This is a genomic window from Anaerobacillus sp. 1_MG-2023, assembly GCF_030547345.1.
Taxonomy (GTDB): domain Bacteria; phylum Bacillota; class Bacilli; order Bacillales; family Guptibacillaceae; genus Guptibacillus; species Guptibacillus hwajinpoensis_B.
In genome coordinates this window covers 115,344-172,041 of record NZ_JAUORD010000002.1, presented here as the reverse complement: position 1 = coordinate 172,041, position 56,698 = coordinate 115,344, and the positions used below count along the sequence as shown (strand labels likewise).

The following is a 56,698-nucleotide window of genomic DNA, read 5'->3' as shown; positions in this document are numbered from 1 at the left end:
CTGCAGAAGGATACTAAAGATTGTAAGAAGGATCAGACTCCCAAGAAGCTTTCCATGCACAAGCAGTTCATGGAAGAGAAACTTTAGTAGGCCAATAAAATACGCTTTTAAAGATATCTGCTTTTCTCCTTTAATGAATTCCATAAATGAGCCTTTCTGACTTTCAGGTAAAAAACCCCCGTATTCCTCAATGACTTCATCCCAATAATCTTGTATTTCTTGTAAACCAAGCGTATTTAACTGCTTGTCTACAAATTGACTTGAATGAGGCTCTTCTTCCCCTTTTGCGACTACTGTAGATTCAAAAAACATAAGAGAAAAGCAGAGGAATAGCAGCATCAACAGCATTTTTTTCATGTGAGGCATGTCCCTCTCCCCCTCTTATGATGGTAATAATTTCAGTACTGTTTCTATGATTAACGTTAAGATTGGAATTGCCATAGCAAGAATCAACAACTTACCAGCAAGTTCAATTTTCGATGCAATTGCTCCTTGACCCGCGTCTCTTACAATTTGCGCACCAAATTCTGCTATATAAGCGATTCCGATAATTTTTAAAACCGTTTCCACATACACGATTTCAACATTCGCTTTTGCTGCAAGGCTTTCAAGCATTCGAATAATGTGTTGAATTTCTCCTATTAAGTAGAGAAAAATTAAAGCGCCTGTGAAAACCGTAATCGTGAAGGCAAACACAGGCTTTTGCTCTTTGACCACAATAACTAGGAAGGTAGCGATTAATCCTAAGCCGACTATTTGTAAAATATCAATCGCAGTCACCCCCTACCCTTGAAAAAGGAAGACTCCTCGTATTTTCTGAAAAAGATCATCTATAATTGTAATGACCATATAAAGGACAACAATAAATCCTATTAAAGTGACCCAGTGCGCGTATTCCTCTTTTCCCATTTGCTTTAAGATTGTATGAAGCATGGCAACGATAATACCAATACCAGCTATTTGAAAAATCGTATTCACATCATGATTCATCTACGCTTCCTCCCAATGACTAAATCAAAAGTATGACAAGAAGAATACCGCCAAGTACACCAAGGCTTTTAAACATTCTTTCATATTTCATCTGATTATCTCTCGCTTCACTTTCTTCTCTCTCTAAGTGAATTAATGCCAGCTTCAGTTGCTTTTGCTCATGTTCTCGATCATGCTGACCAATGGTAGCGCCTAATTGCTTCATCACTTCTTTTTCCTCATTTTTAAAGGCAGTGTATTTCCAAACTTCCTCCATACTTTCAATCCATGCTTCATACGCAGTAGCATGGCCTGCCTCAAGCTTCCTCCTAAATGAATCAAAAAACCACGATACAGGATGACCAACCTGTCTACATATATGACTACAAGCAACGCTTAAAGGTGTCATTCCGTAAACAATCTCTGCTTCTAGTGACTGTAATGCCGCCTTCAACTGACGTAATTGGCGTGACCGTTCACTAACTGTCCTAGACCATTCCACACCTGCCCATGTGCTTGCCATAATGATGAGCACTGCACCTAGTAACTTCATGCTAGATCACCTTTTTACGTCGAATTTCCTTACCGGTTTTATCTTTAATCGCACTAATTGTTCCTGGACCATCTTCTCGCGACAGTTCGACGATACGATCAAAGCACCCCGACTTTAATAACCCCTCCATACTTGGCCTACGGTTTAAATCATCCAATTTCGTCCCATGGACTGTCACTACGAGATTAATCCCAGCATTTATTGCTTCGATAATCGCTTCACTGTCTTCTTTTCGTCCAATTTCATCTACAATCAGTATTTCTGGACTCATGGAGCGAATCATCATCATCATTCCTTCCGCTTTTGGACACGCGTCGAGTACATCAACACGGTCTCCCAATCGATGTTGAGGGATCCCCTGTACACATCCAGCTATTTCTGAGCGCTCATCGACAACGCCTACCTTTGCTGATGGAATCCTTCTTAATTCATCTCCTTCAGCCATAAGTCGAGTTAAATCACGAAGCATTGTCGTTTTACCAGACTGAGGTGGCCCTAATATAATCGTATTCATCCACCTTCCAGCATATAGATATGATACTAGCGGTATAGCTATTCCAAGCTTTTGCTTCGCAATTCTCACATTAAATGAAGCAATATCTCTAATGGCTTTGACATGTCCATTTAGTGTAATAACCTTCCCTGCGAGGCCTACACGATGCCCTCCCTCAATCGTTACAAAACCTTTTTTAAGTTCTTCTTCCAGAGCATAGAGAGAGTAGTGACTTAGCTTATTTATCATTTGTAGACCATCATCTTTTGAAATAAAATAACCCTGGCCATTTAAGAGAGGAAAATCCGGCTTCCCGTTGATCATGATCTCAAGTGGACGGTTAATACGCATTCGAATTTCTTCAATCGTCGATCTTTCAACAATTGAATACTGATTCAAAATTTTTTGTACATTTTCCGGAAGCACGCGAAGAACTTCTTCCAAGAATGTCCCTCCTCTCTAAGCTTGTTTCTCCCTACACTACTATTCCTGCCTTGATTAAATTATGTCTCTACTAAATCTATGTAAGGGTTCCAATTAAAATAAAGGCAACCCCTATCATGATAAAAATAATTTTCATAATTGATAGATCACCTGCTAGACCAATCAACCCCACTGACATGGTAACTATTAAAATAATTGGCCCAACTATAGCGAGAATGGCATTAATCATCATGGCTGTTCTTAGATCCTGAATAAAAAGAATGAGAATCGCTGCTGTAAGCTCAATCACACCAGAAAGTATTCGAAGCACTCCCATGACAAGAACGGAATGAATCATCTCTAGCCTCCCACAAATTGTTTGTACAACTTATGATGAATTTATGATTTTCAGAAGAAGTTCGTAAATCATATAACTCAATTCATTATTGAGAAATCAGCTTCATCATGCACCTGAGGCAAATAGTATGTTAGCTAAATTGTTGTATTTAAAATATTGAACTTATTGGAGGAAAACAAAAAAACCACCCAGCGAAGGCTGGATGGTCATTTTACTTTTAAACCATTTAATATAAATTGTACTGTCAGTTCAATCTCCTGCTCATCATCCCACTCACTCTCCGGCACCATAATATACCGTGCAAGAAAAAACCCGAGAACGGCTGTTATCGAAAGTCTGATCGCAGAGGAAGGTGGAATTTGGATTAATTCGCCTTTCTGTTGGAAGTGAACAATCACTTTTTCAAATCGATCAAACAAATCCTTTGCTACATGCTCGATAAATTGGGTACGAAGTTCTTCATGAAAAGGAATCTCCTGCATCAGAATTTTAACAATTGGTAAGTGCTTGTGTATGAACGCCTGTCTATTTTTTACAACAGCTCTCAAAAAATCCTCATAGTGCTCATAGTCTGGTTTTAATACTTTGTCTAAATCTTTCACGATGAAAGGGGCAACAAGATGGCTCATAACAGGTGTAACAATAGCGAGCAGCAAGTCTTTCTTTGTATTATAATGGCGAAATATTGTTCCTTCCGCTACACCGGCACGTCTCGCAATTTGACTTGTTGAGGAAGCGGAAAATCCTTTTTCCTGGAACATTTCAACTGCCGCTTTAACAATGCGTTTTTGTTTCTCAGTTAAATCTCCGGACTCGCTTACCTCTTCATCAAATAGCCATTCCATGCCGTCTTCTATCTTTTTCATAAGCTCCCCCTGACTCTAAATGCGTCGGTGTTTTTTTAGTGCGTATATATTTAAAATCATAAAAGCGATTGAGAATCCAAATAAAATAAGTAAATCAATCCATATTTCTGTTATTCCCTGTCCTTTGATCATAACATCTCTAAGAGCTTCAGCTCCATAATACAAAGGAGTTAACGGACCAATCCAGCTTAAATAATTTGAAATCGTATCAAGATTAAATAATCCAGAAAAAAAGAGTTGCGGTACAACAACAAGTGGTATAAACTGAATCATTTGTAATTCATTCTTTGCAAATGATGAAAGTAAAGTTCCTAAAGTTAGGGCACTTAATGCTAGCATGAGTGTTATAAGTAGTACATAAAAGAAAGCGCCTTCCATTTTTAAATCAATCACATAAATACTATATAGGGCAATGATCGCTGATTGAAACATAGTAAATAATCCAAAGCCGATCACGTATCCAATTACAAGTTCCCACCTTTTAATAGGACTAGCTAAAACTCGTTCGAGCGTCCCCTGGGTTCTCTCTCTCAAGAAAGAAACTCCAGCAATTAAAAACACAAAAAAGAAAATAAAGAAACCAACTAGTACAGGACCAAAGTGATCAAATGAAGTCATGTCACTCGAGCCAAAAAGATAAGATACATCTAAATCCACTTCTTCGTTGTTTACCATAGAATTACTTCTAACAAGATTAATTACTGCTTGATTAATGGAGGGATCACTGCCTTCTAGATGTAGTTTCTTTTCCCCATTGCTGAAGTCAATAATTGCATCATAATCTTCTTTCAGTAGTGACTCAATGGTATCTTTTGACGTAACTTTTTTAACAATAGCATGCTCTTCTATTCTTTCGACGAGTTGCTCAGGTATGTTTAGTGTGCCCACTTTCAACTCCAGGTCTTCCCCGTTAAACACTAGCGATAACATGGTTAAAATGATAATTGGTGCCACAATCATTAGGCCAATCGTTCGCTTGTCATGAATGAACTGCCTTAATATACGTTTTACAACGGCTGTAATTCTCATTCCTTAACACCCCCATATGAGAGAAAAGCTTGCTCAATTGTCGTCGAATCCGTTTGCTTTTTCAATTCTTCTGGTGTTCCAACAGCAATCAACCGACCATCTCGAATCATCCCAAGCCTTGAACATCTATCAGCTTCATCCATTACATGAGTCGTAACGAGAATGATCACGCCCTTTTGTCTCAGATCTTCAAACGTATCCCATATCTTTTGTCGCAAGGACGGATCTATACCAACAGTTGGTTCATCAAGCAACAGGACTTCAGGGTCGTGCAATAAAGCGATAGCAAGTGATAAGCGACGCTTCATTCCTCCTGAGAAGTCTTCCACTCTTTTCTGAAGTTCGTTTTCTAAATCTACTAGCCTCATAGCAGATAAGATACGATCTTTTCGATCACGACGACTCACACCGCTAAGCGTTGCAAAGAATTCTAAATTCTCATAAGCGGATAGTTCACCATACAAAGCATCCGCTTGTGCCATATAGCCGATACGCTTCATTATCTTTAAATCAGGCATTTGTTCATCTAATACTGTTACCTTTCCTTCTGAAGCCTCTTCAATACCACAGAGCAGTTTGACAAATGTCGTTTTTCCAGATCCTGATGGTCCTAGGAGACCGAAGATCTCACCTTGCTTAAGTGAAAGGCTAATATTATCTAAGATCGTAGTCGTGCCATATCGTTTTGTAACACTTGCTTGGATAGCATCTTTTTGCATATGACCCCTCCTTAAATGAGTGATTACTCACTTCATTATACCATTCATCCCTTTTTTGTAAAGTGAGTAATCACTCATTCATGATTTTAAAAAAACCGCTCATACAGAGCGGTTTAAAAATGTTTACTTTATCCTCTTGATACATACTCGCCTTTAGAAGTATCTATAATTAAAACATCTCCCTGGTTAACGAAGAAAGGCACTTGAACAGTTAAACCCGTTTCAACAGTTGCGGGTTTAGTTCCACCTGAAGCTGTGTCCCCTTTAATACCAGGCTCAGTTTCAGTAACAACGAGTTCCACCGTATTCGGCAATTCAACTCCGATCGTTTCTTCACCATAAGTACGAATAGAAATCTCCATGTTTTCTTTTAGAAATTTAAGTTCATAATTAATTTGCTCTGCAGGAAGTTCAACTTGCTCATAAGTAGTTGTATCCATAAACGTATGCATATCGGCACTTGCATAAAGATACTGCATTTTACGATTTTCAATATGAGCTTTTGCTACTTTTTCTCCTGCTCGAAAGGTTTTTTCTTGAATTCCACCAGTACGAAGGTTACGTAGCTTCGTTCTTACAAAAGCTGCTCCCTTACCAGGCTTCACATGCTGGAAGTCCATTACCGTCCAGATGCCATTATCCACTTCAATTGTAAGACCAGTTTTTAAATCGTTAACAGAAATCATTAATAGTCCCTCACTTTCATTATTCGCCGAGGATCAGCAATTCTTTAGTAGAATGAGATAATGTCTCATTTCCAGTTTCAGTAATTACTGTATCATCTTCAATTCTTACTCCGCCTTTACCAGATAGGTAAATACCTGGTTCAACGGTTACTACCATACCTGGCTCTAATACTGTATCAGATTTAGTTGAAAGACTAGGTCCCTCATGTACTTCAAGACCAACACCATGACCTAGTGAGTGCCCAAAGTATTCTCCAAATCCTTTAGAAGTAATTAAGTCACGTGATAGAGCATCTGCTTCTTTTCCGCTCATTCCAGGCTTAATTTGTTCCATCGCCTTTAATTGAGCTTCTAGAACAGTATGATAGACACCTTTAAGCTCTTCTCCAGGATCCCCAACAGCCACAGTACGTGTAATATCAGAACAGTATCCTTTATAATAAGCACCAAAATCAAGTGTTATCAGTTCGTTTTTTCCAATGATTTTATCACTTGCAACGCCGTGCGGAAGAGCTGAACGTATACCCGACGCAACTATAATATCAAATGAAGACGAGGTTGCGCCATTTTTTCTCATGAAAAACTCTAGTTCATTAGAAACGTCCAATTCAGTTAGACCCGTACGAATGTATGATGTAATATGTTGGAAAGCAGCGTCTGCTATTTCGGTTGCTTCTTTAAGAACCTTTAATTCACTCGAATCTTTAATCATACGATGTTTCTCAAGAATACCATTAATCGGTACAAGTGTACCGTCTACATTATTCTCATATGCTTTAAAAACTTGATATGTAACCTGCGTTTCTTCAAAGCCAAGTTTTTTAACGCCTAGTTCATTCGCAAGCTTTGCTACTTCTCCAACAATCGGGCCTTTATGCTGCACAATATCAAACCCCTGTGCTTGCTCTCTTGCCTGATCCATATAGCGGAAATCTGTTACAAACTTCGCTTCTTTCTCAGTAATGAGAACAACACCTGAGCTACCTGTAAACTGGGAAATATATCTACGATTGCTTGCTGAAGTAATTAACATCGCATCTATATCATACTCTGTAAATGACTGACGTAGTTTCTCAATACGTTCCACTGTTTCGTCCCCCTTTAAAATGATGGCTATGTTAATGAACGTTGTTTATTATTGGCTCATATACGCTCTGTGACGACCAACCGTCTGAACAAATTTATTTGCTCGAAGCGATTAATCGTCACAGAGCGACCTTTCAATAGAGGTGAAAGGCAAGTGAAATGAAGATTTCACTCGAGTGAGCCAAAAATCGAAAATCAACAGCATAAGCTAACATAGCTAACTAAAATTATAAAAACGACCGCAATGCCAGTTCGTACCCATTCAAACCAAATCCTACCACTTGCCCTTCCGTTACTGGTGAAATAACAGATGTATGGCGAAAAGGTTCTCGCTTATGTACATTCGAAATGTGTACTTCCACAACCGGTACAGGAACACTTGCGATAGCATCTCGTATGGCGTAACTATAGTGAGTAAAAGCACCAGGATTTAAAATGATACCTGAAGCACTTTCTGCTTCATGAATCCAATCAATGATATCTCCTTCATGGTTTGATTGACGAAAAACAACAGCAGCGTCATTCTCACTAGCAAATTGTATTAACCGTTGTTCAAGGGTCTCTAGCGTGTCATTACCATAGATGCCGGGTTCACGTTTGCCAAGTCGATTTAAGTTAGGTCCATTAATTACGTAGAATGTTTTCATCCCGGTCTCCTTCATCACGATCTGACTTCTATATTAAATAGAAAAAAAAGAGAATGTTCCATGAACATTCTACCATAGCTTCATTTATTTGAATAGGAAGCGCCCTTCTGCTGGTTTTCATGATATTCAAAAGAAATCGAATACCCGATAAAGACGCCGTAAAGAAGATAAAGGCATATCGTAGTAATGACTGTGTTGCGATCAAGTTTCGTAATCGTTGGCAGATCGATGAACATTGGATTGAGTAAATAAAATACAATTATCCATAATACAATCCCATAAGCAAGTCCTGCAAGCATGTTATTTATTTTCACAAGCGTTACTTTGTACAAAAAAGCCACAAGTATGGATACAAGCCCAAGGGCAAGAATTCCAATCCACTGCCCTAGCTGTTCATTTTTCCATTCGCCAAGTGCCCATGGTGACAAAATGAGAGAGGGTGGTATCTTAGTAAATTTAAATAAGTATGTAAGATAACCAATTACACCCCAAAATAGTCCTCCAGCAATCCCGATTGTAATAACTTTTGATGTAAAAGATAGAGGTTGCTCCTGCTTATTTTGTTCAAGTTGCTCATTCTCTTTACCATCTTTCTGCTTCTCTTTATCCATAACACTCACCTCCCCCTTAAGCATTCCCTGTTGATGATGGAATTATTTATTAGAAGAATTGCCTATTGAAAAGATTAAAATTGCCTGTGTTGGGGAAAATGATTATTACAATCTATTACCTAGAGGTTTTTGCCTATTTCTTGTAGAATGGTATAAAGTACAATTTGTTAGAGTTTGAACGCTTCAAAACATTCTACTTCATACAATAGGTTGGTGAGAGATATTGTCAGATACAAATAAGCCTGCTTATGGCGGGCAAGCGGTTGTTGAAGGTGTTATGTTTCAAGGGAAACATACGTCTGTAACCGCCATTCGGCGCAAGGATGATTCAATTGATTATTTAGAAGTTCCGAAGCAGCCGAAGCCTATCCGAACAAAGCTTAAGAAAATCCCATTCATACGTGGTGTTGTTGCGATTATCGACGCCAGTGGCAATGGAACTAAACATTTGAATTTTTCAAGTGAACGCTATGATGTGGACCCTTCGGAAGATCAGGAAGTATTAGGTAAGGAAGAGCCTTCCAAAATAACGCTTTTATTAGGTGCAGCAGCCATAGGCGTTATCTCGTTTGCATTCGTAAAAACGATTTTCACTATATTACCCGCCTTAGCGGCAGCCTCACTTGAGTTTATATTTCCAGGGCACGTTGTACAGAACTTGATTGAGGGTTTCATTAAGCTCATTCTATTGCTTGGGTATATTTATTTTATTTCGTTAACCCCAATTGTAAAAAGAGTCTTTCAATATCATGGTGCAGAACATAAAGTCATCAACGCTTATGAAGCAGGACTTCCTATTACAATAGAGAATGTTCAAAAGCAATCGCGTCTTCATTATCGATGCGGAAGTAGCTTCATCCTTTTCACAGTAGTCATTGGGGTATTTATTTACCTTCTTGTTCCTACTGATCCATTATGGGTAAGGTTACTCTATCGTGTTGCATTAATTCCGGTAGTTCTTGGAGTTTCATTCGAAGTTCTCCAATTAACGAATAAAGTTAGAGAAGTTCCTGTATTAAAAGTGCTTGGCTATCCTGGGTTATGGGTTCAGCTACTAACAACGAAAAACCCAGATGATAAACAAGTTGATGTTGCAATCCACTCATTTAATGAACTACTTTCTCGAGATAAACAACGAGAGGAAGACGATTCAAGCACAAAAGTTGTGTAAAGATGAACAGGAGGTGAATCATTTGTCGCGCCGTGTTGTTCAACCTCTAATTTATTTATTAATTGGCCTAGCAGCTATTGGTTTTGTTTGGAAAATGGTCACAGACCCTCAAGGACTTTTCATGCAACTTCTTATCACTGCTGCGATTGCTGCGATCATGATCTTCGTTGTCAGAAAGTTAATGGCTAGAAGAATGGGTCAACAATCAACTTCCTATCAAAAGGCCGCTAAACAATCAACCAAAATGAAAAAGAAAAAAGCTACACCAAGAAAAAATGCACCTCACCTTCGTGTCATTCCATCTAAACGTCTTTCTCCTAGAAAGCGCTCTTTACAGGAGGATCGAAAACAAAATCCTTTTACCGTAATCGAAGGACGTAAAGGAAAAAAGAAAAACAGAGCTCTCTTTTAACATGGTTCACTTGTTTTACCGATAAGATTGGGCGCCTTAATAAAAAGTCATTGTCTTGAATGGAAAGCTCTTTCTACTTGGAAGTAACTAAACTAACATAAATATAGAAAAGGTGGCTGATTTCATCAGCCACCTTTTCATGTAATAATGTCAGGCAATTTTCTCCACGTATTGAGAAATTGAGAAGTTCGCTCTTCTCCTAACAAGATTAGTTTCTTTTGACTTTGTCTCTCTAGTTTAAAAGCTGTCGTCAGATCATGATCCACAGGTATAAACACAATGTTCTTCGCTTTTTGTTCTTCAATATATCGCGCATCATGAGCCTGCTTCATTGTTTCAAATAATGCCTGATACATATCAACAGCATTTGTAATTTTATTTTCCGGAACGTGGTTAAAGTTTGCACTCAATTGAAAGCCTAATACAGGTCTTTGTGGCTTTTTATTTTCAGGAGGTTGGAATATCCATAGAGGGAAGTTACTTAAAATCCCGCCATCTACCATATAGTGCTTTTTACCATCAATGGAGTAGAGCGGTTGAGGTTTAAAGAAAAATGGTAAACTCGCACTCATCCTAACAGCTTTCGCGACAGAAAATCGCTCAGGTACGAAGCCGTACTGTGCTAAGTCATCAGGTATAACGACAAGCCTCCCTTTCGATATATCGGATACAATAATCTTGAGTGATCCCTCGGGTAAATCACCGAATGTTTCAATGCCTTTGTTTTTTAATAACTCCCCTACCCATAATTCTAGGTCCTTCCCAGAATAGAGCCCAAGATTCCAGTACAACATCAACCACCGTATCAACGGGAATGTATAACCTGAGTTTTTTTCGAGTAGTGTCGTTAGATCCGTATCGAGCAAGATCTTTTCTAATTCATTTCCTTTATAACCTGATATAATCAAAGATGCAATTATAGCCCCAGCACTCGTGCCCGCTGTACGTTTAAATTCGAGGCCTTTTTTCTCAACGGCTTGAAGTGCTCCCACTAGCGCTATCCCTTTAACTCCGCCACCTGAAAAGACGCCATCAATGTACACACTCAAACCTCCTTCCCACCTTATTAAAGCCTAAGCTTTAACGGGGGAATTTAGTACAAAAAAAAGAAACAACCCGATTAAACTTCGGATTGTTCCTCGTGTGCTTCTTCATTTTTACGTTGCACTTCTCTAAGTTCATCCACTCGTACATTTGTCTCTTCAAAGTACTGGACAAGATCACCAATGCGATCGATAGCGTCCCAGCTTAGATGATGTTCAATACCCTCAACATCTTCGTATATATTCTCTTCGTTAACCCCGATAACACCTAGAAATTGTTCAAGCAAAGCATGGCGATCAACGAGTCGCTTTCCTAGCTTTTTCCCTTTTGGAGTAAGCATAAAGCCGCGATATTTTTCGTATACGACATATTTACCTTTATCTAATTTTTGAATCATTTTGGTTACCGAGGAGGGATGTACCTCTAATGCTTCCGCGATGTCTGATACGCGAGCATACCCTTTTCCGTCTATAAGTGCATAAATACGTTCAATATAATCTTCCATACTGGGAGTAGTGGCCATTGGATTCCCTCCATCTTTTATTCCATTTAAGCCAGTTAATAAAAGCATACACCATAGTATGGGCGGATACAAGGAAAGGTTCCATAAGCTTCTATTAACTGCATTAACTCAGTTCTAACACTCTTATGTAGAGCAGATATTATATCATATTTCATTTAATCGGTTTTGTAAATTAGTGGATAAAATACAAAGTCACTTGAACACCCCAACAGCACTTGCGAAAAAACGCCCCTAATCTACGCACAAAAAGATGAAGGATAAACGTTTCCGTCTATCCTTCTCTTACATCAGTTAGCTATTAAAGTCCGCACTTCAGCTGTGCACCACAATTATCACAAGTATTGCATCCACCGATTTCCTTTACCTGACCCTTTCGACAAACAGGGCACGTATTACCTACTTCAGACCCGATAGTAACGTCTGTAGAGCGTAGATCTGTAATCGTGTCAACTAGGACTACTTGCTTCTTTTCTTGCATGCCACCTTCAAACTCAAGCTGTTCAAATGAATTTTCTTCTGCTTTAAGAGTTAGAACCTGAGAATCACGGCTACCATCTACATAAACGGTACCGCCCTTGGCTCCTCCATTATATAGACGCTCATAAACTGCTTCCACTTGTTTCACTGAATACCCTTTTGGAGCATTAACAGTTTTTGAAATCGAGCTATCAACCCAGCGTTGAATAACGCACTGAGTGTCAGCATGATCTTCTGGTGCGAGCTCCATTGCTGAAACGAACCATTCCGGAAGGTTTTCTGTATCAGCTTCTGGGTTTCTTTCAAAGTACTCTGCAAGAATATCTGCTTTTACTTCAATAAATTTACCAAGTCGTCCACTACGGTAATAAGAGAAAGAGAAGTAAGGCTCAAGACCGGTGGACACCCCTACCATCGTGCCAGTGCTCCCAGTAGGCGCAACTGTTAGAAGATGTGAATTACGTATACCATAGTCCATAATGCTGTCGCGTAGGTCATTTGGCATTTGTTGCATATAACCTGTGTTAACAAATGCTTCACGTAATCTATTTGTCTCCGCAACTGTTTCACCCTCAAGGAAAGGGAAGCTTCCCTTTTCTTTAGCAAGGTCCACAGAAGCACGATAAGCTGTTGTAGCAATTGTTTCAAAAATCTGATCTGTTAAATTATTCCCTTCTTCTGATCCATATATTGTTTCACAGTATATAAGAAGGTCGTGTAGCCCCATTACTCCTAGTCCTACTCGACGTTCGCCAAGAGCTTGCTTCTCATTCTCTTCTAAAAAGTAAGGTGTCGCATCAATAACGTTATCTTGCATGCGTACGCCAACTTCAACCGTTTCTCTCAGCTTATCGAAATCAACAGTCTTTGTCTCTTTATTAGCCATCTCAGCAAGGTTCACTGCTGCTAGGTTACATACAGAGTAAGGTGCTAATGGTTGCTCACCACATGGGTTAGTAGCGACAACTTTTTGACCGTAAGAAGTTGCGTTTGTTTTTTCATTTGCATTATCAATAAAGAAGATACCTGGCTCTGCAGAGTAAGTAGCACAAATATTAATTAAATCCCACAGCTCTTTTGCCTGAACCTTACGATAAGTTCTTACTGGAAAGCCTTGCTTCTCCCAGTCACGTACATCCCCTGATTCATGCCAGTTCTCATTATAAAGTGCCATTTGTTCTTTCGTATAGTTCTCTACATCCGGGAATCGAAGTTCATATTCAGAATCATTTTCAACCGCGTCCATAAAGTCTTTCGTTAAACAAATCGAGATGTTTGCACCAGTCAAGAAGTCAGGATTGTGGACAGAATACGTTCCACCCGTTGCAAGCTTATCCTGCGCATCCTGCATCACTTTTTCTTCAAAGCCACCTGTTCCGGGAATACTACGGTAGTTTAAGATACTTTGGTACATAGATCTTTCCGACTCTGAGAGCGGTGTGAATTTCAACTTATCTTCTGCAAGTTTCTTAATTTGTTCATCCTTTGTATTCTCCATAAGGAAACGAAGAATGCGTGGATTCTGCATTTTTGAAATGATAAATTCAATAATATCAGGATGCCAGTCAGCGAGCATAATCATTTGGGCCCCACGTCTTGAGCCACCTTGCTCCACTAGATGCGTCAGCTTCGCAATATCATCCAGCCATGAAACCGAACCTGATGATTTACCATTCACACCCCTAGCAAGCGTGTTTCTAGGACGAAGTGTAGATCCGTTCGTTCCTACTCCACCACCTCGACTCATAATCTCCATTACTTGTTTACGGTGTTCAGAAATACCTTCTCTTGAATCCTGTGGAAACGGCATAACGTAACAGTTAAAGTACGTCACTTCCGTATCAGCTCCAGCTCCGTAAAGCACACGCCCTGCAGGAACAAAGTTCATAGATGAAAGTTCTTTATAGAAACGATCTTCCCAATATGTCTTTTCCCCATCTGTTTTCTCTACATCAGCAAGGCCACGTGCATTACGACGAGCAATTTGCTCATAATATACTTCCAAGGGCTTTTCTATGACATCCAACGAACGGACAATAATACCTGATTCTCTTTCTTCTTCTGTGTCTAAGACGCCAACGTAATCCTCATGAACAGCTACAGTTGCTTTCTTAGATTGAAGATCGAATTCTTCAATATACCCAAGACCTCTTGCTGGAAATTTTGGATCTTCTTTAATCGTTAAGACAACAAAATCACCTTTTTGTAATGTCTTTTTCTCTGTATCTTTAAATGCATAGCGGTCAAGCATCACAAGACGACTAACACCTTTGTGAGTTAGATGCATATCCTCTGTAATCGGATGAACCTGCGCAAACATTTCAATATCCTTATTCAACTGCTCAATGTTAATAGATCTTCTTTTTTCATTGGTTTGTATTGTCATATAAACCCCTCCGTTTCGACATTTATACACTTAAGAGCATCTCTAGATGTATGTAGCTATGATAAATCGTCTTGATTAATAGTAGCACATGTACACGAACCAGACAATCATTTTTAACCATATATAGTGTTCAGAATTCTTCAATCAATACTACATATAGTAAAAGAGCGAATACTTTAGCGATTTGTCAACTTTCAAATCCAGTGAAAATGAAAGGTTTTCCTCGATAAATAAAGATTAGATTAGAAGAATAGAGAAAAAAGAGGAATTTTGTCTATTGCACATTTTTCCACACTCTGCCTTTTTAACATTGGAGACAAAAGTTAATCAGTTAACAGACCATGATTAAGATTAGAACATTTGTTCTTGTTAAGTCAATAGGAAAAAGCACCCAACGAAGGTGCTTATTTGCTAAAGTTCCATTCCTTGCTAGCGTATTTCTCCTCTGCTAGTTGAACAACAAAGGACTCTTGTTCATTCGTTAGTTGATATGGAACCAATTCAATATCAAGTCCCTGTTGAAAACCATCATAAAAAGCTTTAACCGCTTCAGATATCGATACAGGAGTTTCACGGAGTGAATTAATAGCTACAGCCTTTTTTCTAAAACCTCGCTGCATCCGCTCACGTATCCGTTCATTTTTAAATTTGAAACAATCAAACAATTGGTCCTCATCAATGTCAAGCAAAATCGATCCATGCTGGAGAATGACACCTTTTTGACGAGTTTGAGCGCTCCCAGCGACTTTTCGCCCTTCTACAACAAGTTCATAATAGGATGGAGAGTCAAAACACACACCCGATCTTGGTGCACGTAGCTCTTCTTTCTCTGCATCCGTTTCAGGAACAGCGAAATAAGCATTCAATCCAAGTTTTCTGAAACCAATCAATAACCCTTCTGAAATAACCCGGTACGCTTCTGTTACGGTTGAGGGCATGTCTGGATAATCTTCAGAGACAATAACGCTATAAGTCACTTCCTGATCATGAAGGACAGCTCTTCCACCAGTAGGGCGTCTCACAAACCCTAGACCATTTTTTTCTACAGCATCCATATTAATATCACGTTCGATACGCTGGAAATAACCAATTGAAAGTGTTGGGGGATTCCAACCGTAAAATCGAATAACAGGGGGGATAGTCCCATCACTATGCCATTTCAATAATGCTTCATCAAGTGCCATGTTATAAGCCGGAGAACGTTCTCCCGAATCAATAAATGCCCATTGCTTCATTTTCGGAACTCCTTTATCACTGTCAGTTTTCTAACACCTTCCCTATTCTAGCAGAGGAGAAAATGGATGACCAATGAACACTCTCAATTATTTTAGCTATGTCTTGAACATTATTTGTTTTTCGATCTTTCGAGTATAGGCGTATCCCAACTAATTTAGAACAAATTTGATTTAATTACTGAACACTACCTATTCTTTTTATAGTTATTCCTTTTTTTCTTTTGCGGAAAGCCGAAAAGACGTGTAAACTTAAAGTTGTCGATTTTACTTGAAAGGGTGTAACAAAGTTTATGGAATGGATTATCGCAATACTCGTCGCGATCATTGTGTATGTTGTCATAACTCGATACATGCAAAAGAGGAATTTGAAAACGTTAACGGAGGAAGAATTCCGTGCCGGCTATCGTAAAGCCCAACTGATTGATGTTCGTGAACCAAACGAATTTGATAATGGCCATATTCTAGGGGCAAGAAACATCCCTGTTAGTCAGCTAAAAATGCGAATTAAAGAAATCCGCAAAGATCAGCCAGTTTATATGTACGACTACAACGGAATTATTGTAGCTCGTGCTGCAAGCATTCTTAGAAAACATGGCATTAAAGATCTTTATCAATTAAAAGGCGGCTTCAAAAAATGGGGCGGCAAAGTAAAGAAAAAATAAAAAGCAGCTGCCTTTGCAGCTGCTTTTTTTGATTGCTATTCAGCAACTCAAAATGGCTTTGTTGATTTTGCATCATTGATTTATCCATGTTAAACGTATCTCTCATTTGAATGAGCCATAATCGAGTAGTGAACAATATAAGTTAACAGGGCCTATCAATAAGCATTAGGCTTTTTGATAACGTAAAACAGGCTTTCTGGCAGCCGTGGTTTCATCAAGGCGACCAATAACTGTTGTATGTGGGGCTTCCTGAACAATTTCCGGATTTTCCTCTGCTTCTTTTGCAATTTGAAGCAGTACATCACAGAACTCATCAAGTGTTTCTTTTGATTCTGTCTCCGTAGGTTCAATCATCATACATTCCTCAACGTTAATTGGGAAATAGATCGTTGGCGGGTGGTAACCAAAGTCTAGCAGTCGCTTTGCCATATCAAGCGTTCTGACACCAAGTTTCTTTTGTTTTTTTCCTGAAATCACGAATTCATGCTTGCAGTGCTGTTCATAAGGTAACACAAAGGCATCTTGTAAGCGTCTCATCATATAGTTAGCATTTAATACCGCATTTTCCGATACTTGCTTTAAGCCTTCTGGCCCCATAGTACGAATATACGTATATGCTCGAACATTGATACCGAAATTACCATAGTAAGGCTTTACACGACCAATGGACTGAGGACGGTCATACTCGAAACGATAGGCATTATTCTCCTTTACGAGTACAGGCTTAGGAAGGTAAGGAATTAAATCAGATTTAACCCCAACCGGTCCAGATCCAGGTCCACCACCGCCATGAGGTCCAGTGAAAGTTTTGTGTAGATTTAAGTGCACAACATCAAAGCCCATATCTCCAGGACGAGCAGCCCCCATAATAGCATTCATATTTGCACCATCGTAATATAGCTTTCCACCTGCGTTATGAATAATTGACGCCATCTCTGTAATCTGTTCTTCAAATAGTCCAAGTGTATTTGGATTTGTAAGCATCAGCGCAGCCGTATCTTCATCTACTACACGTTTTAAATCTTCAAGATCAACTAGACCTTTTCCATTTGATTTCACTGTCACTGCCTCAAAACCAGCAACTGTTGCAGAAGCAGGGTTTGTACCGTGAGCTGAATCTGGAACAATGACCTTTGTGCGATTGAATTCACCGTTCGCTTCATGATAAGCACGGATCATCATTAATCCTGTCCATTCTCCGTGAGCACCTGCTGCAGGTTGAAGCGTTACTTCATCCATACCTGTTACAGCCACGAGGTTTTCCTGAAGATTGTACATCATTTCTAGCGCTCCTTGAACGCCCTCCTCTTCTTGAAGCGGATGTATGAAGGCAAAGCCAGGATACCTTGCTACATCTTCGTTAATTTTTGGATTGTACTTCATCGTACAAGACCCAAGTGGATAAAATCCAGAATCCACTCCATGGTTACGCTTAGACAAGGCTGTATAATGACGCATCAATTGTAATTCTGACACTTCTGGTAACTCTGGTTCTGTTTTACGATTAAACTCTTCTGGCAACCACTGATCTAGATCCATATCAGGAACATCAAGTTCAGGTAGACTATAAGAAATACGCCCCGGTTCACTTAGTTCAAATATTAATGCCTGATCTTTACTCATTGTGCTCCCCCCACTTCTTTTATGAATGCATCAATTTCTTCTTTCGTCCGATTCTCTGTAACGGCTATAAGCATATGATCCTTCAATTCTGGATAATCTCTCCCAAGATCATATCCACCAATAATCCCTTTTTCTAATAACTTTCGATTAAGATCTTTAACCGAACCGTTTAATTTAATCACGAATTCATTGAAGTACACTCCATCAAAAACGGTTTCAACTCCCGCCTGTTTCAGCTGACTGTTCGCATAATAAGCTTTCTTCATATTTTGCTCCGCCATATGTCGAACGCCTTCTTTACCAAGAGCACTCATAGCAACTGAAGAGGCAAGAGCATTCAACGCCTGATTGGAACAAATATTCGAAGTCGCTTTATCCCTTCGAATATGTTGCTCGCGTGCTTGTAAGGTTAGAACGAAACCGCGCTGTCCATTATCATCAGTTGTTTGCCCAATCAAACGACCTGGTACTTTTCGCATCAGTTTTTTTGTCACTGCGAAATAACCACAATGTGGTCCACCAAACTGTGCCGGAATTCCAAACGGTTGACAATCTCCAACAACGATATCTGCCCCCATCTCTCCTGGAGGAGTTAAACGACCAAGGGCAAGCGGATTACTTGAAACAACAAACATCGCTTTTTGCTCATGAACAAGCTTTTCAATTTCGGGTAAGGGCTCTAACTGACCAAAAAAGTTCGGGTACTGAACCATAACACATGCAGTATCTTCGTCGATTTCATTTTTCAATTTATTAAGATCTGTACACCCATTCATCGTATCTACTTCAACCACTGAAAGACGCTGTCCACGCGCATATGTATCAATAACAGCACGGGCTTCAGGATGTACGCTCTTTGAAACAATGATCTTTTTCTTTTTAGTTTGCCCAGCACTGAGCAGACCAGCTTCGGCAAGAGCAGTTGGACCATCATACATCGAGGAATTCGCAACATCCATTCCAGTAAGTTCGCTTATCATTGTCTGAAATTCAAAAATGGCCTGCAATTCCCCTTGTGAAATTTCAGGTTGATATGGAGTATAAGCTGTATAAAACTCTGAGCGACGAATCACATGATCTACAACAGAAGGAATGGCGTGATCATAAACACCAGCACCAAGAAAAGATACATTCTCCTGTATATTCGCATTTTTAGAAGCCAGTTTTGACATATATCGAATCAGTTCAGGTTCAAATAACTGTTTCTCTACTTTAAGATCTCCCTTAAAACGAATAGCCTCCGGAATATCTTCAAAAAGAGCTTGGACAGAGTCCACTCCAATTGTTTCAAGCATTTCCTTTCGATCTTGATCAGTTGTCGGCAAGTAGCGATGTTTCATATGTTTTTCTCCTCCTCTATTTCCCTTTATTTCTGTCTTTTATAAAATGGTGATGGAACAACTTTAGCTCCCACACGTTTGTTACGAATTTCAACATCTAGCTCAGTACCCATTTCTGTAAACTCTTTCTTTATTAATACAAGACCAACATTTTTTTTCAAAGTTGGAGATTGTGTCCCAGTAGTAACTTCGCCAATCAATTGTTCCCCTTTGTAAACAGGATAGTGGGTCCGCGGAATCCCGCGTCCAGTCATTTCAATCCCAACTAACTTTCGCTCAAGACCATTTTCACGCTGACTTAGTAAAACAGATTTTCCGATGAAATCAGCTTCTTTACTAGTTTTAACAGCAAAACCTATTCCCGCTTCTAGCGGAGAAATATCTTTCGTTAACTCCTGCCCATAAAGAGCTAGCTTTGCCTCAAAGCGAAGCGTATCGCGAGCCCCAAGGCCACAAGGTAGAATGTTTTCTGGCTCCCCCGCAGCAAGAATCGCCTTCCACAGTGAAGGGGCATCCTCCCAAGAAGTATACAGTTCAAAACCATCTTCACCCGTATAGCCGGTTCTAGACACTAACGTATTAATGCCCTCAATCACGACTTCATTCTGAAATTTAAAGAAACCGATAGTTGAAAGATTCACCTCCGTTAGACGTTGGAGAATCACCTCTGCTTGCGGACCCTGAATAGCAAGTTGGGCCATCTGACTTGATATGTTCTGAATAGAAACTCCTTCGATAAGGTGTTTTTCAAGCCAGTCAAAATCTTTCTCAGTGTTAGCGGCATTAACTACCAATAAATAATGGTGTTCTGAGTGCTTATACACCAGAAGGTCATCCACAGTTCCGCCATCTTCATAGCACATTGCTGTATATTGAGCACCGTTGACCTTTAGTTTGCTTATATCATTTGTCATCATCTTTTGAAGGTAATGAAGCGACTGTTCACCACTAACATCAATTTCTCCCATATGAGAAACATCGAATAAACCTGCTCTCGTTCTAACGGCCTCATGCTCTTCTTTAATACTTGAAAACTGAACCGGAAGAGCCCATCCTCCAAAATCGATTGTTTTAGCGCCCATAGCTTTATAGGTTTCAAATAATGGTGTCTTTAATAGTTCACTCATCTTATTCCCTCCTAAAATCATTCATCTTAAAAAGCGTTTTAACGAAGCATAAAAAAGGACAGAGAAAACCGCTTTAAGTAGCGCGGTTTCTCTGTCCCGTTGACCTGAAAGTTTCTCCTCACATTACGCGAGAATTACATCTTTGGCGGCTATAAAAGCTCTCTCCAGAGGTGCGTCTAGCAAGAGTCTTTTTGCCTGAGAGATTCACAAATTTGTTTGCTCCTTCGGCGCTGCATATAGCAGTCTCTCCTCTTGCTTTCATTCGCCTATTTTCAGTTTTAAGGTATTGGATTCTACTGATTGATTCATACTAATAGTGCTTTCGATTTCAATCCTACCACTACCATAGTGGCATTGGCAACAATCTTTTTAATAATGAAAGTATTTTAACTAATATATTAAACACGAACATTATTATACATTAATCACGTATCATTCGTAAATAATCTTTATCGAGAAAGGGTTTTCATTTTGAGAACAGAATTGAAATTTGATCAAGAGTGGACAAACAACTTTCTGAAACAAATTGATGAAGACGGCCCCTGGGCTAACTGGGACCTTTTTAAACTGGCTATTGAAGCTGAGCATCATACAACCATCCCCACTTTCGCAGGCTTACAGGCGCCATCACATCTCCCTCATTTAACACCACATCCTTACCAGCTTGAAGCAGCTCGGCGAGTTGTAGAGGAAATGAACGGAAAAGCGATTCTAGCAGATGAAGTTGGACTTGGAAAAACCATTGAAGCTGGTTTGATTATTAAAGAATATATGATTCGGGGTCTTGTCAAAAAAGTTCTGATCCTTGTTCCGGCATCATTAGTATCACAATGGGCTATTGAATTAAATCAAAAATTCTACATTCCAGCTGTAGTCCAAAGGAAAAGCTATGTATGGGATCAATGTGATGTTGTGGTTTCATCGATAGATACAGCTAAACGAGAGCCTCATCGCTCAATAGTTTATGAGCAGAACTACGACATGGTTATTATCGATGAAGCACATCGTCTAAAGAATAGTCGTACAAAAAATTATGAATTTGTACAGCACTTACCTAAAAAGTTCTGTCTGCTATTAACGGCTACCCCTGTTCAAAATCGTCTTGATGAAGTCTTTAACCTTGTATCGTTATTAAAACCAGGACATCTAGGAAGCTTGGAAAATTTCGAAAAAGACTACAATGGTAAAGTAAAAAAGCTCGAAGACGAAGAAAGGCTTCGCGCTCTCATTCAAAAAGTGATGGTCAGAAACCGGCGTGAAGATACTGGAATGGACTGGCCAGAACGTATTGTTCAAACAGTACCTATTTCTTTCTCACCTGAAGAAGATGAGCTTTATCGTTCAGTCGAAGCGCTAAAGAAACAGCCAGTGGCTACGAGAAGTCAATTCTCGATCATCACTTTACTAAGAGAAATCTGTTCAAGCCGCGAAGCAGCATATATGACATTAAAAAAAATGCTTGATAAAGAACACCTTGACGACTCTTCTAAAACTCTCATTCAAATGTTAATTAAAAAAATTGAAGGAGTGCCAACAAATTCAAAAGCAGAAAAGGCCCTTGAATTGGTGCAATCAATCGAAGGTAAGGTCATTATTTTCACAGAATATCGAGCGACTCAATTATATTTACAGTGGTTTTTAAAAGAACATGGAATTACGTCCGTCCCATTTAGGGGTGGATTTAAACGGGGAAAAAAAGACTGGATGAGAGAACTCTTCAAAAATCACGCAAAAGTCCTCATTGCAACAGAAGCAGGGGGAGAAGGAATCAATCTTCAATTCTGTCAGCACGTTATCAACTACGATCTACCTTGGAACCCAATGAGAATTGAGCAGCGCATCGGTAGAATACATCGACTTGGGCAAGAAAGCGATGTGCACATTTATAATTTTGCTACGAAGCACACAGTTGAAGAGCATATCCTTACCCTCTTATATGAAAAAATTCAACTATTTGAAAGTGTTATTGGACAATTAGATGAGATTTTGACACGACTTGGTATGCGCGATATTGAAAAGCATATTTCTGATATACTTCTACACTCTGAAAGCGAAGGTGAAATCCGAATTAAGATGGAGAATATTAAAGAGCTTATCAATTATCAGAAGGAGGAGACAGATGCAACAAGAAAATATTCATAATTATCTGCGCTCGTATTTCCTTGCCAATGACTGCCAGATTCGAGAAGAAAAATCCGGCTATCTTGACGTCCAATTAACGATTGATCTTGATAAAGAACTAATGAACCGCCCTTTTTATTGGCACTATCTTGAGAAGACTGGTGGTACTCCTCGACCAATGACACTCACACTAATTACAAACCAATCAAGCGATGAAAAAGGGGAGTTCGTTCACTTTGGTGCGCCAAGACTACATCAAATTTTCTCTTCTACTAAAAAGCTTGCGTCCTCTATCCGACTTTTTGAGGATGTGCAAACAAATTATCAACAACAATATTCTCTTCATCCATGGCTCTGCCTTAATATTAAAATATCTTATCAGTGTGATCGAAAGAAACACCGTCTCCTCTCCCTCGGTCTACACCTTGTAAGCGGAGCGGTTGTTGATGACTTTCACCAGTTATTACTAACAAAGAAACTCACTCCTAAAATTCCAGATTATGCTTTTACAATAACGCCTATTATTAAACCCTCAAGCGGCTTGAAGAGACTTGAAGATGTGGTAGAAATGCTTATTTCACAGGAGGATTCAGAATGGGCAGAAGAAGCAAAAATGAGATGGGCTACTGATTTAAACCTTCTTGATCAATTTTATAACGGAAAAACCAATGATCAGAGCTATCAAGTTGAAAGAGATGCTCTTCGAAAACAATATGAGCCAACAATTACGGCAGAAATAATTAACGGGGGCATCTTTCATTTAGCACCAGGTATTGAGTCACATCCTTCCTAAACGAAGAATGTTAAAATTAGCGAATCCATACAAAAAAGCTCAGACGAGTCAGTCCGAGCTTTCAAGTTTCTTTTTTTTAACAAACATTAAAATCGACATAGGGATAATGCCAAACCATCGAAACAAAAATGGTTGCTTTTTGGCTTTTTTGACAGCACGCTGTTGCTGCCTTTCCTCTTTTGGTTGATCAATATAAGACACAACTTGCTGAGTCATATATTTCACAAGATCATTTGATGACATCTTGATCACCCTTTAATAGTTGTCTTCTATTTTAAGGATGCCCATTTATTCTTTGTTTAACCAAGCAGGTTACATATTTCCTTTACAATTCCCCCTACTGAACGTTTCGTTGTGTCAATTTCATATTCAGCTTCACGATAGAATGATAATCGCTCTTTGAATATCGTATGAACCTTATGTTTTAGATCGGCTCCAGCAAGTAAAGGCCTTGATGTATCACCTTCAAGTCGCTTTATGATTTCTTCTGGTTCACAATGTAAGTAAATCACCGTTCCATTTTGCTTCATAAATGTTCGATTTTCTTCTTTTAAAACAATCCCACCGCCTGTACTAATAATCACGTTTTCAGTTGGTAGATCTTTTAGAGAGGCTGATTCATACTTTCTAAATGCAGATTCTCCTTCCTCATCAAAAATGGCAGGAATGGTCTTCCCTTGCATTTTCGTAAGATGCTCATCTGTATCAACCGATTTCAGCGATAACGCTTGAGATAATCCCTCACCTATAGTTGTTTTGCCAGAGCCCATAAATCCTGTTAAATAGACCGCTCTCATGTTGAACCTTCACTCCATTCTACGACTTGCTTCATCATTTGATTGTATTGAAAAGACGCAGCTACGCGTATTCCATTATCCGTCGTTCCACTCAACGTAATTTGCAATACATCAGAAGAAGAATTAATCACAGCGCGAACTGTACCTTCATTGTACGTAAACGTTCTTTCCGCACTAGATCCCCCTGTTTTCTGTATATATGAAATTGTATCTTTCATACTAAGGACTAGCAAGGTCTGCTTCTTAATTTCTTCCTCTTCACGATCAAGAAAAACTCGCTCATTTTGTGTCACATTCCATAAATGAAAAACAAACCCAAGAAGCAGCGTACTAATCATCATCATCATAGCCGTCATATAACCTTTTTCATTAAGGTTTATAAGACATTTGAAATATAGCGCGCTTTTCTTTCTGTCCATCAGCAAGTTCCACCTCAACAATCACTCTTCCATCAGTTACTTCAAGAAATAACTCGCGAATGTTCTGTAATACAATTTCATGCCCAGCATTGTTTACTCTACGCCGAATGGACGATCCGTAGCGTTCGTATCGTATAGTTGTTCCGTTCTTCGACAACATCTCAATTCCACCATTATGGATCTGAATTCGAGAAGATTCTCGAACTTCTTTAGAAAACAAATGAAAGAATAATTGTGCTTCCTCATGCTGAAAATCTGCATTCACTTCTTGTAAAGAAGCGTTCATTATCAAAGGAAGCACACATACAATCGCAATGAGAATGGTCACAGTTAACATCAATTCTAGTAATGTAATCCCTTTTTCATTCATTATCTTGCGGTAAGCTTTTACATATCATTGATTCAGTTTTTACTCCGCTATCAAAAGAAACACACACTTTATCAGCCATTACTAAAAAGGAAAATTTGGAGCCTTTAACGGTTTCGCTTGCAGGTAGAATTCTCCCCTCCAAGACCATTCCCCTCCAGTATTGATCAAGCAATATCACTGCAGTTTTTCGCACATGTATCACCTCTCGCTCTTCATAAAGATGGGAATAAATCGGTAATATACTTGAAGATAAGATCGTTAAGATAGAGAGACCAGTTAATGCATCAAGCAAAGAATAGCCTTTACAACTTTTTAATATAGAAACGACCAGCTCCCACCTGCACCACAAGTTTATACTCCTCCTTGCCAGCCTTTATATAAAGTGTTCCTGCTTTTTGAACGTTTCCATTCCCCCCAAACACAATTTGATACCCCATTGTTCCTTCATCAATCGTAATATGTTCTGGAATTTCATTCGACTTCACTACCGTAGATGCGGTGCCCTGTATACTATACGACCCTTTACTAGGTGAAATGGAAAATCGATACGAGGATTTATTTACATATGCAAGCTCCTGGGTATACCTTAGATCTGATTGGATGTCGCCAAGAAAATGTCGTGTGGAAGAAGCATTTTGCGTAGGGGATATGTGTAGAAAGATCAGACATAGAAGAATTGATAAAACGGAGAGAACAATCATCATTTCTAGCATGGTGTAGCCAAAAGAATTTCTGAATTGCACACGAAAAAACATTAGTTAGCTAGCTTTACCTTCCCATCGGCGACGGTTAACTCTTCACCTCCAGGACAAGTTACTTCATCCATGTCTAGGTATTCTTCTGAAACAAGATCATTGATTGAAGTTGGATAGGATCCAAAATTCGCTTTATACGCCGCTACCTGTGTTTGGGCAACTTTTATCGTGGCCTCGCAGCTTTTCGCCTCAACAACCTCATTGTTTTTAGTTAATCCTGGTACCGCAATTAAAAGCAATATTGAAATGATCATAATAACAATCATCATTTCAATTAGCGTAAACCCTTTCTCATCTTTAATAAGACCTAACCATTTCCTTATTTTCATTTACAATCTCCCCTTTAAATATTTTGCAAATAATAAAACATCGGTAAAAGAATAGACATAAACATCAACATAACGACAAGACCAACACCGACAAAACTAACTGGTTGCAAAATCATGAATCCTTTTTTTACCAACTCCTCAAACCGTTCACCGATCACCTCCCCATATAAGATTAGCTCTCTTCCTAAATTCCCACTTGCCTGGCCATGCATTAAAATTTCTTTGAATTCAGGAACATACAAACGTGTCTGATCAAATAAATCCTCTAATTTTTCACCCCTCATTAATGATCGTGAAACACGTTCGGCTTCTTCTTGAAAAAACACAAAGTGAGATTGTTTAGTTAATAACGAGAAAGCTTCTGCAATTGAAAGACCGCTTTGAAGTAGGAGCCCCAGGTGAAGAGAGGTATGATGTGTCAGATAAAGAGGAATAAAAAAATGCACGAACGGAATTTTACTGTAGAGAAGCATTCTGTGTACAGCTGAACTTTTCTTGTTTTTTATCAAATTGGATAGGTAAAGAACAATAGAAAGTAAAATTAAACCGACAAAAATAGCCGGAGTAAATCTCACGAGCGTCATAAAAAATCTTGAAATAAAAGGGAGTGGAACATCAAGGGAGTGATAGAGCGTATTAAATTGAGGAAGTAAATACTTTCCTACGACAAACAGCATGATCGCTGTCATCCAAAATAAGAAGATGGGGTAAGCAAGCGTACTTCTAAGTCGTTTTTGCCATTCACTTCGCGTTTTCATCAACTGACCGGATGCCGAAATACCGGTTGCAAAATCTCGCTGCTCAGACATATATAAATAGGATAAGATATCTGCTGGAAACTGAAAATCTGCTAAAACATCGTGAAAGGAATCACCACCCTTAAGTCTGATAATAATCATTTCAATATTTGATCGAATATGATCGTTTTGATATAAGGCGTATACCTCCAAACATTTGGCAAGTGAGTATCCTTCCTCAAGCATTTTCCCTATACGACAAAGAAAATCTGCTTTACGGTCAAGCTTCCATTTGAATCGTTTCACGATTAAATAATCCCAACTCCTTCTCGACAGTCTCTTTTTGAATATAACCTAGGGCATAGGCTCGAAGAATGTAATCTTTAATGGTGGATTGACCAGGAATCGATAAAAGTTCTGGATGATCGAGGGCTTTTTGAAGGTGAATACCCGCGAGGATTTCAACGACAGCAAGTTTTCTTCGTGTTCTTCGCTTTAGACACTCCAGAGAGCATACTTGACAATAGGGACACTTTAGGGGAACAAGTCGTTGAGTGGCGACTCCTCTTAACGTTTGAGTAATATTATGAAGAGGAATACCAAACTCAAGTAATCTCGGAATGCACTCTAGCGTACTTCCGGTGTGTAGCGTTGAAACCACAAGATGCCCCGTCATGCTAGCTCGAATAGCGAGTTGGGCAGTTTGTTCATCTCTTATTTCCCCAACGACAAGAATATCCGGATCATGCCTGAGCCCAGCTTTGAACCCTTCATAATAAGATAGTCCAGCTTTCTCATTGACTTCCATTTGAATAAAATCAGGATTGCGCTTTTCGATGGGATCTTCAATTGTAAGAACTCGCCTATGCCGCTTAACGCTGAGAGTTTGAAGGAGGGAATACATCGTTGTAGTTTTTCCAGAACCTGTTGGTCCTGTAATCATAAATAAGCCACTGTTACAACTTACGATTTGGAGAAGTCTAGTTGCAGTTGAGGGGAAAAGAAAGAGTTCTTTAAAGGAGTGGGTTTCATCTTGCGGAAGGATACGAACGACAAGACTTTCGTGATAAGGGGTGGGAATCGTTGAGAGTCTTAAGTGGAGTTTTCTTGGATATAGAACCATATCCATGGCCCCATTTTGTGGGCGACGCTTCTCTCCAATATCCATACCACTGAGGAATTTAAAATGAGACAATAGCTTTTCTGCTACCATCATAGGAAGCCAAAGCGCATCATAAAGTCTATTATCAACACGAAACTGAATCAACGCTCCTTTTTCCTTCGGATGAAAGTGTACATCTGAGGCCCCTACTTCCACCGCTTGCTTAATAATATCCTTTCCTTTTTCTTCAATGTTCAGCAAAAACACACCTTCCTTTCATATAAATTGACAGCAAAACCAGTCACGATTTTTAAATCGTAAAGAGAAGGATTCGCCAGGCAAATGGCAATTCCTTCTTAAATAAAGAAATTTCTTTTTGACTGGCGCTCAATAATGATTTGGGATTTATACTCAATATACATTATCTAAATGACGCATCATTGAGAAAATCATGAACCCTTATTTCAAATAATGCTTTTTCTTCAAGAAAAGGATAATGATTGCTTTGATCAAAAATAGCCAGTTGGGAATTTGGAATTTCATACGCTATTTCTTCCGAAAATGATAAGGGACACTGGACGTCATGCTTCCCACACGCTATTAAAGTTGGGGCAGATATTATATTAAGTTGTTTCGTTACATCAAATTGGATGATTTCGCGGGCAAAAAAGTTCATCCGATTTGTTGCCATCTTTTTATTTATTCGTTTTGAAAAATAGTCTTGATATTTTTCTGGCAAATAAAGAGACAGCTTGGTTCTGTCTCTGGTGATCCTTTCCCGCTCATCATCACCAAGTCTCGAGTCTTTTAGTTTTTCTATGTAATGCTGCATGATGTGATAATTCTCATGCGCAGAGTTATATATACATGCTGACGACGAAGAACCATATTCTCTAGCTGCAGCTCCTACTATTATTATGGCTATAAGCGAACGGGATGCATGAATTCCATATACACAACCAAGCATCCCTCCCGTAGAATGACCAGCGAATGTCCACTGTTTAACTCCAAGAGCTGATCTCACACTTTCAAGATCAAATACAGTCTCCAACATAAAATACTCATAAGGTGCGTTTACAGAATCTGAATGACCCGCATCCTTTAAATTAACTAAGTAGACTTTATGACTATTCGTAAACGTATCTGCAAAATAGTCTCCGCTTTCATTAAATTGAGAGTACAGGTGCGTCACACATAATGGAGGACCGTTCCCTTTGATAAAAACTTCAAAAGTCCCTCGCTTTGTATTAATAAGCGTTTGTTTCCACATATAGACCACTCCCTTTACTTAGGTTGCGTGTATCCCGTCATCCTATAATAACCGCTGTTCCATAAGCTATAATTTCTGATGCGCTTGACATTACAGCTGAAGACTGAAGGCGAAAACCGACAATTGCATTTGCTCCCTTTCCTTCAGCGTCTTTGACCATTCTTGCGATAGCTCTTTGCCGTGCTTCCGTCATCATTTCTGTATATTCTGTTATTTCTCCACCTACTATTGTTCGAAGACTTGCTAGTATGTCTTTCCCTACGTGTTTGGATTGAACTGTGCTCCCACGAACATACCCAATAACTTCCTTGATCTCTTTCGTTGCTATCTCATCAGTAGTTACGATCATCATCACTTTTTTCTCCTCTCTCCATCGATCTTCGTTCTTTTATTAGTACAAGAATTAATAATAAAAGGGAAAGAACATATGCCAACGCAACGAACGGCACCCAAACTTTCTGGATAAAGAACATTACTACAATAAGGAACTGAAATACAGAGGAGCTAGTTATGAGGAATATCTTCATTATGCTCTCCCCTCCATTCTTCAATTACTCCTTAAAGAATACCTTATTAGGAACTACTTTACTTCATTTTCTCTGAAAATTTCGCTTTTATTAGTGAACATATTTTCACTAATTATATATACAATCTTTAAAAAACTACAAAAAAAGCGATACGCAGAAGTTTTCCGCATATCGCTGTGACATGGATTATGATGCTATCTTATTCAAATAAGCAGTAGGACATTCCTAAAACATACATTACTTATTATTTAACGTGCTAACTCAGAAAAAAGAGACCATTACAATTCGCACCTTCAATGTGAGTATAAGTTACTGATTCTCTGATCATACTATCAGAGAAATACATGATTGGGCTATAGCCAAGCGGTAAGGCAACGGATTTTGATTCCGTCATGCGCTGGTTCGAATCCAGCTAGCCCAGCCAATTTCTTATGAAACCACCGCGAGTTTTTTCTTTCGCTGTTTTAAGTTCTGAAGTCCTGATTTGTTATAGCCCACAATCAGTTTTTTTCCATTTGTTACGATAGGTCTTCTAAGAAGTTTAGGTTCGTTATGCATGAGCTCTAACATCTCTGTTATGGTTAAATCGTCAATTTCAACATTTAGCTTTTTAAAAGAGCTACTCCTTCTAGCTAGAATTTCTTCGATTCCGTCAGTAGAAAGAGTGATAATTTCTTTTAGCTCTTCAATGGAAGGTGTGTCTTTAAATAAATGACGCTCCTCAAAATTAACGCCATTTTCTTTTAACCAGGCTTTCGTTTTTCTGCATGAGGTACAACTTGGATAAGTGTAAAACAACAATTTATCTTCCAATTTAAATCCTCCCCGTTTCGTTTTCCGTTAATAACTAACAATACCCACATTATACAACACTTAAACAAATATTGTACAAGAAAAAGATTTGTATTTTTGTGAACGATTTGGGATAATAAATTGGAACCCTTTTCAAGGTTAAATAAGGAAAGTCATTATTTTGCCATGAGACTAGCATTTACTTTTCTACAGAACCTCATATATAATACGATATGTATGAGTAATGAACGAGCAAGGGAGGAACTATTATGCCTAGAATGTACCGAGTTTTAGCTTTCTGGACCGGCATTTTCTCACTAATGGGCTTTGTTGGTGAGATGCCAGTATTGGGATTGCTGTTCCTTGGCCAGGCCGGCATGTTTTTAGCGTTAAGTTATTTAAACTTAACAGAACGTACTTATCTGTATATTTTTGGTGTATACTTAACTTTATTTATGGTCGGTTTTTCATACTGGTCAGTGTTCATGATGACGCCTGGATCAGGCGGACATTAATTCGAACGAAAAAAGACGATGCTTATGCATCGTCTTTTTTTCTTTGGCGCTTTTGTTGAATCATGACAAGAAACTGATTTGATTCCGCTAACCATCTAATTGCTCGATTTTGTTTTTGTTCATTAGAAAACGGTTTATCTGGATTGACTTGCTTAATAAAGCTTAATAGATCATGCTTCAAAAGAAACTGTCCCTGCGGCAAGCACTCAAGCCATTCTAGGCCATTTTCTATTCCAATCTTTTCAATTGCATCAATAGAAACATGGGTGGTTAAATCCATTTCCCCTGGATACTGAAGAACGTCTTCCATTAATTGGTGTTTCCTGTATCCGCGCAGACTCCCTCTTTTCCTTGCAGGATGTTGCCATTCCTCGTTCGTATAGCCGTAGTCAATTGTATAAACTTTCCCCTCGGAAATCCATTCACCAGTCTCATAAAGCCAATCGCTCATGATCAACGGTACTTCAAAGCGTTGATCTTCCGCAAGAACAACGTCATGATGATTTAACCATTTGATTAGCTTTGCATCTGTACAAGGTTTGTAGATCTCCCTAAAGGAACCACGATGATCGATTTCCACACATACTTCGTACAATTGATTTTGAAATTTCTCTACAACCCTAACAGGAAAAGCATCTAACAGTTCATTGGATAAAAGAATACCGTTTAATATAGGTACGTCATTCTTTATTTCCGAAAGTGAAGAATATATTCTCACGTTAAGCTCGTGCACCTTTTCTTCAATTAGACGACGATGGTATTGACTTGCTTCTATCACACAATAAGTTAGTTGATGAAAAAGTTTCTGGTCTTTTTGTTTCACTTCATCAAGAAAGGAGGCAATGAAGTTCCCATCACCAGATCCTGCATCAACAATAAAAGGGGCAAGATTATGCTTGTGAATATCCGCAATCAGAACCCGAGCCATAATTCTAGAAAAAACATCATGAACACTTGTAGATGTATAGAAATCACCGTTTCGACCTGTTTTTGGTTGATTTACCTGGTAATAGCCATACCGCTCATGATAAAGAGACAGTGTCATAAATTTCTCGAACGATATAGCGCCTCCATGACTACGCTCGATCTCCTTCATGATTTCATCCCTTAAAGACGTCATTTATAAAGAAAATCCATTTAGAAACGGGTTCTCTGCCATCTCCACTTCTATAGTCGTAGACGGTCCATGACCAGAGGCTACAATCGTTTCTTCTGGTAATACTAGAAGGCGGTTATGTATACTGTTCAGCAGCTGCTTTTGATTTCCACCAGGAAGATCCGTTCTTCCTACGCTACCTGCAAAAAGGGCATCACCTGAAAAGACTAAATTAACGTCTTTAAAATAAAATGAGACGCTACCAGGTGAATGTCCTGGCGTTTCAAATACCTCAAATTGAAACGGTCCAATTGTCATTTCCCCTTCACTTTCAATTAAATGATCAGCCGGCTTACCTTCAATATTATCAACTACCGGAAACAGCTTAGAGCCATTTAAAGAAGCATCTGAAAGCCATTTTTCCTCATAAATATGTAAGTAAACTGGGATTTGATACGTTTCTCTTATCAGATCCACCGCTCCAATATGATCGAAATGAGCATGAGTTAAAAGAATAGCGATTGGTTTAAGTTCTAGCTTTTCCACTTTCCTTTTGATTCGACCACCTTCAGCTCCCGGATCAATGATAAGAGCCTCATTTTTCTCATTCCATAAGAATCCTGCGTTTGCTTGCACCGGCCCAACAGCCATTTGTTTCCATTTCATTGTTGTCGCCTCCATTGAAAGATTATGTTTCTTATTCTACACTATACAAAAGGTTGTACAAAAGGAGATGTTTATGTTGAAAAACATGTATGGCGTAGAAATGAATCCCCCAAATAATAAACTACCTGGCTTCATGGCCCAGATAGTGAAAAAGACAGCCGAACTTGCAAAAGTGTTTGATCGAGATAAACAGCTCGTTATTCTAAATGATCGTGAAGAAGCTGTTGCTCTTCAGAAATACTACATTTCAAAAAATATATTTCAAGAGTTCTACTCACTTCTATACCTTTCTCCAAACACAGAAATAACTCCCTCTTTTTCAGATTATGGCTTTGTTTCTCAAAACAATGAGTATTTTCTTTATAAAAAGATGATCTCCTGCTTCACTATAAGGAACGGAGAGCAGTCGCAAATCGAAATGGCGATTCTTCAAATGGAAGAGCATTTAATATGCAAAGAGGGTGAACTCTTTTTTGTTGATCATATGTCCATTGAACTAATGGAGGGTATTGCTCGAGCTTATAACATTGAACTTACATTTTTGGTTGAATAACACCTCGACAAACGAAAAGAAAACGGTTAAAATAAGAAAGGACTTATCGTACATACCACGCAAGTTAGAAAAATTTATGATTTAACCATGCAACAGCTATTTTACGGGTATACTGATAAAGAGTGCATGGATAGGGAGGTATTCCAAATGGGGTTAGCAATTATTTTTGCAATCGTTACGTTATTTTGCGTATGGGGCGTATTCCGTTCTCTTCGTGAAAAGAACTTTATGGGCCTTGCCTTTGCAGGATTAACAGTGCTTGTATTCGGCGCCTTTACTGTTGCCACAATGATCGATATACTTTTCGGATCTGGGGGCGGCGGAGGCCACTAAAAAAACAGCCTAAATGGCTGTTTTTTTATTTTGAAGAAAAATGAAAAGAATAAGCTTATGAACCTGTCACAGTATAGCAAAACAACCAGTAATCAACTAAATGATGACAGGCACTTATTCTAAGTGCCTGTTTACCGAATCAAGTTTATCATCCATCTTAACCTTTTTATCACGACGATCATCTATACGAAGGTTAGTAGCGACACGCTCTATCCCCGCTTGAAAAGGTGCTTCATGTATGGCATGGACCACCTCGAGAAGATCTGCTATTTCCCCTTCAATTAGAGTGCTCATTGGTGTTAACCTATAAGTAACTCGATCTGAATAAGATTCAAGAATTTTCTGTACCTCAGCTACATATTTGCTGACACTAGGAGTTTCTGTACCAATCGGAATAACCGTCACGTCTACAATTGCCATTATTTATTTCCTCCTTTGACTTCTAATAACTGCATCTTTCGATTATAGAAAAAGCGGTATGTAACTAACGATATAATCATCGCACATATGGAAACGGATGAGAAGATGCTTATCGATATTACAATTTGATATCGTATAGCTTCAATGGGCGAAGCGCCACCTAGAATAAGTCCTGTCATCATACCGGGCAATTGTACAAGACCAATCGTTTTTAATCCATCTACGTTAGGGATCATAGCCGCACGAATTGTTTTCCTTATGATCATTTGAGAAGCTTGTGATGAATTTGCCCCAAGTGACAACGCTGCAAGAATTTTCCCTTTGCTATCATGAAACTCATTTTTCATTCTCTCAAATGCTAGACCTGTTGCAACCATACTATTACCAATAATCATTCCACTCATTGGAATGACTTGTTCTGATTTAAATGGAATGATATCAAAAATAATCCATAGTGAGAGAACAAACACTTCAATCAATATGAGAGAACAAAGAGATAGCAAAAAGGCATAGGGTATACCCTTTCCTCTTTTGGCAGCTTGTAGAGAAGCAATGACCAGCATAACCGCTACCCAAAGTCCTATTCCCTGCCAATCAGGCATTGAAAACAAAAAAGTAAGAATGTAGCCTATAAAAAATAATTGAACTACCCCACGTAAGGAGGACCAAATCGCGGATTTGCCAATTCCTAGTGAAAATAAATAAGAAAGAGACACGGGGATCATGACAAAGAGAATCATCGTTAGTAAAGATAGATTTGATATTTCAGTCATCGGTTATCCTTCCAAAAAATGCTTTAAAGCATCTGATTTAGGCGATTGAAACATTTTTTTCGTTTCTCCTTGTTCTTCAATCTTCCCTTCATTCATAAAGAGAGTGTATGAACCAAGCCTCTTCGCCTGCTTTAGATCATGTGTAATCATTAGAATTGTCTTCCCTTCTTCATTCACAAGTGTATGTAACAATTCTTCCATCCAATCAACTGTACGCATATCAAGCGCACTAGTCACCTCGTCTAATAACAACACCTCAGGATTATTAGCAAGCGTTCTCGCAAATGCCACTCTTTGCTCTTCACCACCAGATAAATTTTCCACATCCTTTGTTAAAAAATCACGAGGCAATTGAACTTTCTCTAAAAGTTGAATGCCCATTTTTTCATTCCATTTCTTTTCTAGAAGCGGTCCAAACTTTAAATTATCTTCAATTGTTCCATTAAATAAGTGGGCCTGTTGAAAGACCATCCCAATATTTCGACGTAGCTGACTGATTGGAAATTCATCTAGCTTCTTTCCTTTAAAGAGAATTTCACCTCTATCAGGATCCTCTAATCGGTTTAGTAACATCAATAAGCTACTTTTTCCAGCGCCTGAAGGACCGATGATCGTTGTTAATGATCCTTCTAGCATATCAAAATGAATATCTGACACACGTTCATTATTCACATTTTTCACTTCAATTATTTTATTCATGAGACGACCTTTCCTTACTGTAAATTAACACCATTATTCTATCATGCATTGATGACCTATGATAAGAAAGTGCATTTCGTGTATAGCTTATGTATTTTCGACCTTCTCATCCTAAAAGACACCCCCCAAATAAAAAACTCTGCGCAGTGCAGAGCTATTGTTTCATTCCACTTATTAGCTTTTGCCTATGAGCAGAGTGGTTCGTAGGTCCAATTCCATTACCTATAGAAAGAGAATTCGCAATGGCTGCTGTAATAAATTCTTTTGCAGTTGAGACCGCCTCTTGTATTGTTCGTCCTTTCGCAAGCTCTGCAGTTATGCAAGCAGAGAAGGTACATCCCGTTCCATGAGTATGTTTTGTATCAATACGTTTAGACTCATAGTGATAAAAACGTTGGTTCGCATACAAAACATCTATCGAAGTTTCTCCATCCATATGTCCGCCTTTAACAAGGACAGCCTTTGCACCAAAGTGTTGTAATGCCGCTGCAGCTTCTTCCATTTCTCGAACTGAAGTAATTGAGTCGCCACCTAATAACTCCGAAGCTTCAGGAATATTTGGTGTAATAATAGTACCAAGAGGAATGAGTTCTTCCTTCATGGCACGAATCGCCTCTTTTTGAAGGAGTGATGCTCCTCCCTTCGCAATCATAACAGGATCAATCACAAGGTTTGGCACCTGGTATTCTCTTATCTTCTCAGCAACGCCCAAAATAATATCACTAGAGAAAAGCATACCAGTTTTCACAGCATCTGTTCCAATATCCGATAGCACAGCATCTAACTGAGATTGAACCGCTTCTATAGATTGGGGATAAACATTGTGAACCCCTAGAGTATTTTGCGCTGTAAGTGCCGTTATGGCACTCATCCCAAACACTTCCCGCTCTTGAAATGTTTTTAAATCGGCCTGAATACCAGCTCCTCCCCCACTATCAGATCCAGCTATCGTAAGTGCTTTACGCATAAAACTCACTCCTTCATTATATAACCTGGAAACGATCAGGTCGAAATTGACCGAGCCCTAATTCACTAACACTTCCATCGATTTCATCAGCTACAATCTTTGCTGTAACAGGACTAAGTAAGATTCCGTTCCGATAATGACCAGTGGCTAAAATAACCTTAGGTTTATGATCTAGCTTTCCGATAATAGGAAAGCCATCTTGAGTAGCAGGTCTTAACCCCGCCCACTTATGAAATGGATTTTTCTGCTGTAAGGCAGGCATCACTTGCTTACTCCATTTCTCAAGTCTTCCTACACCATGTTCCGTAACAGCTGTATCAAAACCAGCGATGTCCTCCGAAGCACCAGCAACAACTGATCCATTTGCTTTCGCTACAAGATAGCCTTGACTCGTAAAAATAATGTGATTGAGAGATGGGGCTTCATATGCGCAAATTTGTCCTCGTATTGGATAAATTGGCAACGTCAAACCAAGTGCTTCCTCCCAGTACATCGACCATGCTCCTGCAGCAAGAACAACTCGATCGCTTTCGATTTGTTGACCTTTTACCACAACGTTATTCTCTTCAAACGTCGCCTCTCCCGCATTCTCTATCACCCGAACACCTAACTTGCGACAAGCATCTAAAAGTGCTGAGACGTAGCCAGGAGCATAAATATGTGACTCTTCTGGACACCATAATGCTGCAACAACATCTTGAGAAAGGCCTGGCTCTTTCACTCTTACTTCGTCAGCATTTAATATTGTAGATTCAACGTTAAACTTACGTTGCCAGGCCTGCTTTGTCTCAAGAGACAGCCGATCAGCCTCATGATAGATACAATAAAGACTGCCGCTCTCGCAATATTCAAAATCAACCTCTGAATTCTGTTTAATTTCTTCCTGCCATTTCGGGAAAAGCTTTAAACTATGTTGGCAAAGCCTGAAAAAATCATCTGGATCTTCTTCAATTTCCGAATAAGGCGCAAGCATGCCTGCAGCTGCACCTGAAGCTTGCCCCCCACACTTATGAGCTTCTACTACAGTCGTTTCATGTCCCCTCGTACGGCATTCATATGCTATGGAGAGACCAATCACACCGCCTCCTACAACCGTAATGTTAGCCATGATCGCCCTCCTTCTATTAATTTCGTACCGGACTACTTGCAGTGGCGTACTTCTTTTTAGGAATTCTTCCTGCAACGTAAGACAATCTTCCTGCTCTAATAGCCAACTTAACTGACTCAGCCATCATGACAGGGTTTCTCGCTTTCGCTATGGCTGTATTAAGGAGGACTCCATCTGCCCCAAGCTCCATCGCTTGTGTTACATCAGATGCATGTCCAAGACCCGCATCGACTATGACTGGTACCTTCAGTTGTTCTGTAATTAGTTCAATATTGTATGGATTTAAGATGCCGAGACCAGTTCCAATAGGAGATCCCCCTGGCATGACAGCCGCTGCACCTGCTTCTTGTAGTCGATAGCAAAGTGCTGGATCATCAGAAGTATACGGTAAAACAACAAAACCTTCTTTAGCAAGAACCTCTGTAGCTTTCAAGGTTTCCACCGGATCAGGGATTAGCATTTTTTCATCTCGACTAACTTCGATTTTTATCCAATCACTTAAGCCAGATGCTTTTGCTAAACGAGCGATGCGAATGGCTTCTTCAGCAGTCGTAGCACCGGAAGTATTGGGCAAATAGTGAAATGATTGATTCTCGATGTGCTGTAAGATCGCATCTTCATTTGGTGCAGTAAGATTCACTCTTCGAATAGCAAATGTGAGAACTTCTGCTTCAGAAGCTTCAATTGCTTTATTTTGAACATATGGATTTGGATATCTTCCCGTGCCAAGAAACAAGCGGGAAGAAAGTTCTTTACCAGATATTGTTAATTTATCATTCATTCGGTCAACCCCCTCCTACAAAGTGGACAAGTTCAATTTTCATTCCTTCTTTTACTTCTGTATCGATCCATTCCGAGCGATCAATAATTGTTCCATTAACTTCAGTGACAACCAACCCTTCTTGCAAGCCAAAATGAGTAACAACTTCTTTTAATGTTGCCACTTCTAAATCATGCTGCTCTCCATTAACTAGTAATGTCACTTGGGAATCACCTCTTTTTGAATGGATTTAATAAATGCTTCGCACGTGCCTTTAATATCGGCACTACCAACTACTTCACTAATGACACATACTCTAGAAGCACCTGAATGGAGGACGTCCGAAACATTATGCAATTTGATGCCGCCGATGGCTACAAACGGAATAGATATTTCTGCTGCAACTTCTTTGAGATAGTCAGTTGTTACTGGATCAACAACATCGCTTTTGCTATTTGTGGGAAAGACTGGCCCAGCCCCAATGTAATCAGCACCACGCTGCTCTGCTTCACGCGCTTCTTCGATTCGATGTGTGGAGATACCTATGATCTTATTAGGTCCAACAATCTTCCTTGCTACCTCTAAAGGTAAATCATCCTGACCGAGATGAATGCCATCAGCATCAACGGCTAGCGCAATATCAATGTGATCATTCACAATAAAAGGAACTTCATATTTTTGTGTTAGCTCCTTTAATCTCAAAGCTTTTTCTAGTACAACCTTTTTAGAATTCGTCTTATCACGCAATTGAATAATATCAGTACCACCTTGTATCGCTTGCTCCATTACCTCAACTAGGTCTCGATCAGGGTGGAATTCTTCCCCTGTAATGACGTATAATTTAAAATCCTTCATTATTTACCTCCTCTAATACTTTTAACCTTAAGCCTATGTTAACGAGCTTTGTTGATTTTCGGCTCAATTACGCTCTGTGATAACCAATCGCTTCGAGCTAAAAATCGAGAATCAAGAGTATAAGCTACCACCGTAAACGCTTAAAAACGATTAACATAAAACACACTAAAAAACCCCATTCCGCGTAAGGAATGGGGGTAGTAATACGTAATCAATACTGCTACCGACTTCCCTACGCTGGTATCAACCAGATCAGGTTCAAGGGTAAAAGAAATGACGGTTTCTTTTTCTCAGCCTTCCCTTACATGAAGGCACCCCTAGTCTTTGGAATTATGAAATTAAGTTTATTATGACAAAGAAGTGATTAAAAAACAAGCCACTAACCTACATATACAGAGAAGAAAGGAAAATCCCTAATGTATCTTGGTAAATAGTGTTGAAATCAGAAGTAGGCAAAGGACTTTCCCCTTTTCCAATTTCTACGGTAAAACCCGGTCTTCTAAAGTCTTGAATAAACCAATCCTTGTATCCAGCGAAACTATCAACATAGCGAACTGCTCGATAACCGCTCAGTCGCGAAAATTCTCTCACCAAGATTTCTGACTCAGGAGGTTCAAGTCCTTCGAAACCCCAAAAGATCACTTCACCTTGAGAATGAAATGCTAGCGCACGATCAAATTTCTTTCTTCTCGTCAGGTCTGCGATCGCTATTGCTTCTGGCTCTGTAAGCGGTGCTTTTCCCGGGTAATTTCTTGGAGAAGGTTTTGTTGGTTTTCGTTCAGCTTCTATTTCCCATTTAGCAGGATACTGATTGTTTAAATCAACTCCCCTAATGTTCGCCTTCCATCTGTTAAATTGTTCACTTCCATTATTAATTTGATCCGCCAATGAGCGGTAAGGTTCTTCTTCAGGTAATCCATTAATGACAAGATCCACTCCATCTGGGTTTACCATGGGTACAAGAGAGAGAGAAGTCGTTTCATATAGAGATGGGAGGTAAACACCGCTCAATCTCTGACTATTCGTCAATTCACGAGAATAATCATCTACAAATTTCATAATGAGAGTTGAGGTTAACCATTCATTAGCATGAAATGCTCCATTCATATGAACTTTTTTCTTTCCTGTTCCCACTACTAGTTCTGGGATTGGCTTTTCCATGACAGATTCGCCAATGATGGATCGTTTAATAAATGGATAAACAGCAAGTATTTTTCGAATATCATTAACAAGGGTTTGATAATCGTAATTTTGATTTGGGTTAATGAGTGACCACGTTACACGAATCGGTATATTCACTTTTTCTCCTGGTTGTAACGAAAAAGGATTCGAATCGTTTAGCAAAAGAACACCATCTAGGGGTGTTCCGTACCATCCTGCTATTTTCCATAATGTATCTCCTGGCTTAATGGTATAACTTTTCGTGACAAACCCAGGGATCTGAATTTGTTCTCCGACTATAAGTTGATCAGGATTCTCAAGATTATTACTATCTAATATTAATCGAAGTGGAATTTGAAACACTCGGCTATATTTCCAAAGGCTATCCCCACTCTTCACCCTAATTTTCATGTCATACCCTCCCACATTTCATATCCTTCTTACAATGATATGAAATAATGAGTGATGCATATGCTACATAATTAGGACATATTAGCCTTATTGCTCGCCTCAGAAAAAGTTCATTACAATACAAAAACCCCACCTAATATCCAAGGTGGGGTTTGCATCTTTCATGCTATTTTTCTATTTCTGTATTCTCTTGTTGCTCATCATGCTTGCCTAAGAAACGTAGAAGGTCTCCATAAACGATTTTATCTGAGTAGGCAAGATCAGTTTTTGCCTTCTCCATGTATGGTTCACAGGCCGATTTATCCGTTTCTTCTCCTGTTTCTTTGTCATAACAGACATTTTTAGTGTATAGATTATTTTCAGTAATGAAGCTTCCATCGCGAAGGATAGTGAAATTATCCTGTTCTTTTGCAAAAAGATCGTTACCAAATTTAATCATATCCTTCGTATCAATACCAAGCAGGTGCATAATTGTCGGTTTCAAATCAATTTGACCACCGACCTGTTCCATCACTTCCCCTTCTTGGCCAGGAATATGAACAACGAGCGGAACTTTTTGAAGCTCCGTGGATTCAAATGGTGTGATTTCTTTGCCTAAGAATTCTCCCATAGCTTTGTTATGGTTCTCAGAAATTCCATAGTGATCACCGTACATGACGAAGATCGAATCTTCATAAAGTCCTTCTTCTTTCATTCGCTCAAAGAATTTCTTTAGAGCTTCATCTTGATATCGAACCGTAGTGAAATATCTGTTAACAGTTCCATCATCTGAAGTCCACTCTGGAATATATTCATCCTCTGATTCAAGTGTAAAAGGAAAGTGGTTTGTTAATGTAATGTATTTAGCATAGTAAGGTTCCGGTAGCGTTTCTAAATATTTAATGGATTGATCAAAGAAATATTCATCTTTCAATCCCCATCCGATTGAATTATCAGGCGTTACTGTAAAATCATTAATGTCATAGAACTTATCGTATTTAAGGGAGTCATACATAACGTCACGGTTCCAGAAGCTTTTGTTATTCGCATGGAAGACAGCGTTATAGTATCCATTCTCACTTAATATTTCTGGTGATGCATTGTATTCGTTCCCTGAATGGGTAAAGAATACAGCTCCACTTGGAAGTCCATATAATGAATTCTCAAGAATAAATTCGGAGTCAGAAGTTTTACCCTGAGCTGTTTGATGATAGAAATTCGGGAAATAATAACTTTCATCTATAAGATCATTTAAGAAAGGCGTAATTTCTTCTCCATCCACTTCTTCATTCACTACAAAACTCTGTGTGGATTCTAACGATACAAGGATGATGTTTTTCCCTTCAGCTTCACCAAACATTTCAGGATTTGGCTCAACGTGATTAGCTTTTACATAGTTTTCAATATCTACGATCTCACTGCCATCCGCAAATGCTCGCTGTGCTTTTGCTTTGGACTGAAGAACAGCGTCATACACGTGATAGTTATAAGTACCAATATATTTTATGAGCATTTCACGATCAAACGTACGAGTTAAAAGCTGAGGGCGTTCTGTTTCTGCAAGCCCAACATTAACAGCAAAAAGAGCTATAGCGCTAGCAAATACAATAGCAATTTCTTTCTTCTTAACCATGTACGCCTTCGTTTTTCTTACGAAAAGGAAAACTGCCAGAATAATAATATCTACAAAGAGCAAGAAATCAAAACCGCTTACAAGTTCAGCAATACTATTACCAAGCTCCCCCATATTATTCGTTTGAAACAACAATGGTATTGTTATAAAATCAGTAAATTCACGGTAGTATACGACGTTTGCAAATAGGATAAATGAGCCAATAAAATTAATGACCAGTAGTACTCTGTTGCGATACTTTGGTGAGGCAAATAGGGCAAAACCGAGGAATAGCAATACAGAACTAATTGGGTTTAGCAGTAATATAAACCCTTCCATTTTATTTTCAGGTTCAATGTTGAAAGCAAATTCGTACACCAAATACGTTTTTAACCACAGCATAAAGGCTACGATTAGGAAAAAAGAATACTTATTTTGTAGCTTTTTCATGTTTTCTTAGTACCTCCTTAGTTGAATATAAGGAAAAGCTACCATTACTTTCTACGACCATACATAATCGCTATGATAGTATGTTTTCGAAATTTAATCAACTAACTTTTGTCCTTATTTTAGTATTTCTTTCACAATTATTTTGATTCTGAGCTTCCTGTCTGTTAGTAATAACGAATGAAATGGACAAAAAGTTTCATTTGGGCAATTTTTTTACAAAAAAAAAGAAAAGATCGAACTTAACTGATCTTTTCTTCCCTTGTTATAGCAGGCTGAAACATGAAAAACCAGGACTATTTCATCAATTTCGTTTTTGCGAGCCACGCTCCTCCTATTACGCCAGCATCATTGCCGAGTGTGGCAATTGCAAAATCCGCACCTTTTCTAACTCTTGGCAATGCATATTTTTCAAATTGTTTTTTTAAGGGGGTAAGAAGCGCTTCGCCTGCTTTTGATACGCCCCCACCTATTACAATTTTAGAAGGATTCAAAGAATTAGCCAGGTTGGCAATCGCAAGTCCTAGATGGAAAGTTACATTATTCACTACTTCAACAGCATATGGATCCTGGGCCTCAGCGCCTTCAAAAATATCACGAGAAGTAATTTCACTCTTTTCTTGATAAATATGATATAGGACACTGTCCTGATGTGACATAAGTTTTTCCATCGCAATACGAACAACACCAGTCGCTGAGGCTACTGTTTCAAGGCAGCCTGTTTTGCCACAATTGCATTGCGCTCCACCATCAGGGATGGATGTAATATGACCTATTTCCCCCGCCATGCCATTCGTTCCATGAATGATTGTTCCATTCGTAATAATGCCTCCGCCTACTCCAGTCCCTAGCGTGACGCATAGTAAATCACGTGCTCCATCCCCTGCGCCACGCCACATTTCACCAAGAGCAGCAATGTTCGCATCGTTATCAATAATAACTGGTAACCCTGTTTCAACTTCAAGCTTGTCTTTTAAAGGAAAGTCTCGCCATCCAATGTTTACTGCGTGGTAAATAAATCCTGAATCCATTTCAATGAAACCTGGAGCTCCCATACCGATACCAGAAAACTTCTTTCTGCTAACATTCATTTCTTCCATCTTATCATCAATAGCACGAGCTATGTGAGTTGTGATATGACGACCAGCTTCCGATTTATCAGTAGGAATTTCCCATTTACTAATAATTTCACCATAAAAATCAAGGAATGAAAGCTTGATAGTTGTTCCACCTAAATCAACACCAATGAGCCATTTTTCTTCTTTCATCTTAATCCACCTTTCGCAAGTAACACTCTATTTCAGAGGAAAACCTTTCTTTTCAAGAAATTTCTTCATATACGTTCGAACAGGGGTCGCTAATTTATGTGCCATCATAGAAGTCCATCCTGCTGATCGTTGACCTCCCGTTCGATTCGTGTAGTAACCTGAAATAACTTCATCATATTCGTTTAACCCTTCTTTAAATGCATTTGCATCATGCTCATATTCATCAATATGATAGATGTTATTTAGAGGTAATCGTGGTTTTACATCTGGATCCTGATCGGGATATCCAACACAAAGTCCAAATAAAGGAATAACAAATTGAGGAAGATTCAATACTTCACTCACTTTTTCAAGGTCGTTCCGAATGCCACCAATATAGCAAATACCTAGTCCCATTGACTCTGCTGCTATGCTGGCGTTTTGTGCAGCAAGCGCTGCATCTATTAATCCTACCATGAACTTTTCAGTTGTTTGCGTCGTTTCCGTTACATCTGTCCCATGCATTTCAGCTGTTGCATGGTGGCGATTGAAATCTGCACAAAAAACAAAGAAGTGACCATTCTTTTCAACATAACTTTGCCCACCAGCTAATTCAGCAAGCTGCTTTTTCTTTTCTTTATCTTCCACACCAATGATCGAATAAGCTTGTATGTAGCTTGAAGTTGAAGCGGATTGCGCTGCTTTTACTAACGTATGAATTTGCTCTTCCGTTAATGGATTATCTTTAAATGCTCTAATTGAGCGGTGAGCAAGCATCGTTTCAATTGTCTGATTCATGTTTTGTCCCTCTCCTTGCTAATTTCATTTCTTATGATCATTCTGGCGACGAGGTAATCCTCATTCTCGAGAATTTTCATATCGTATAACTCTTGGATCTCGCCTTCCATTAGTTCCAGGTCTCCAAGTCGAGTTCCCGTATAAACAATCATGCCATATTGCTTTAAAAGCTGCTGTATATCATAAAATGTTTTCATTATCTTCACCATTGTTCATTATAGCAATCCCTAGCGCCAAAAAAAATAATTACGCACAAAAAGACCACATCCCATTTAAGAAATGTAGTCTCTTCTTTACATTTTGTAAATAAGCCATTGATATTGGTCGATATTAACGATCTGGATCTTTAGGATGTAATACCGTCGGCCTGCGATTTTTAAGTGGCATAGGTGATCTGAAAATAACATCTCGAAATGCTCGATAAGAAAACGGAATAAACGGCCATAGATAAGGAATATGAAACGATTTTGTACGAATTAAAAGCATTATCCATAGTGTAAATCCTCCAACAAATCCAATTACGCCAAAAGCTGCGGTCAAAACGAGCAGTAAGAGACGAAAAAGTCGATTGGCAAGACTTAATTCATAGGATGGTGTTGCGAATGTCCCCATTGCTGCAAGGGCCAAATATAAAATGACCTCATTAATAAACAGTCCTACCTCTACTGCTACTTGTCCAATCAAGATGGCCGATACAAGACCAAGCGCAGTCGCAAGGGAGGTTGGAGTATGAATGGTTGCCATCCTGAGTATATCAATCCCTATTTCTATAAGTAAAAATTGAACGAACAGAGGCAATGTCCCGTTTTGATCTACCCCAATAAACTGCATATTTGAACCTAGTAACCGTGGGTTTGTAGCAAATAAATACCATAGCGGCAAAATGAAAATTCCGATCCAAACGGCTATAAAACGAACAAGTCTCAAATATCCGCCAACAAGCGGCTTTTGCCTGTACTCTTCAGCATGTTGCAGATGATGCCAGAAAGTAGTAGGTGTAATAAGCACACTGGGCGATCCATCTACAAAAATCAATACGTGACCTTCATAAAGGTGAATAGCTGCTGTATCGGGACGCTCTGTGTACCTCACAAGAGGATAAGGATTTAAATGTCTTCCACAAATAAACTCTTCAATCGTCTTTTCGCCCATCGGTAAGCCATCTGTATCAATGTTACTAACAGAATCCTTAATTCTATTTACGATTTCAGGATCAGCAATATCTTCAATATAACTAATACAAATGTCTGTTTTGGACCTTCTACCTACTTGCATATATTCCATTCTTAACGTTTTATCTCTCACTCTTCTTCTCGTTAGTGATGTATTGAATACGATTGTTTCTACAAAGCCATCTCTCGCGCCCCTTGTTACACGCTCCAAATCTGGTTCCTGTGGTCCTCTGACCGGGTACGTTCTTGCATCGATCATAATAACTTCGCTCATACCTTCTACAATAAGGGCAGTTGGACCAGCAAGCACTAAATCCATTACAACATCAAGATCCTTTTGTCGATCAATTTCAACGTATGGGATATGTACTTTCATGAGCTTCTCAAGTGGATCAGGATCAAGTTGGGAAGGTTCAAGTCTTGATAGTAACTTCATAAGATAGTGAAGAATATCATCTTTGACAAAGCCATCGATTAAAAACATCGCCATTTTTCTACCTGCGTAATCAAGATCTAACTGAATAACATCAAAACTTTTCCCAACACCTAATTCCTTATGAAGGAAATCGATATTTTCCTCAAATGAACGACTAACGGGATGAATGATCTTTTTTTGAGACATAGTTCCCCCTCCTCCTTTCCATCATTCACCATTCTTACATTATGCATACCTCATTGGAAAATTGGGCATAGAAAAACCAGCCTTTTAAGAAAGGCTGGTTTTCTCATTCAATCGATCATTTCCGATAAGAGGTACTGATAAATTAAATGTGCTGTATGAAGCATTGAATCCTGATGTGTTCGCTCATATGCGTGGGAAGCATCAATACCAGGACCAATAAGCGCATGACGAACATCCACTCCTGCCCGAATGGCAGCTGATGCATCTGACCCATAATAAGGATAAATGTCGAGTTTATACTCAATCTTATTTTCCTCTGCAAGCTTCACAAGATGTTTACGTAAGCGATAATGATATGGACCGCTTGAATCTTTGGCACAGATCGAAACCGTATATTCATCAGAAGTTTGTCCATCTCCAAGTGCTCCCATATCCACAGCTATGTATTCGATGGTTTGATCAGGGATATTGGAATTACCACCATAACCAATTTCTTCATTATTCGAAATTAGAAAATGCGTCGTATGTGGAAGCCTGATGTTGTTTTCTTTTAGTTTCTTAATGTTTGCAAGAAGAAGAGCTACACTAGCTTTATCATCCAAATGGCGTGATTTGATAAATCCAGAATCGGTAATTTGGACACGAGGGTCAAAAGAAATAAAGTCACCAACACTCACTCCCAATTTCATGACATCTTCAGGATTAGAGACACGCTCATCAAGACGCACTTCCATGTTCTGTTCGTCTCGTTTGACCTCCCCGTTGTTTTTATAAACATGAACAGAGGTTTGGTGTAAAAGAATCGTTCCAGTAAAACGCTTGCCATCTCCGGTGATAATCTCACAGTACTCACCTTCAATTGCATTAAATCGAAAACCACCAATTAAAGATAAGCGCAGGCGACCATCACTCTTAATTTCTTTCACCATCGCTCCCAATGTATCAACATGAGCTGTTAACATCCGTTGACGCGACGAATCTGACCCTTCAATAGTAGCAATGAGTCCACCCTTATTATTTCGTTTAGTCTCTACTCCAAGCTCTTGCATTCTCCCCTCAACCCAACTAATGACTTCATCAGTGTAACCAGATGGGCTTGGAATACTAACTAATTCTTTCGTAGTTTGTAGAAGTTCTTCTGCATGAAATAAATCACTCATTGATTTCATCCTCTCAAATTGAATTAATTGGAAAAGCAAACGAATCCTTCTTCATATTTCAGTTAACTATCACATACATATGATGACAAGCTTACTCATTTGGAGGTATCGGGATGATCAAAAGAATTCACTACGTTATCATGCTAGGTATGATTGGTTTTTTTGCGCTCATCCTTGTTAACACTAGTAGTAATCCTGTTAGGGAATCATTTACGTATTTCCCACCTGATCCAGACGTCACATTTGATTCAGCAAGTACATCTCTTACTATTCTAACGCAGGACGATGAAGATGAATACACATTGGATTGGAAGACAGAATCAAGTCTTTCTGAAGTGGCTTACCTTCGTCAAGATTTATCATTTCTCTATGAAGAAGGTCGCCTGATTGATTCAATGTCAATTTGGAAAGAAAATACGGCTACACTTCGTCAAAAAAAAGAATCTACAAGTGAAGATAGCGGACATTATGAAGCGATTACCTACCATTATGGAGAAATCCATTACCCTAATGATGTCATTAAAAGTGCCCAGCAATTGAGTTATGACCAACTTTACGTCATTGACTCTCCGATGACACCACTTGAATCTTTTAAAGAGGCTTCAAGTGAAGAAGAAAAAGAGTGGCAATACATTCTCGATCATGCCATGGATCAACAAGCCCAGTTGGTTTTCAAAGCTATGGTAACAGAATATAATCTTCATCCTGAAGACTATTATATTTTCCCGCTAACCTCGTTAGATCAATATCAACAGCGAACGCTCCCAGGACTATCTCAGAAACAGACTGCTGATACGATCGGAGGTATTTGGGAAGGTCTATACAAAAACTATTTCCTTGGCATAATTCCTCCTAATGGCCCGACAGAATCACCTATTGGCAGTACAATTCCAATCATATTGCTTCATAAACATTCACCATATTTACTCATCCTATTCCAAACGAAAAGTGGAAAGAACATTGAGCTTATTCAATACCTTAACGAGCCTATATTAGAGCCACAAGATACTGAAGAATAAAGAAAGTATTAATTGATTAATACTTTCTTCAGTTCCTCATAAGTCAATATTTCTGGAATATCTTTCCGAATTGAGTGGTCAACAGCTTCATTCCTGGAATTAAAATATATTGCATCAAAGCCTGCTTCTATAGCAGGCTTAATGTCATGATCCCATGTATCCCCTATGTAAAGATAATGCCCCATACTTCCAAGAACATATTGAAATATGTCAACGTCTGGCTTTTCAATCCCTACAGTTTCTGAAATGTAAATATTCTCACGAGGGATCCATTGAAGCAATTGAAGAGCTTTAATTTTTGCTAGCTGTGTTTCCTGCCCACCATTTGTAATAATGCCTAGCTCTATTCCACTATCCCTCAAAGTAGATAGAATAGAGGAAACCCCGTCATATAATTCAGCGAAGGAGGCAACTTTAGATTGATATTCTCTTTGGAACTCTAACGCTTCCTCCTCAGAGCAAGTTAAGTTAAAATAGTCATTCGTTTTACAAAATCGCTTCACCTGGTACCGTTCTCTTGACCATCTACCTTCTTCATAGGCATTCCAATATTGATCGCAATTAGATTTGAATACATTAAACCACTGCTCAACTGAAACAGATGTACTTTTATTTAGCAACATTTTTTCTGCACAATACAAAATGGTTTTTTTAAAGGCCTTTTCATGATCATAAAGAGTGTTATCTAAATCAAAGTAGATGTGTGTCCACTTCATATAAAGCTCCCCCAGTCTCCGGTTAATCAAACGATTCCTGATTGTCTTCCCCCCTATTCTAACCTTTTCAATTTTTAGAAGAAAGCTTTGTTAACTTATATTGTTGATTCTCGACTTTTGCCTCATTCGAGTGGTCATCACAGAACATAAATGAGCCAAAATCAACTGCGCGCATTAACATACCCTAGAACAAAGAAAAACCTCCACCGGTGAGGTAGAGGTTAAGATAGAAAAGAGCTAAAAAGTTTGTTACGTAAACCTGGAAATTTCAACGAATTTCCGACGACAAAGCGCCTTATCACCGCGACGCCTAGCAGCCCATTTAATAATCGGTATCGGTATTCATACAACACGACTACTAAAGATAATAGAACAAGAACCTTCGTTATTTTCATCATTCTCCTCCTGAAACTGTACTATATCTCTACTGTTTGCAGGTAATGACGTTTTTATCCATGATTCACAGAGGTGTCTTCACCTAATTTCTTATTATTCCAATAGCCCAAAATCACAGTAAATAATGGTGATAGCCATAGAAAGACTGCAAACGGAAGATAGCTTAACACCGATACCCCTAACGTTTCTGCAAAAAAGGCTCCCGATACTCCCCATGGAATTAATGGATTAATGAGCGTCCCAGCGTCTTCTAATGTACGGGAAAGATATTTCCGATCCACGCCTGCTTTATCATAAAACGGCTCAAACGTTTGACCAGGAAGAAGAATTGACAAATACTGCTCACCTGTTAACAAATTCACTCCAATTGCAGATGTGGCTGTTGCAGAAATTAAATGACCTCGCTTATTTAGAAGCTTTGTTAATCCACTCATGAGGGATTGAATGATTCCCATCACTTGCAGAACGCCACCAAGTGCTAATGCTAAAATAATCAGTGAGACGCTCCACATCATTGATTGAAGGCCACCTCTATTTACGATTCCATTTACAAGTTCACTTGATGTATCACTCGCAAAACCATTCTGCATTGTTCCAAGAATTGAACCAGCTGAATACACGCCTTGCGTTAACATTGATACGATAATTCCCGCAAGAAGCCCAGCAAACAAAGTGACTAGGACAGGTACTCTTCTTACAGCAAGAACGAGCACGATAACAGGAGGAATTAATGTCCAGAACGATATATTAAACTCACTTTGCAAAACCGACATAGCTTTGTTCAAATCCTCCGGGTTAACGGAAGTAGATAAATTTTTACTCATCATAAAAAAGAAGATCACTGCTACGACAATGGCTGGAATCGTAGTCTGTGTCATATGTCGAATATGAGTGAACAGATCTACTTTTGCAACAGCAGGAGCAAAGTTGGTCGTATCAGAGAGAGGAGACATTTTGTCTCCGAAGCATGCACCTGAAATAACAGCTCCAGCCGCCAAAGCCGGGTTAACACCCATTGCTGCTCCTATTCCCATCATCGCTACGCCAATGGTACCGATTGTAGTAAATGAACTGCCTGTAAAGCTTGAAACGATAATGGTCACGATCAATGCACTGATGAGAAACCACTCAGGCTGGATGAACTGAAGCCCTCCATATAACAATGTTGGCACCGTACCACTCTGCATCCATACGGCGATCATCATTCCTACTACAAAAAGAATGAGAATTGGCTTTAAGCCCGTAGTTATACTCTGCAGTAAAGCCTTCTCTATTTCTTCCCACTTCATACCAAGAATTAATCCCAAAATCCCCATTCCTACTACGCCACCAAGAAGAGGAATATGTGGTTCTACCTTTAAGCCAATAATACTAAACAACATCCAGCTCATTAATAGCGCAATCACAACAAGCGCTATTGGAAATGATATTTTTTTCATTTTCTTTCTCTCCCTTGATCTATGTTCTCTCACCGATTAGTTTTGCTCTATCTGTATTTTTCCATTAAAAAAAGCCCTTCAATAATTGAAGGGACGAAATTTTTTTCGCGGTACCACCCTTATTGACAGTAATAACTGCCCACTTATATCCTCAATATCGGGAGGATCACCCGTACCTAGCTCCTCAAATGTAATTTCACTCCTAGACGCCCTAGTTTTCACCAACCACCAGGTCTCTTCGACTGCTTATCTAGAGAAGCTACTTTTTCTGAATCTTCGCTTTTATACTTTTATGCTTTTGTGCGTTTAAGTAACATCGTTATTCTATAATTGAATATGAGCTATGTCAAGGATAAGAGTTAAGATGTCAAAAAGCACCAGCCTAAGGCTGATGCTTTTTACATGCCAATATATCTTGAATAGAGTGCTTTTGCTCTTCCACTATCTTCTGTTCCTTGAATAAGTACCCGCCCATCTGGAAATAACACTAGTCTTTCCCCTTCCTCAAGTTGCGCTTTAAGTAAGAAAGGAGTTTTCTTTACTGTTGTTGTTTTTTCTAGCTTTGATGCCCATTCTTTTAAATCAAAATGACTTTCAAGGTGTATCTGAATCGTTTCTCTTCCACATAGAGAGGTGATATCCTGCTTAGCTCCCGCTTTTAATGATGGATATTCGTTTGTTTGGCATGTTGGACAACCCTCTTTAGGCGAAGAAAATTTCATCGCATAACTATGATTATGCCAAATATCCATTGTCATTAGGCTGCGATGAAGCTTCTCATGGTCCCCCGCTATATATTTCATAATCTCCGTCACTTGATACGATGCTATAATATCAACGATAGGAGAAATAACCCCGATCGTGTCACACGTTTCACCAGTCGTTCCTTCGCCCCCCTGAATAAAGCAACGAAGGCAAGGCGTTTCACCAGGAACAAACAGTGCTGTCATTCCCCTTGAACTTACCGCCCCACCATATACAAAAGGAATATTCATTTTAAAACAAGCATCATTTAAAAGAAAACGTGTGGAAAAGTTATCGGTCCCGTCCATAACAAAGTCCACTTCTTTCATAAGGTCACTTACGTTACTTGCATTAACATCCGCTATGATCGCTTCGATTTCAACTAAGGAATTCATTTTTTCTAGTTTCTTTTTGGCTGCAATTGTTTTTGGTAACGCTGCAGAAACATCCTCTTCGTCAAATAGCATTTGTCTTTGAAGATTGCTCTTCTCAACATAATCACGATCGACAATTCTTACATGACCGAAGCCCGCTCGCACAAGATGATTGGCAATCGCTGTCCCTAGTGCACCCATTCCTACAATAAGAGCCCTTGATTGACTGAAATTCTTTTGGCCTTCTTCGCCTATAGGAGAAAACAGCATTTGTCTTGAATACCTTTTAAAGTCATCCATTTAATCTCTCTCCTTTTGAACAATTTTATATTCTTCTTTTGTATTTACATTTAAAAACTGCTTTCTCAGTTCTTCAACTGTTATATATTGGGCATTAATTAATTCAAAAAGATCATTCATTTTTCTTTTTCCTGATAAAAGAAGCTCTTCGATAATGGATTGACAGGAAGAATGATAGATAGCACAGAGTGGCTGGCTTCTTCCTGAGCTCACCGGTATGACGGCCATTGCTTCTGGATGTTTGATCATTTCTTCAATTAGTGTAGAAAATAGACCATCTGTTACGAACGGCATATCACAAGCGACCGTTAGATAAAGATCACCATTCGTTTGAGTCATCCCAGAATAAAGACCTGCTAGCGGTCCCATCCCTACAAATTTTTCCTCATCTCTTATCACTCTTATCTCTTCTGATGTGCTCATGCTAAACTGCTCTAATAAATCTCTATTTGTTACGATAATGGATTCATTTACAACAGGGTGAAGTTGATTCAGTACCACTTCATAAAAAGGCTTGCCGTGATAAGTGGCAAATGCTTTTGGGGATCCAAACCTTCTAGACTCCCCTCCTGCTAGCAATGTACCTATTATTTTCATAACCACCATGCCCCTCCCACAAGAGCGCCAATCATAGACGAGGCGAAATTGACCACGTCATTATTAAATCCTTTTATACCGCTGATTTTGACTGTCTTATTTCCACAATGCATATGGCGTTCGGTTTTTGAACCACATTTCTGACATTTTAATTCTTCTTGCAAGGTTGCTCCAATCAGCGTATCGCTTAAACAGCCGACAAATCCTGCGACCGTAACAATAACTAACCCTAGATAAGATAAGTCAAAAACAAGTGAACCAACTCCTCCAATTAAACCAGCTCCGAGCAAAGACGCCAATATACCTGGCATACTAATAGCTCCAGAAGTGCCTGCCGGAACGAATTTCATCGTTATTATATGAAGGGGGCGTCGCTTTGAGAGAACGCCAAGTTCAGATGCCCAGGTATCAGAATTAGAAGTGGCAATCGCACTTAGAAAAATAAACAGCCATACATCCCCAGGGAATAAAAGCATCATTATTCCAGCGAAAGCAGCAACCCCACCATTTGCAAGAACTTGATACTGATCTCTCGAAGCGCCCTTTTCAACAATTTGTTCCACGCCATCTTTTAACTGCGCTTTATACTTACTCCATATAGTAGAAGTTAAAAAAAAGATACCAAGAAGCAAGAGCCCTTTCCAGCCAAAACCTAGTGCGATCGCGCACCCAACACCTGTGGCGGCTATTGCTCCATTTCTCGAAAGTGCATGAACTTTATATCCTAAAACACCTGTTATAGCACTTAAAAAAGCGTAAATGATCATTTTACGTTAACAAGCTGTTCATTAGTAATGATGGCTTCCACAGGTACGTCAAAAGATTCGGTTGGCACCTTTTCAACGACTTGAAATTGATAGGCAAGGGATACGGTTGAGTTTGAATAGTGTTGCAAATATCGATCATAGAAACCGCCACCAAATCCAATCCTAAAGCCATTAAGATCAAAAATGAGACCAGGAACAAGCAAAAGATTTATTTCTTCTGGGGGACATACTACTGTTTTATCGGGGCGAGGTTCTTCCAACCCAAAATAAACGCTTTCTAGCTGATCCCACTCTGTTAAGTAGCGAAAAGTCATCTGCTTCGTCTTCGGATTACACTTCGGGACTGCTACTCTCTTTCCATCAGTCCAAGCTTTTTCTATAATTTTCTTCGTATTTATTTCACCTTTCATTGCCACGGTTAATCCGATCGTTTCAGCCTTTTTGAATGGTTCATATGTATAAAGACGTTCACGTATTTGTTCATCAAGCAATATTTTCTCATCAGCACTAATTTCTTTTAATTTCACTTTCATGTTTGTTCGCCATTCATGTTTTGATTGCATCATCATTCCTCCTACTTTTCTCTTCTATTAGTTTACGAGAAAATGTGCAAATAAAAAAGCAGTAGGATATCCTACTGCTTACTTTGTTTCGCGATGTAACGTCTGCTTTTTAAGTCTTGGGCTGTATTTTTTAAGTTCAAGACGATCAGGGTTAGTACGTTTGTTCTTCGTCGTGATGTAGTTACGATCGCCTGTTTCAGTGCAAGCCAATGTAATTTGTACGCGCATGAATATCCCTCCAAATCCTATCAAACTGTTCATTTAACAACATACTTCATTATGATAACAAACATATCTCATTCAATCAAGTTGTTTTTGTTGAAGAAAGTGACTCATATTTCTCAAGATAATCCTTCACCACATCTACGTACGTTGCATGCGACCAGGTTAAGGGTGCTACAGATAGTGGTTTACCCGTGTAAGGATGAACCTGTTCAGGTAGTATACCACTTGTGAGGGCTTGCTTAAATACCCAATCAATATGATTCTTCGCATCGCGAAGTTGTTCAATCGTTTGAGCACTAGAAATTTTCCATTTAGCGATCCATAGAGTACAAATAACCCACGGATTGCCTGGTACTTCTTCTACATTTTGTGATTGTTGAAAATAATAATCACTAACATAACGTGCTACCCCGCCTATACTTGTTTTGACAGACAGGCGTTTTTCAATTTCTTCCATTGTACGAACAACCCTTGGATCATCTGCAGGGAATACTCCAAAAGCAAATAGACCAAACAAACTGCTTTCTATTGTATAATCCTTCGTTATCTCTCCAGACTCGCCATTGCGGTACAACCCCCGGATAAAGCAGGAACGGGTCTTATCATATAAATGTGTCTCAATTCCTTTTTTGATCCGCTGTGCCCCTTCAAAATAGCTATCAGCGCGGTCATCTTCACCAAATAGCCTTGCAAACGAATGAGCTGCCATCAAACCTCCATAGCAAGCGGAAGCTGTAAAGCTAAAAATTCCAAATCGCTCTTCCCAAAGATCGTAAGAAGGAAGTGGCAAATCTAGCGCTTCATCCATAAATTGCAACAAGAACTTAGCTCCTGGCCGTACTAAGAACTTATAGAGCGATTGAGCAAATTCAATATCTCCTGTCGATTGATAATGCTCCCAAAAAGCCCAGAGAACAAGAGCAGTTTCATCTTCTTGTATTGGAAGCTGAGATTGCTTTAAGCGATCCACATAGGGATGCCAGCTCGATCCTACAGAGCCATCAGGATTGTATTTGTGATGTAAATACCCTTCTTTTGAAAGAAGCTCTGCACAGCAGCGATAGAAGTTCGCCACCATTCCATGGTAACCTGCTTTTGACATCGCTGAAGCAATGAGAGCGCCATCTCTTGGCCACATATAACTATAATGGTCTCGATTGTAATGCAAAATGTCTGAATCATTCGCCGCAATAATCGTTCCATTTTGGTTGGTTTGCGTTCGAACAATTAATAAGCTTCTTTTATAAAGTGAAAGAATGTCCGCCCCTAAGTCTGTCTCAGGTAACACCGACTTATTCACCCATCGGTTCCAATACATCCGAATTTTTTCTACAGTCAATTGTGTTCCAATCTCACTTACATACTCATGAATACTACTAACTTCTTCCTTCGTTCTTCCAACTGTCATCCAATAATAGGCTACTTTCTCACTGTTAGGTTCCAACTTCGTTTCCAAAGAAAATGTGCTATCTACTGATCCCTGCGCGATGGGGTTCACATGTAAGTGGCCGTCTTCAGCATCGCGCCACGTACCTTCTGCAGCCTGGAATCGTTTCACACCAGAAGTATACTGTTTAATCCCTGCCCCATCTATTTCACCATTAAAAAGAAAATATCGATATCGTTTGTAATGAATCATCGACTTAGTATCCGGACAATAATAAGCTGTATCGCCTACTTCAGTTTCATAAATATTCAGATCTTGGTGAAAAAAAATCCTAACGTCACGTCTTTGACCTTCAAGGTTATGAA

Annotated in this window: 67 protein-coding genes, 1 tRNA gene, 2 riboswitches and 1 other annotated feature (2 of these 71 only partly in view); of the genes, 10 read left to right on the top strand and 58 right to left on the bottom strand. The window is 39.1% G+C overall.

Translation table 11 applies throughout. The annotated features are described in order from the left end of the window. From spoIIIAE to Q4550_RS04620, 13 genes are all read right to left on the bottom strand, one after another. A protein-coding gene (gene spoIIIAE / locus Q4550_RS04680; protein ID WP_303531125.1) for a stage III sporulation protein AE crosses the window boundary here: on the bottom strand, positions 1 to 357 show its beginning. It extends 825 nt beyond the left edge of the window; the window shows 357 of its 1,182 coding nt (coding positions 1–357); the start codon lies at positions 355 to 357; its stop codon lies beyond the left edge, outside the window. Positions 358 to 381: 24 nt separating this feature from the next. Then, a complete protein-coding gene (gene spoIIIAD, locus Q4550_RS04675) occupies positions 382 to 771 on the bottom strand; it encodes a stage III sporulation protein AD (protein ID WP_194222342.1) in 390 nt (129 codons plus the stop codon). Between the two features lie 12 nt (positions 772 to 783). Then, positions 784 to 990 (bottom strand): stage III sporulation protein AC, encoded by a 207-nt coding sequence (gene spoIIIAC / locus Q4550_RS04670; RefSeq protein ID WP_048308951.1) that lies wholly within the window; start codon positions 988 to 990, stop codon positions 784 to 786. 19 nt (positions 991 to 1,009) lie between these two features. Beyond that, a complete protein-coding gene (gene spoIIIAB, locus Q4550_RS04665; RefSeq protein WP_194222114.1) occupies positions 1,010 to 1,522 on the bottom strand; it encodes a stage III sporulation protein SpoIIIAB in 513 nt (170 codons plus the stop codon). A gap of 1 nt (position 1,523) precedes the next feature. After that, entirely contained in the window at positions 1,524 to 2,459 is a 936-nt protein-coding gene (gene spoIIIAA / locus Q4550_RS04660) for a stage III sporulation protein AA (RefSeq protein WP_303530697.1), read from the bottom strand. 76 nt (positions 2,460 to 2,535) lie between these two features. Continuing rightward, positions 2,536 to 2,796: a DUF2619 domain-containing protein gene (locus Q4550_RS04655; protein ID WP_303530695.1), complete on the bottom strand. Its 261-nt coding sequence runs from the start codon at positions 2,794 to 2,796 to the stop codon at positions 2,536 to 2,538. 206 nt (positions 2,797 to 3,002) lie between these two features. Beyond that, positions 3,003 to 3,662, bottom strand: coding sequence for a TetR/AcrR family transcriptional regulator (locus Q4550_RS04650; protein ID WP_303530693.1), 660 nt, complete (start codon positions 3,660 to 3,662; stop codon positions 3,003 to 3,005). Positions 3,663 to 3,677: 15 nt separating this feature from the next. Beyond that, positions 3,678 to 4,691 (bottom strand): ABC transporter permease, encoded by a 1,014-nt coding sequence (locus tag Q4550_RS04645; protein WP_303530691.1) that lies wholly within the window; start codon positions 4,689 to 4,691, stop codon positions 3,678 to 3,680. Further along, positions 4,688 to 5,410 (bottom strand): ABC transporter ATP-binding protein, encoded by a 723-nt coding sequence (locus Q4550_RS04640; RefSeq protein ID WP_303530689.1) that lies wholly within the window; start codon positions 5,408 to 5,410, stop codon positions 4,688 to 4,690. Before Q4550_RS04640 ends, Q4550_RS04645 begins: the two co-directional genes overlap by 4 nt. Positions 5,411 to 5,538: 128 nt before the next feature. Beyond that, positions 5,539 to 6,096, bottom strand: a complete 558-nt coding sequence (gene efp, locus Q4550_RS04635; protein WP_303530687.1) for an elongation factor P — start codon at positions 6,094 to 6,096, stop codon at positions 5,539 to 5,541. Between the two features lie 19 nt (positions 6,097 to 6,115). Further along, positions 6,116 to 7,183, bottom strand: coding sequence for a M24 family metallopeptidase (locus tag Q4550_RS04630; RefSeq protein ID WP_303530685.1), 1,068 nt, complete (start codon positions 7,181 to 7,183; stop codon positions 6,116 to 6,118). 226 nt (positions 7,184 to 7,409) lie between these two features. Continuing rightward, positions 7,410 to 7,829, bottom strand: coding sequence for a type II 3-dehydroquinate dehydratase (aroQ, locus tag Q4550_RS04625; RefSeq protein WP_303530683.1), 420 nt, complete (start codon positions 7,827 to 7,829; stop codon positions 7,410 to 7,412). A gap of 80 nt (positions 7,830 to 7,909) precedes the next feature. Beyond that, positions 7,910 to 8,440 (bottom strand): YqhR family membrane protein, encoded by a 531-nt coding sequence (locus Q4550_RS04620; protein ID WP_194222123.1) that lies wholly within the window; start codon positions 8,438 to 8,440, stop codon positions 7,910 to 7,912. 223 nt (positions 8,441 to 8,663) lie between these two features. Between Q4550_RS04620 and Q4550_RS04615 the strand changes: the two genes are divergently transcribed. Together Q4550_RS04615 and Q4550_RS04610 are read left to right on the top strand one after the other, a co-directional pair. Next, positions 8,664 to 9,611, top strand: coding sequence for a DUF1385 domain-containing protein (locus Q4550_RS04615; protein WP_303530681.1), 948 nt, complete (start codon positions 8,664 to 8,666; stop codon positions 9,609 to 9,611). 22 nt (positions 9,612 to 9,633) lie between these two features. After that, complete coding sequence (locus tag Q4550_RS04610) at positions 9,634 to 10,023, top strand: SA1362 family protein (protein ID WP_194222125.1); 390 nt, start codon at positions 9,634 to 9,636, stop codon at positions 10,021 to 10,023. Positions 10,024 to 10,160: 137 nt separating this feature from the next. Here Q4550_RS04610 and Q4550_RS04605 read toward each other — a convergent pair whose 3' ends face one another. From Q4550_RS04605 to Q4550_RS04590, 4 genes are all read right to left on the bottom strand, one after another. Continuing rightward, on the bottom strand, positions 10,161 to 11,066 hold the full coding sequence (locus tag Q4550_RS04605) for a patatin-like phospholipase family protein (RefSeq protein ID WP_303530678.1): 906 nt from the start codon (positions 11,064 to 11,066) through the stop codon (positions 10,161 to 10,163). 77 nt (positions 11,067 to 11,143) lie between these two features. Further along, on the bottom strand, positions 11,144 to 11,590 hold the full coding sequence (gene mntR, locus Q4550_RS04600; protein ID WP_194222127.1) for a transcriptional regulator MntR: 447 nt from the start codon (positions 11,588 to 11,590) through the stop codon (positions 11,144 to 11,146). Between the two features lie 298 nt (positions 11,591 to 11,888). Beyond that, the gene (locus tag Q4550_RS04595; RefSeq protein ID WP_303530675.1) at positions 11,889 to 14,453 is read right to left on the bottom strand and encodes a vitamin B12-dependent ribonucleotide reductase; all 2,565 of its coding nucleotides are present in this window, start codon (positions 14,451 to 14,453) and stop codon (positions 11,889 to 11,891) included. A 404-nt stretch (positions 14,454 to 14,857) separates the two neighbouring features. Then, entirely contained in the window at positions 14,858 to 15,688 is an 831-nt protein-coding gene (locus tag Q4550_RS04590) for a lipoate--protein ligase family protein (protein WP_303530673.1), read from the bottom strand. Between the two features lie 290 nt (positions 15,689 to 15,978). Here Q4550_RS04590 and Q4550_RS04585 point away from each other — a divergent pair, with 290 nt between their 5' ends. Further along, positions 15,979 to 16,350 (top strand): rhodanese-like domain-containing protein, encoded by a 372-nt coding sequence (locus tag Q4550_RS04585; protein WP_194222130.1) that lies wholly within the window; start codon positions 15,979 to 15,981, stop codon positions 16,348 to 16,350. A 165-nt stretch (positions 16,351 to 16,515) separates the two neighbouring features. Here Q4550_RS04585 and gcvPB read toward each other — a convergent pair whose 3' ends face one another. The 3 genes from gcvPB to gcvT are packed head-to-tail and all read right to left on the bottom strand — an operon-like array spanning position 16,516 to position 20,440. After that, positions 16,516 to 17,973, bottom strand: a complete 1,458-nt coding sequence (gcvPB, locus tag Q4550_RS04580) for an aminomethyl-transferring glycine dehydrogenase subunit GcvPB (protein WP_303530672.1) — start codon at positions 17,971 to 17,973, stop codon at positions 16,516 to 16,518. Next, on the bottom strand, positions 17,970 to 19,313 hold the full coding sequence (gene gcvPA / locus Q4550_RS04575) for an aminomethyl-transferring glycine dehydrogenase subunit GcvPA (RefSeq protein ID WP_303530671.1): 1,344 nt from the start codon (positions 19,311 to 19,313) through the stop codon (positions 17,970 to 17,972). Before gcvPA ends, gcvPB begins: the two co-directional genes overlap by 4 nt. Before the next feature lie 26 nt (positions 19,314 to 19,339). Next, positions 19,340 to 20,440, bottom strand: a complete 1,101-nt coding sequence (gene gcvT / locus Q4550_RS04570; RefSeq protein ID WP_303530670.1) for a glycine cleavage system aminomethyltransferase GcvT — start codon at positions 20,438 to 20,440, stop codon at positions 19,340 to 19,342. A gap of 173 nt (positions 20,441 to 20,613) precedes the next feature. Beyond that, positions 20,614 to 20,702, bottom strand: a riboswitch (glycine riboswitch). A 209-nt stretch (positions 20,703 to 20,911) separates the two neighbouring features. Between gcvT and Q4550_RS04565 the strand changes: the two genes are divergently transcribed. Both Q4550_RS04565 and Q4550_RS04560 read left to right on the top strand, forming a co-directional pair. Then, entirely contained in the window at positions 20,912 to 22,582 is a 1,671-nt protein-coding gene (locus Q4550_RS04565) for a DEAD/DEAH box helicase (RefSeq protein WP_303530669.1), read from the top strand. Continuing rightward, entirely contained in the window at positions 22,560 to 23,354 is a 795-nt protein-coding gene (locus Q4550_RS04560) for a YqhG family protein (RefSeq protein ID WP_303530667.1), read from the top strand. The genes Q4550_RS04565 and Q4550_RS04560 overlap by 23 nt, the downstream gene beginning before the upstream one ends. 48 nt (positions 23,355 to 23,402) lie before the next feature. Here Q4550_RS04560 and Q4550_RS04555 read toward each other — a convergent pair whose 3' ends face one another. The 11 genes from Q4550_RS04555 to Q4550_RS04505 all read right to left on the bottom strand — a co-directional run bounded on the left by Q4550_RS04555 (position 23,403) and on the right by Q4550_RS04505 (position 29,660). Further along, entirely contained in the window at positions 23,403 to 23,597 is a 195-nt protein-coding gene (locus tag Q4550_RS04555) for a YqzE family protein (protein WP_303530665.1), read from the bottom strand. Positions 23,598 to 23,653: 56 nt separating this feature from the next. After that, positions 23,654 to 24,151 (bottom strand): shikimate kinase, encoded by a 498-nt coding sequence (locus Q4550_RS04550; protein ID WP_303530664.1) that lies wholly within the window; start codon positions 24,149 to 24,151, stop codon positions 23,654 to 23,656. After that, the gene (comGG, locus tag Q4550_RS04545) at positions 24,148 to 24,570 is read right to left on the bottom strand and encodes a competence type IV pilus minor pilin ComGG (protein WP_283153997.1); all 423 of its coding nucleotides are present in this window, start codon (positions 24,568 to 24,570) and stop codon (positions 24,148 to 24,150) included. Before comGG ends, Q4550_RS04550 begins: the two co-directional genes overlap by 4 nt. After that, positions 24,521 to 24,940 (bottom strand): ComGF family competence protein, encoded by a 420-nt coding sequence (locus Q4550_RS04540; protein ID WP_303530663.1) that lies wholly within the window; start codon positions 24,938 to 24,940, stop codon positions 24,521 to 24,523. The genes comGG and Q4550_RS04540 overlap by 50 nt, the downstream gene beginning before the upstream one ends. Before the next feature lie 302 nt (positions 24,941 to 25,242). Next, positions 25,243 to 25,695: a competence type IV pilus minor pilin ComGD gene (gene comGD / locus Q4550_RS04535; RefSeq protein ID WP_303530662.1), complete on the bottom strand. Its 453-nt coding sequence runs from the start codon at positions 25,693 to 25,695 to the stop codon at positions 25,243 to 25,245. Beyond that, on the bottom strand, positions 25,695 to 26,024 hold the full coding sequence (gene comGC, locus Q4550_RS04530; RefSeq protein WP_303530660.1) for a competence type IV pilus major pilin ComGC: 330 nt from the start codon (positions 26,022 to 26,024) through the stop codon (positions 25,695 to 25,697). Before comGC ends, comGD begins: the two co-directional genes overlap by 1 nt. A gap of 14 nt (positions 26,025 to 26,038) precedes the next feature. Next, on the bottom strand, positions 26,039 to 27,067 hold the full coding sequence (comGB, locus tag Q4550_RS04525; RefSeq protein WP_303530658.1) for a competence type IV pilus assembly protein ComGB: 1,029 nt from the start codon (positions 27,065 to 27,067) through the stop codon (positions 26,039 to 26,041). Next, on the bottom strand, positions 27,042 to 28,124 hold the full coding sequence (gene comGA, locus Q4550_RS04520; RefSeq protein ID WP_303530656.1) for a competence type IV pilus ATPase ComGA: 1,083 nt from the start codon (positions 28,122 to 28,124) through the stop codon (positions 27,042 to 27,044). The genes comGB and comGA overlap by 26 nt, the downstream gene beginning before the upstream one ends. Positions 28,125 to 28,284: 160 nt before the next feature. Next, a complete protein-coding gene (locus Q4550_RS04515) occupies positions 28,285 to 29,133 on the bottom strand; it encodes an alpha/beta fold hydrolase (protein WP_303530654.1) in 849 nt (282 codons plus the stop codon). Between the two features lie 37 nt (positions 29,134 to 29,170). Further along, positions 29,171 to 29,485, bottom strand: a complete 315-nt coding sequence (locus tag Q4550_RS04510; RefSeq protein WP_194222145.1) for a YbjQ family protein — start codon at positions 29,483 to 29,485, stop codon at positions 29,171 to 29,173. Next, positions 29,466 to 29,660, bottom strand: a complete 195-nt coding sequence (locus tag Q4550_RS04505) for a hypothetical protein (protein ID WP_303530652.1) — start codon at positions 29,658 to 29,660, stop codon at positions 29,466 to 29,468. Before Q4550_RS04505 ends, Q4550_RS04510 begins: the two co-directional genes overlap by 20 nt. Positions 29,661 to 30,009: 349 nt before the next feature. On the opposite strand from Q4550_RS04505, the gene Q4550_RS04500 reads away from it, so the two are divergent. Continuing rightward, positions 30,010 to 30,084, top strand: a tRNA-Gln gene (locus tag Q4550_RS04500). A gap of 5 nt (positions 30,085 to 30,089) precedes the next feature. Here the strand turns inward: Q4550_RS04500 and Q4550_RS04495 are convergent. Then, complete coding sequence (locus Q4550_RS04495) at positions 30,090 to 30,473, bottom strand: Spx/MgsR family RNA polymerase-binding regulatory protein (RefSeq protein ID WP_194222147.1); 384 nt, start codon at positions 30,471 to 30,473, stop codon at positions 30,090 to 30,092. A gap of 248 nt (positions 30,474 to 30,721) precedes the next feature. Between Q4550_RS04495 and Q4550_RS04490 the strand changes: the two genes are divergently transcribed. Next, a complete protein-coding gene (locus Q4550_RS04490) occupies positions 30,722 to 30,967 on the top strand; it encodes a DUF2626 domain-containing protein (protein ID WP_098444207.1) in 246 nt (81 codons plus the stop codon). A 22-nt stretch (positions 30,968 to 30,989) separates the two neighbouring features. Here the strand turns inward: Q4550_RS04490 and Q4550_RS04485 are convergent, their stop codons facing one another. Together Q4550_RS04485 and Q4550_RS04480 are read right to left on the bottom strand one after the other, a co-directional pair. Further along, a complete protein-coding gene (locus Q4550_RS04485) occupies positions 30,990 to 32,063 on the bottom strand; it encodes an SAM-dependent methyltransferase (protein WP_303530647.1) in 1,074 nt (357 codons plus the stop codon). Positions 32,064 to 32,087: 24 nt separating this feature from the next. Further along, positions 32,088 to 32,729, bottom strand: coding sequence for an MBL fold metallo-hydrolase (locus Q4550_RS04480; protein WP_303530646.1), 642 nt, complete (start codon positions 32,727 to 32,729; stop codon positions 32,088 to 32,090). A gap of 73 nt (positions 32,730 to 32,802) precedes the next feature. On the opposite strand from Q4550_RS04480, the gene Q4550_RS04475 reads away from it, so the two are divergent. Further along, positions 32,803 to 33,282, top strand: coding sequence for a hypothetical protein (locus tag Q4550_RS04475; RefSeq protein WP_303530644.1), 480 nt, complete (start codon positions 32,803 to 32,805; stop codon positions 33,280 to 33,282). A gap of 147 nt (positions 33,283 to 33,429) precedes the next feature. Further along, positions 33,430 to 33,615, top strand: coding sequence for a DUF2759 domain-containing protein (locus Q4550_RS04470; protein ID WP_098444211.1), 186 nt, complete (start codon positions 33,430 to 33,432; stop codon positions 33,613 to 33,615). 114 nt (positions 33,616 to 33,729) lie between these two features. Here Q4550_RS04470 and Q4550_RS04465 read toward each other — a convergent pair whose 3' ends face one another. From Q4550_RS04465 to Q4550_RS04395, 15 genes are all read right to left on the bottom strand, one after another. Next, the gene (locus Q4550_RS04465) at positions 33,730 to 34,035 is read right to left on the bottom strand and encodes an MTH1187 family thiamine-binding protein (protein WP_194222151.1); all 306 of its coding nucleotides are present in this window, start codon (positions 34,033 to 34,035) and stop codon (positions 33,730 to 33,732) included. Further along, positions 34,035 to 34,808, bottom strand: a complete 774-nt coding sequence (locus Q4550_RS04460) for an ABC transporter permease (protein ID WP_283153991.1) — start codon at positions 34,806 to 34,808, stop codon at positions 34,035 to 34,037. Before Q4550_RS04460 ends, Q4550_RS04465 begins: the two co-directional genes overlap by 1 nt. A 3-nt stretch (positions 34,809 to 34,811) precedes the next feature. Then, positions 34,812 to 35,507, bottom strand: coding sequence for an ABC transporter ATP-binding protein (locus Q4550_RS04455; protein ID WP_303530640.1), 696 nt, complete (start codon positions 35,505 to 35,507; stop codon positions 34,812 to 34,814). A 154-nt stretch (positions 35,508 to 35,661) separates the two neighbouring features. After that, positions 35,662 to 36,474: a bifunctional hydroxymethylpyrimidine kinase/phosphomethylpyrimidine kinase gene (gene thiD / locus Q4550_RS04450; protein WP_303530639.1), complete on the bottom strand. Its 813-nt coding sequence runs from the start codon at positions 36,472 to 36,474 to the stop codon at positions 35,662 to 35,664. Positions 36,475 to 36,490: 16 nt separating this feature from the next. Beyond that, on the bottom strand, positions 36,491 to 37,582 hold the full coding sequence (thiO, locus tag Q4550_RS04445; protein WP_306558360.1) for a glycine oxidase ThiO: 1,092 nt from the start codon (positions 37,580 to 37,582) through the stop codon (positions 36,491 to 36,493). Between the two features lie 16 nt (positions 37,583 to 37,598). Further along, positions 37,599 to 38,363, bottom strand: coding sequence for a thiazole synthase (locus Q4550_RS04440; RefSeq protein ID WP_303530637.1), 765 nt, complete (start codon positions 38,361 to 38,363; stop codon positions 37,599 to 37,601). Positions 38,364 to 38,367: 4 nt separating this feature from the next. Continuing rightward, entirely contained in the window at positions 38,368 to 38,565 is a 198-nt protein-coding gene (thiS, locus tag Q4550_RS04435) for a sulfur carrier protein ThiS (protein WP_194222156.1), read from the bottom strand. Next, a complete protein-coding gene (gene thiE / locus Q4550_RS04430; RefSeq protein WP_303530636.1) occupies positions 38,562 to 39,197 on the bottom strand; it encodes a thiamine phosphate synthase in 636 nt (211 codons plus the stop codon). The genes thiS and thiE overlap by 4 nt, the downstream gene beginning before the upstream one ends. Before the next feature lie 212 nt (positions 39,198 to 39,409). Next, a riboswitch (TPP riboswitch) is annotated at positions 39,410 to 39,526 on the bottom strand. Positions 39,527 to 39,581: 55 nt separating this feature from the next. Continuing rightward, positions 39,582 to 40,769 carry a M14 family metallopeptidase gene (locus Q4550_RS04425; protein WP_194222158.1) on the bottom strand — a complete coding sequence of 396 codons (1,188 nt, stop codon included), beginning with the start codon at positions 40,767 to 40,769 and terminating at the stop codon, positions 39,582 to 39,584. 166 nt (positions 40,770 to 40,935) lie between these two features. Then, entirely contained in the window at positions 40,936 to 42,810 is a 1,875-nt protein-coding gene (locus tag Q4550_RS04420) for an LTA synthase family protein (RefSeq protein WP_303530634.1), read from the bottom strand. A 293-nt stretch (positions 42,811 to 43,103) separates the two neighbouring features. Continuing rightward, positions 43,104 to 44,075, bottom strand: a complete 972-nt coding sequence (locus tag Q4550_RS04415) for an ROK family glucokinase (protein WP_303530633.1) — start codon at positions 44,073 to 44,075, stop codon at positions 43,104 to 43,106. A gap of 27 nt (positions 44,076 to 44,102) precedes the next feature. Further along, entirely contained in the window at positions 44,103 to 44,852 is a 750-nt protein-coding gene (gene nfsA, locus Q4550_RS04410; RefSeq protein WP_303530632.1) for an oxygen-insensitive NADPH nitroreductase, read from the bottom strand. Further along, the gene (locus tag Q4550_RS04405) at positions 44,849 to 45,049 is read right to left on the bottom strand and encodes a YqgQ family protein (RefSeq protein ID WP_303530630.1); all 201 of its coding nucleotides are present in this window, start codon (positions 45,047 to 45,049) and stop codon (positions 44,849 to 44,851) included. Before Q4550_RS04405 ends, nfsA begins: the two co-directional genes overlap by 4 nt. A 133-nt stretch (positions 45,050 to 45,182) precedes the next feature. Beyond that, the gene (locus Q4550_RS04400) at positions 45,183 to 46,646 is read right to left on the bottom strand and encodes a spore germination protein (protein WP_303530628.1); all 1,464 of its coding nucleotides are present in this window, start codon (positions 46,644 to 46,646) and stop codon (positions 45,183 to 45,185) included. A gap of 107 nt (positions 46,647 to 46,753) precedes the next feature. After that, complete coding sequence (locus Q4550_RS04395; RefSeq protein ID WP_303530627.1) at positions 46,754 to 47,806, bottom strand: M42 family metallopeptidase; 1,053 nt, start codon at positions 47,804 to 47,806, stop codon at positions 46,754 to 46,756. 113 nt (positions 47,807 to 47,919) lie between these two features. On the opposite strand from Q4550_RS04395, the gene Q4550_RS04390 reads away from it, so the two are divergent. After that, on the top strand, positions 47,920 to 48,825 hold the full coding sequence (locus tag Q4550_RS04390) for a hypothetical protein (protein WP_303530626.1): 906 nt from the start codon (positions 47,920 to 47,922) through the stop codon (positions 48,823 to 48,825). Positions 48,826 to 48,833: 8 nt separating this feature from the next. On the opposite strand, the gene Q4550_RS04385 is transcribed toward Q4550_RS04390, so the two are convergent. The 9 genes from Q4550_RS04385 to Q4550_RS04345 all read right to left on the bottom strand — a co-directional run. Continuing rightward, positions 48,834 to 49,541, bottom strand: a complete 708-nt coding sequence (locus tag Q4550_RS04385) for an HAD family hydrolase (RefSeq protein ID WP_303530625.1) — start codon at positions 49,539 to 49,541, stop codon at positions 48,834 to 48,836. Between the two features lie 221 nt (positions 49,542 to 49,762). Next, positions 49,763 to 49,936, bottom strand: a complete 174-nt coding sequence (locus tag Q4550_RS04380; protein ID WP_194222167.1) for a hypothetical protein — start codon at positions 49,934 to 49,936, stop codon at positions 49,763 to 49,765. Positions 49,937 to 49,990: 54 nt separating this feature from the next. Continuing rightward, complete coding sequence (nhaC, locus tag Q4550_RS04375) at positions 49,991 to 51,376, bottom strand: Na+/H+ antiporter NhaC (RefSeq protein WP_303530624.1); 1,386 nt, start codon at positions 51,374 to 51,376, stop codon at positions 49,991 to 49,993. An 86-nt stretch (positions 51,377 to 51,462) separates the two neighbouring features. After that, positions 51,463 to 51,662 (bottom strand) — a binding site (T-box leader). Positions 51,663 to 51,774: 112 nt separating this feature from the next. After that, complete coding sequence (locus Q4550_RS04370; protein ID WP_303530622.1) at positions 51,775 to 52,794, bottom strand: ThiF family adenylyltransferase; 1,020 nt, start codon at positions 52,792 to 52,794, stop codon at positions 51,775 to 51,777. Then, positions 52,795 to 53,391 (bottom strand): molybdenum cofactor guanylyltransferase, encoded by a 597-nt coding sequence (gene mobA, locus Q4550_RS04365; protein ID WP_303531121.1) that lies wholly within the window; start codon positions 53,389 to 53,391, stop codon positions 52,795 to 52,797. After that, a complete protein-coding gene (locus Q4550_RS04360) occupies positions 53,388 to 54,158 on the bottom strand; it encodes a DUF92 domain-containing protein (RefSeq protein ID WP_303530620.1) in 771 nt (256 codons plus the stop codon). Before Q4550_RS04360 ends, mobA begins: the two co-directional genes overlap by 4 nt. Beyond that, positions 54,155 to 54,721 carry a 5-formyltetrahydrofolate cyclo-ligase gene (locus tag Q4550_RS04355; RefSeq protein ID WP_194222172.1) on the bottom strand — a complete coding sequence of 189 codons (567 nt, stop codon included), beginning with the start codon at positions 54,719 to 54,721 and terminating at the stop codon, positions 54,155 to 54,157. The genes Q4550_RS04360 and Q4550_RS04355 overlap by 4 nt, the downstream gene beginning before the upstream one ends. Positions 54,722 to 54,799: 78 nt before the next feature. Next, positions 54,800 to 54,949, bottom strand: coding sequence for a 50S ribosomal protein L33 (gene rpmG, locus Q4550_RS04350; RefSeq protein ID WP_048308894.1), 150 nt, complete (start codon positions 54,947 to 54,949; stop codon positions 54,800 to 54,802). Between the two features lie 76 nt (positions 54,950 to 55,025). Continuing rightward, a protein-coding gene (locus Q4550_RS04345) for a glycoside hydrolase family 15 protein (RefSeq protein ID WP_303530616.1) crosses the window boundary here: on the bottom strand, positions 55,026 to 56,698 show its 3' portion. Its footprint extends 310 nt past the window's final position; the window shows 1,673 of its 1,983 coding nt (coding positions 311–1,983); the start codon falls outside the window, past its right edge; its stop codon occupies positions 55,026 to 55,028.

Coding starts and splice junctions, on each gene's coding strand:
- Q4550_RS04415 (WP_303530633.1), bottom strand. CDS start 44,075: ATGAAAGAAGAAAAATGGCTCATTGGTGTTGATTTAGGTGGAACAACT.
- Q4550_RS04595 (WP_303530675.1), bottom strand. CDS start 14,453: ATGACAATACAAACCAATGAAAAAAGAAGATCTATTAACATTGAGCAG.
- comGC (WP_303530660.1), bottom strand. CDS start 26,024: ATGAAAATAAGGAAATGGTTAGGTCTTATTAAAGATGAGAAAGGGTTT.
- mntR (WP_194222127.1), bottom strand. CDS start 11,590: ATGGCCACTACTCCCAGTATGGAAGATTATATTGAACGTATTTATGCA.
- Q4550_RS04655 (WP_303530695.1), bottom strand. CDS start 2,796: ATGATTCATTCCGTTCTTGTCATGGGAGTGCTTCGAATACTTTCTGGT.
- rpmG (WP_048308894.1), bottom strand. CDS start 54,949: ATGCGCGTACAAATTACATTGGCTTGCACTGAAACAGGCGATCGTAAC.
- Q4550_RS04455 (WP_303530640.1), bottom strand. CDS start 35,507: ATGAATAAAATAATTGAAGTGAAAAATGTGAATAATGAACGTGTGTCA.
- Q4550_RS04465 (WP_194222151.1), bottom strand. CDS start 34,035: ATGGCAATTGTAGACGTGACGGTTATTCCGATTGGTACAGAAACTCCT.
- mobA (WP_303531121.1), bottom strand. CDS start 53,391: ATGAAAATAATAGGTACATTGCTAGCAGGAGGGGAGTCTAGAAGGTTT.
- Q4550_RS04550 (WP_303530664.1), bottom strand. CDS start 24,151: ATGAGAGCGGTCTATTTAACAGGATTTATGGGCTCTGGCAAAACAACT.
- gcvPA (WP_303530671.1), bottom strand. CDS start 19,313: ATGAAACATCGCTACTTGCCGACAACTGATCAAGATCGAAAGGAAATG.
- gcvT (WP_303530670.1), bottom strand. CDS start 20,440: ATGAGTGAACTATTAAAGACACCATTATTTGAAACCTATAAAGCTATG.
- thiD (WP_303530639.1), bottom strand. CDS start 36,474: ATGCGTAAAGCACTTACGATAGCTGGATCTGATAGTGGGGGAGGAGCT.
- Q4550_RS04370 (WP_303530622.1), bottom strand. CDS start 52,794: ATGGATGACTTTAAAAGGTATTCAAGACAAATGCTGTTTTCTCCTATA.
- Q4550_RS04490 (WP_098444207.1), top strand. CDS start 30,722: ATGCCTAGAATGTACCGAGTTTTAGCTTTCTGGACCGGCATTTTCTCA.
- spoIIIAB (WP_194222114.1), bottom strand. CDS start 1,522: ATGAAGTTACTAGGTGCAGTGCTCATCATTATGGCAAGCACATGGGCA.
- nfsA (WP_303530632.1), bottom strand. CDS start 44,852: ATGAATCAGACAATTGAAACGATGCTTGCTCACCGCTCAATTAGAGCA.
- Q4550_RS04440 (WP_303530637.1), bottom strand. CDS start 38,363: ATGAATGATAAATTAACAATATCTGGTAAAGAACTTTCTTCCCGCTTG.
- Q4550_RS04590 (WP_303530673.1), bottom strand. CDS start 15,688: ATGAAGCAATGGGCATTTATTGATTCGGGAGAACGTTCTCCGGCTTAT.
- Q4550_RS04505 (WP_303530652.1), bottom strand. CDS start 29,660: ATGAAGATATTCCTCATAACTAGCTCCTCTGTATTTCAGTTCCTTATT.
- Q4550_RS04460 (WP_283153991.1), bottom strand. CDS start 34,808: ATGACTGAAATATCAAATCTATCTTTACTAACGATGATTCTCTTTGTC.
- Q4550_RS04645 (WP_303530691.1), bottom strand. CDS start 4,691: ATGAGAATTACAGCCGTTGTAAAACGTATATTAAGGCAGTTCATTCAT.
- comGG (WP_283153997.1), bottom strand. CDS start 24,570: ATGGACAGAAAGAAAAGCGCGCTATATTTCAAATGTCTTATAAACCTT.
- Q4550_RS04650 (WP_303530693.1), bottom strand. CDS start 3,662: ATGAAAAAGATAGAAGACGGCATGGAATGGCTATTTGATGAAGAGGTA.
- Q4550_RS04425 (WP_194222158.1), bottom strand. CDS start 40,769: ATGAAAATTAGGGTGAAGAGTGGGGATAGCCTTTGGAAATATAGCCGA.
- Q4550_RS04640 (WP_303530689.1), bottom strand. CDS start 5,410: ATGCAAAAAGATGCTATCCAAGCAAGTGTTACAAAACGATATGGCACG.
- Q4550_RS04390 (WP_303530626.1), top strand. CDS start 47,920: ATGATCAAAAGAATTCACTACGTTATCATGCTAGGTATGATTGGTTTT.
- Q4550_RS04485 (WP_303530647.1), bottom strand. CDS start 32,063: ATGAAGGAGATCGAGCGTAGTCATGGAGGCGCTATATCGTTCGAGAAA.
- nhaC (WP_303530624.1), bottom strand. CDS start 51,376: ATGAAAAAAATATCATTTCCAATAGCGCTTGTTGTGATTGCGCTATTA.
- Q4550_RS04405 (WP_303530630.1), bottom strand. CDS start 45,049: ATGAAAACATTTTATGATATACAGCAGCTTTTAAAGCAATATGGCATG.
- Q4550_RS04355 (WP_194222172.1), bottom strand. CDS start 54,721: ATGCAATCAAAACATGAATGGCGAACAAACATGAAAGTGAAATTAAAA.
- Q4550_RS04480 (WP_303530646.1), bottom strand. CDS start 32,729: ATGAAATGGAAACAAATGGCTGTTGGGCCGGTGCAAGCAAACGCAGGA.
- Q4550_RS04360 (WP_303530620.1), bottom strand. CDS start 54,158: ATGATCATTTACGCTTTTTTAAGTGCTATAACAGGTGTTTTAGGATAT.
- Q4550_RS04515 (WP_303530654.1), bottom strand. CDS start 29,133: ATGTGGAAACAAACGCTTATTAATACAAAGCGAGGGACTTTTGAAGTT.
- Q4550_RS04385 (WP_303530625.1), bottom strand. CDS start 49,541: ATGAAGTGGACACACATCTACTTTGATTTAGATAACACTCTTTATGAT.
- thiO (WP_306558360.1), bottom strand. CDS start 37,582: ATGGCTAACATTACGGTTGTAGGAGGCGGTGTGATTGGTCTCTCCATA.
- Q4550_RS04540 (WP_303530663.1), bottom strand. CDS start 24,940: ATGAATGAAAAAGGGATTACATTACTAGAATTGATGTTAACTGTGACC.
- Q4550_RS04510 (WP_194222145.1), bottom strand. CDS start 29,485: ATGATGATCGTAACTACTGATGAGATAGCAACGAAAGAGATCAAGGAA.
- Q4550_RS04420 (WP_303530634.1), bottom strand. CDS start 42,810: ATGAAAAAGCTACAAAATAAGTATTCTTTTTTCCTAATCGTAGCCTTT.
- Q4550_RS04560 (WP_303530667.1), top strand. CDS start 22,560: ATGCAACAAGAAAATATTCATAATTATCTGCGCTCGTATTTCCTTGCC.
- spoIIIAC (WP_048308951.1), bottom strand. CDS start 990: ATGAATCATGATGTGAATACGATTTTTCAAATAGCTGGTATTGGTATT.
- thiE (WP_303530636.1), bottom strand. CDS start 39,197: ATGAAGGATTTTAAATTATACGTCATTACAGGGGAAGAATTCCACCCT.
- Q4550_RS04555 (WP_303530665.1), bottom strand. CDS start 23,597: ATGTCATCAAATGATCTTGTGAAATATATGACTCAGCAAGTTGTGTCT.
- Q4550_RS04380 (WP_194222167.1), bottom strand. CDS start 49,936: ATGAAAATAACGAAGGTTCTTGTTCTATTATCTTTAGTAGTCGTGTTG.
- aroQ (WP_303530683.1), bottom strand. CDS start 7,829: ATGAAAACATTCTACGTAATTAATGGACCTAACTTAAATCGACTTGGC.
- Q4550_RS04470 (WP_098444211.1), top strand. CDS start 33,430: ATGGGGTTAGCAATTATTTTTGCAATCGTTACGTTATTTTGCGTATGG.
- comGD (WP_303530662.1), bottom strand. CDS start 25,695: ATGTTTTTTCGTGTGCAATTCAGAAATTCTTTTGGCTACACCATGCTA.
- Q4550_RS04620 (WP_194222123.1), bottom strand. CDS start 8,440: ATGGATAAAGAGAAGCAGAAAGATGGTAAAGAGAATGAGCAACTTGAA.
- Q4550_RS04395 (WP_303530627.1), bottom strand. CDS start 47,806: ATGAGTGATTTATTTCATGCAGAAGAACTTCTACAAACTACGAAAGAA.
- Q4550_RS04475 (WP_303530644.1), top strand. CDS start 32,803: ATGTTGAAAAACATGTATGGCGTAGAAATGAATCCCCCAAATAATAAA.
- Q4550_RS04400 (WP_303530628.1), bottom strand. CDS start 46,646: ATGTCTCAAAAAAAGATCATTCATCCCGTTAGTCGTTCATTTGAGGAA.
- efp (WP_303530687.1), bottom strand. CDS start 6,096: ATGATTTCTGTTAACGATTTAAAAACTGGTCTTACAATTGAAGTGGAT.
- gcvPB (WP_303530672.1), bottom strand. CDS start 17,973: ATGAGTAAAGATCAGGCATTAATATTTGAACTAAGTGAACCGGGGCGT.
- Q4550_RS04585 (WP_194222130.1), top strand. CDS start 15,979: ATGGAATGGATTATCGCAATACTCGTCGCGATCATTGTGTATGTTGTC.